This is a genomic window from Citrobacter sp. Cpo015 (assembly GCF_030333035.1).
GTDB lineage: Bacteria > Pseudomonadota > Gammaproteobacteria > Enterobacterales > Enterobacteriaceae > Citrobacter > Citrobacter portucalensis.
Window position 1 is genome coordinate 1 of sequence record NZ_JAOWGS010000028.1, and the last position, 56,636, is coordinate 56,636.

Genomic DNA, 56,636 nt, shown 5'->3' on the forward strand with positions numbered 1-56,636 from the left:
GCGGGAATAGCTCAGTTGGTAGAGCACGACCTTGCCAAGGTCGGGGTCGCGAGTTCGAGTCTCGTTTCCCGCTCCAAATTCTTACCCCAATAAAAATATCCACAACGAATAATCGCGTTGGGGACGTTTTGTTTCGTCATTGACATACTCTTGTAAACAGACTTATCCACAGGTTCGGGTATTATTCCTGGAATGCAAAAAACTTCGCCGGGTGAATAGTATCATTTTAACTATCTGAAATTATTAATTTAATTATCATTTCAAATTGTTAATACGATCACTTGACGATTTTTTCCCTCTTGAATATCAATGTGTTTTTATTTTTATACACAAGCTGTGGATGACTTAAGCGTCGCGCGGCAGACCCTTCTCAATGACCCTGACTAAACGTTGTTTCTGCGGTAGCTGCACCTCAACTACGCAGGCATTTCGCTTCTCAATTTGCTGAGCAACTGCCCATTCTATGTGTTCGTCGAGAAGTGGGTGCTCACCTCTGCGACTTTCCAGTGCGCGAAGAATGGCTTCATTCCAGGGGGCATTACCCAACGCAACGGCGATATTTCGCAGCCAGCGCAGGTGGCCAATACGACGAATGGCAGACCCCTCCGTGACTTTTAAAAACCACGCTTCGCTCCAGCTAAACAGCTCTATTAACTCCGGAGCATGAAGCTGCTTGCGCGGGTTGAAGTCATCCTCTGCCGTCAACTGTGAATAGCGGTTCCACGGGCAAATAAGCTGGCAATCATCGCAGCCATAAATTCGATTCCCCATCAAGGGACGAAATTCTTCCGGGATCGCGCCTTCCAGTTCGATAGTGAGATAAGAGATACAGCGGCGCGCATCCACCGTATAGGGTTCAACAATGGCCCCGGTGGGACAGATGGTCATGCAGGCGACGCATTTCCCGCATCCTTCTTCTACTGGTTGGTCGATCGGCAAGGGTAAATCGATCAGTAATTCCCCGAGGAAGAAAAATGAACCGGCTTCGCGATTGAGGATAAGTGAGTGCTTACCTGTCCAGCCAAGCCCGGCTTTTTCCGCTAACGGACGCTCAAGAATGGGCGCAGAATCGACAAAAGGTCTAAAATTCAGCGAAACGCAGTGCTGTTGAATCATCTCTCCCAGCTTTTTTAAGCGGTTACGTAGCAGCTTATGATAGTCGCGCCCCAGCGCGTAACGGCTGACGTAACCCAGAGAAGGATTCTTCAATGTGCTGGCGAAGGCCGCATTGGCAGGAAGATAGTTCATACGTACGCTGATGACACGTAGCGTACCGGGCAATAATTCGTGAGGTCGGGCGCGCATCATGCCGTGACGGGCCATCCAGTCCATCTCGCCGTGGTATTGTTTATCCAGCCAGGCCTGCAGTTTGGGCTCCGCTTCGCTGAGGTCGGTATCGGTAATCCCGACCTGCTGAAAGCCAAGCTCCAGCCCCCACTGCTTAATATTTTGCGCTAACTGATTGAGATCGAGGGGCTCTGACATGACGGACCATACAATGAAGAAAAACCCCGCAAGTATACCACACTCCATCTGGCACGCCGACGACATCAGGCGGATGGAGCGAGAGGCGGCAGACAGTTCAGGGCTGACGCTTTACGAACTGATGCAACGGGCGGGAGAGGCGGCGTTTCAGGTCACTCGTGAGGCTTATCCGAATGCCCGGCACTGGCTGGTGCTATGTGGTCATGGCAACAACGGCGGTGATGGTTACGTAGTGGCAAGACTTGCCAAAGCGCTGGGTCTTGAAGTTACGTTGCTGGCGCAGGAAAGTGACAAACCGCTCCCCGAGGAGGCGCAGCAGGCACGTGATGCCTGGCTTAACGCTGGTGGCGTCATTCACGCGGCGGATATCAATTGGCCAAATAACGTGGATGTCATTATTGATGCGCTGTCAGGCACTGGCTTAAAACATGCGCCGCGTGAGTCTCTCTCGGTATTGATTGAACGTGCCAATTCTCACCCAGCCCCCACCGTGGCGATAGACATTCCCTCCGGCCTGCTGGCGCAGACGGGAGCGACGCCGGGCGCGGTCATCAACGCAGCGCATACCATTACCTTTATTGCACTCAAGCCGGGCCTGCTCACCGGTAAAGCGCGCGATGTCACCGGGCGTCTGCATGTTAACGCACTTGGGCTGGACGACTGGCTGGCGGGGCAGAATGCGCCAATACAACGTTTTGATGCTCAACAGCTTGCACACTGGCTAACGCCGCGTCGACCCACCTCGCACAAGGGTTCCCACGGTCGACTGGTGATTATCGGCGGTGACCACGGTACGGCAGGCGCAATACGCATGGCCGGGGAAGCCGCGCTGCGAGCAGGTGCCGGGCTGGTCAAAGTGCTGACGCGCAGTGAAAACATTGCGCCTATTTTGACAGCCAGACCGGAACTGATGGTCGATGCGCTGACGCCGCAGACGCTGGAAGAGAGCCTGGCGTGGGCGGATGTAGTGGTGATAGGCCCCGGGCTTGGTCAGCAGGAGTGGGGCAAAAAAGCGCTGCAAAAAGTGGAGAATTTTCGCAAACCGATGCTCTGGGATGCGGATGCGCTGAACCTGCTGGCAATCAACCCCGATAAACGTCACAATCGCGTGATCACGCCGCATCCAGGTGAAGCCGCGCGACTGCTGAGTTGTTCCATTGCAGAAATTGAAGACGATCGCTTACTTTGTGCACAACGTCTGGTAAAACGGTACGGAGGCGTGGTGGTGCTGAAAGGCGCGGGTACGGTTATTGCTGCTGAACAGGCGGAGTTGGGTATTATTGATACCGGCAATGCCGGGATGGCCAGCGGCGGAATGGGGGATGTGCTTTCCGGTATTATTGGCGCATTGCTCGGACAGAAGCTTACCCCGTATGATGCAGCATGTGCGGGATGTGTTGCGCACGGAGCGGCGGCGGATGTGCTGGCGGCGCGTTTTGGTACGCGCGGCATGCTGGCGACAGATCTCTTTACCACGCTACAGCGTATTGTTAACCCTGATGTGATTGACGTTTATCATGATGAATCGAGTAATTCCACTACCTGATGAGCAGGCGACTTTAGACCTGGGACTGCGGGTAGCCAAAGCCTGTGACGGCGCGACGGTTATATATTTGTACGGCGACCTGGGGGCGGGTAAAACCACCTTCAGCCGGGGATTTCTGCAGGCGTTAGGTCATAAAGGTAATGTAAAAAGCCCCACCTACACGCTGGTTGAACCCTATTCACTCGATAACTTGATGGTATATCACTTCGATTTATACCGACTTGCGGACCCAGAGGAGCTGGAATTTATGGGGATCCGCGATTATTTTGCCAATGATGCCATCTGCCTGGTGGAATGGCCGCAACAAGGTAAAGGTGTACTGCCAGACCCGGACGTCGAAATACACATTGAATACCAGGCGCAAGGTCGAGAGGCGCGTGTAAGCGCAGTCTCCTCATCAGGTGATTTATTGCTGGCGCGTTTAGCCGATTAACCTTAAGGGTGGCGGGATGATTTATCGCATCAGAAACTGGCTGATGGCAACCCTGGTCCTGCTGTGCGCGCAGGCAGGGGCCGCCAGCCTCTCCGATCTTCAGGTGTCCAATGGCGATCAACAGGCGCGGATTACGCTGAGCTTTATTGGCGATCCTGAATATGCCGTTTCGCAGGACGGGAAACGAACCGTCGCGCTGGATATTAAACAAACCGGTGTGATTCAGGGATTACCGCTGCTGTTTAGCGGCAATAATCTGGTGAAATCTATCCGTTCCGGCACGCCAAAAGATGCGCAGTCTCTGCGCCTGGTGGTGGATTTAACCGAGAACGGTAAAGCCGAAGCAGTAAAACGCCAGAACGGCGGCAATTATACCGTCGTGTTTACCATCAACGCTGATGCGCCACCGCCGCCGCCTCCACCTCCCGTGGTTGCAAAGCGTGTTGAAGCGCCGATTGTTGCCCCACGTCCTGTCGAGCCTGCGCGCAATCCATTTAAAGCGGAAAACGATCGCACTACGGCTGTGACTAACAGCAATACCTCCACCCGCCCTGCGGCGCGCGCCAGTTCCAGCAATGGCGATAAAGTGGTGATTGCCATTGATGCCGGACACGGTGGACAGGATCCTGGCGCTATTGGTCCTGGCGGCACGCGTGAGAAAAACGTCACGATTGCCGTTGCGCGCAAACTGCGCAGTTTGCTCAATGATGATCCGATGTTTAAAGGCGTACTCACCCGTGATGGTGATTACTTTATCTCGGTGATGGGGCGTTCAGACGTCGCGCGTAAACAAAACGCCAATTTCCTGGTTTCTATTCACGCGGATGCCGCGCCAAATCGTGATGCCACAGGTGCTTCCGTTTGGGTGCTGTCAAACCGTCGGGCGAACAGTGAGATGGCCGGCTGGCTGGAACAGCACGAGAAGCAATCGGAGCTGTTGGGCGGCGCGGGCGATGTGCTGGCAAACAGCCAGTCCGATCCTTACCTCAGCCAGGCTGTACTGGATCTGCAGTTCGGTCATTCGCAGCGCGTCGGGTATGATGTGGCGACCAGCATGATCGGCCAGTTAGAACGTATTGGTTCGATGCATAAGCGTCGTCCAGAACACGCCAGTCTTGGCGTACTGCGTTCGCCTGATATCCCGTCAGTGCTGGTTGAAACCGGCTTTATCAGTAACAACAGCGAAGAACGTCTGTTGGCGAGCGATGATTACCAGCAGCAACTGGCTGAGGCGATTTACAAAGGATTGCGTAACTATTTCCAGGCGCACCCGATGCAAACCGGGCCGCAGGGCGCACCGGCGCAAACCGCCAGCGCCATATCGCCGGGTAACACGTTAACAAATTAAGGATTAGCCATGCCGATTCAGGTTCTACCGCCACAGCTGGCGAACCAGATTGCCGCAGGCGAGGTGGTAGAACGGCCTGCGTCAGTGGTGAAAGAGCTGGTGGAAAACAGCATTGATGCCGGTGCGACGCGCATTGATATCGATATTGAACGCGGCGGCGCGAAGCTTATCCGTATTCGTGACAACGGCTGCGGGATTAAAAAAGACGAGCTGGCGTTGGCGCTGGCGCGTCATGCCACCAGTAAAATAGCCTCGCTTGACGATCTTGAAGCCATCGTGAGCCTCGGATTTCGCGGCGAAGCGCTGGCCAGTATCAGCTCCGTGTCTCGCTTAACCCTGACGTCGCGTACGCAAGAACAACCCGAAGCCTGGCAGGCGTATGCCGAAGGGCGTGACATGGATGTCACAGTTAAACCCGCTGCGCATCCGGTGGGAACCACGCTGGAGGTGCTAGATCTGTTCTACAACACCCCGGCGCGGCGCAAATTTATGCGCACCGAGAAAACCGAATTTAATCATATCGACGAGATTATTCGCCGCATTGCGCTGGCACGTTTTGATGTGACGATAAATTTGTCGCACAACGGCAAAGTGGTGCGACAGTACCGGGCAGTGGCAGCGGATGGGCAGAAAGAGCGCCGACTGGGCGCGATTTGCGGCACGCCGTTTCTGGAACATGCGCTGGTGATCGAATGGCAGCATGGCGATTTAACATTGCGCGGCTGGGTGGCCGATCCTAACCACACAACGGCAGCACTGGCAGAAATCCAGTACTGCTATGTGAATGGTCGGATGATGCGCGACCGGCTGATCAACCATGCTATCCGCCAGGCCTGTGAAGATAAGCTGGGAGCCGATCAACAGCCCGCTTTTGTGTTGTATCTGGAAATCGATCCGCATCAAGTGGATGTCAACGTACACCCAGCTAAACATGAGGTCCGTTTCCATCAATCCCGGCTGGTGCACGATTTTATTTACCAGGGCGTGTTGAGTGTCCTGCAACAGCAGCTTGAAACGCCGCTGCCGTTGGCTGATGACGACGAACCCGCCCCAAGGCACATTCCGGAAAACCGCGTTGCTGCTGGACGCAACCATTTTGCCGAGCCGGCTCCCGCGCGTGAACCTGCGACACCGCGGTACTCAGCATCCGCTGGCACTGGAAGTGGCAGTAGCGGTGGCAGTAGTGGTGGCGGTGGCCGTCAGGCGGGAGCCAGTTGGCCTCATGCTCAACCCGGATACCAAAAGCAGCAGGGCGAAATTTATCAGCAACTAATGCAGACGCCGGCTCCAACGCGTAAAACGCCGGTCTCTGAAACGCCATCGACGCCTCTGACTGGCAACAGTCAGGGCTTTGGCCGGGTGCTAACGATTGTTGGTGCAGACTGCGCGTTACTCGAGTGTGATGGCCATATTCGGTTGTTGGCATTACCGGTGGCTGAGCGTTGGTTGCGTCAGGCGCAGTTAACGCCGGGTCAGGGAGCGGTTTGTGCTCAACCGTTACTGATCCCTTTACGTCTAAAAGTGACCGCCGATGAAAAAGCAGCACTGCAAAAAGGACAGAGCCAACTGGCTGAGTTGGGCATTGAATTTCAGCTGGATGCGCAGCATGTGACCATCCGGGCGGTGCCTTTACCCTTACGCCAACAAAATTTACAAATCTTGATTCCTGAACTGATAGGCTACCTGGCGCAGCAATCCGTATTCGAGCCGGGCAATATTGCACAGTGGATCGCACGTAACCTGATGAGCGAGCATCCACAGTGGAGCATGGCACAGGCGATTACGCTGTTAGCGGATGTTGAGCGGCTCTGCCCACAACTCGTGAAGGCACCGCCGGGTGGTCTGTTACAACCTGTTGATTTACATTCGGTAATGAATGCCCTGAAACATGAGTGATACCCGTAAGGCGAGCCTGCCAAAGGCGATTTTTTTGATGGGGCCAACGGCCTCCGGTAAAACGGCATTAGCAATTGAATTGCGTAAAGTTTTGCCCATAGAGTTGATAAGCGTTGATTCCGCCCTTATTTACAAGGGGATGGATATCGGTACAGCCAAGCCTGATGCAGATGAATTACAGGCCGCACCGCACCGATTGCTGGATATCCGCGATCCATCGCAGGCGTACTCCGCTGCGGATTTTCGTCGCGATGCGTTAGCCGAGATGGCCGACATCACCGCCGCGGGCCGTATCCCGTTGCTGGTGGGCGGCACAATGTTATATTTCAAAGCTTTGCTTGAAGGACTGTCGCCGTTACCGTCGGCGGACCCGGAAGTCAGGGCCAGAATTGAGCAGCAGGCGGCAGAGCAGGGTTGGGACGCGTTACACCGACAGCTTCAGGATATCGATCCCGTGGCAGCAGCGCGTATTCATCCAAATGATCCGCAAAGACTTTCCCGGGCACTGGAAGTTTTTTTCATTTCGGGTAAAACTTTAACGGAGCTGACGCAAACGTCAGGAGATGCTTTGCCGTATCAGGTGCATCAGTTTGCAATCGCCCCGGCGAGCCGTGAACTGCTCCATCAGCGAATTGAGCAGCGTTTTCATCAGATGTTAGCTTCAGGTTTTGAAGCAGAAGTCCGGGCGCTTTTTGCCCGTGGAGATTTGCATACGGATTTGCCTTCCATTCGTTGTGTAGGGTATCGCCAGATGTGGTCATACATTGAAGGTGAAATTTCATACGATGAAATGGTTTATAGAGGTGTTTGCGCCACGAGGCAGTTGGCGAAGCGACAGGTAACCTGGTTGCGTGGTTGGGAAGGGGTGCACTGGCTTGACAGTGAAAAGCCTGACCAGGCGCGAAACGAAGTATTACAGGTTGTTGGTGCTATCGCGAACTGAATGTGTACAATTGAAACGTATCGTGCGCAATTTTTCAGAATCGAAAGGTTCAAAGTACAAATAAGCATATAAGGAAAAGAGAGAATGGCTAAGGGGCAATCTTTACAAGATCCGTTCCTGAACGCACTGCGTCGGGAACGTGTTCCAGTTTCTATTTATTTGGTGAATGGTATTAAGCTGCAAGGTCAAATCGAGTCTTTTGATCAGTTCGTGATCCTGTTGAAAAACACGGTCAGCCAGATGGTTTATAAGCACGCGATTTCTACTGTTGTCCCGTCTCGTCCGGTTTCTCATCACAGCAATAATGCCACCGGCGGCACAGGCAGCAACTACCATCACGGTAGCAACGCGCAAGGTTCATCTGCGCAACAGGACAGCGAAGAAACCGAATAAGGTTATTAGCTGTTTTACATACGGGGAGCCAGCGATCCTGTGTTCCCCGTTGATTTATATTAAGGGGTTGACGCTTGTTTGACCGTTATGATGCCGGTGAGCAGGCGGTACTGGTACACATCTATTTTTCGCAAGACAAAGATATGGAAGACCTCCAGGAGTTTGAATCTCTGGTTTCTTCCGCCGGTGTCGAAGCAATGCAGGTGATTACCGGGAGCCGTAAAGCACCGCACCCGAAGTATTTTGTTGGTGAAGGTAAGGCAATCGAAATTGCCGAAGCCGTAAAAGCGACTGGCGCTGCGGTGGTGATTTTTGATCATGCTCTAAGCCCTGCCCAGGAACGTAACCTGGAACAGTTGTGCCAGTGTCTTGTTATCGACAGGACTGGTCTCATTTTAGATATTTTTGCCCAGCGTGCGCGAACCCATGAGGGTAAGTTGCAGGTTGAGCTGGCGCAGTTGCGCCATATGGCTACGCGTCTGGTCCGTGGCTGGACTCACCTTGAACGGCAAAAGGGCGGGATTGGTTTGCGCGGCCCGGGTGAAACCCAGCTCGAAACCGACCGTCGTTTGCTGCGTAATCGCATTTTGCAGATACAGTCGCGCCTGGAAAAAGTTGAAAAGCAACGTGAGCAGGGGCGACAGTCGCGCAAGAAAGCGGATGTCCCAACCGTATCACTGGTGGGATATACCAACGCCGGAAAATCCACCCTGTTCAACCAGATCACCGAAGCCCAGGTCTACGCAGCAGATCAGCTGTTTGCGACCCTGGACCCGACGCTACGCAGAATAGACGTTGCGGACGTGGGTGAGACTGTGCTGGCGGATACCGTTGGGTTTATCCGTCATTTGCCGCACGACCTGGTGGCGGCGTTTAAGGCCACCTTGCAGGAAACACGTCAGGCGACATTGCTGCTGCACGTTATTGATGCAGCAGATTTTCGTGTGCAGGAAAACATTGAGGCCGTCGATACGGTGCTCGAAGAGATCGATGCGCATGAGATCCCGACCCTGCTGGTGATGAATAAAATCGATATGTTGGATGACTTTGAGCCGCGTATCGACAGAGATGAAGAGAATAAACCCATTCGCGTTTGGGTATCAGCGCAAACGGGGATTGGTATACCACAACTTTTTCAGGCTTTGACTGAGCGACTTTCCGGTGAGGTGGCGCAGCATACGTTGCGTTTGCCGCCGCAGGAAGGGCGTTTGAGAAGCCGGTTTTATCAACTTCAGGCAATAGAAAAAGAGTGGATGGAGGAGGACGGCAGCGTAGGTCTGCAGGTTCGTATGCCGATCGTAGACTGGCGTCGCCTCTGTAAACAAGAACCGGCACTGGAAGACTATGTTGTCTGATCTGACGGATATGGCCTGAAGATTTTTTCGCCTCTATACCTTGTGGATTTTGTGCGGCAGGAAGGCGGCAAGTCCTGAAATCTCCAGGAGCATAGTCAACTATGTGACTGGCGTTGAGGGACGCAGCCAACGCAACGGCAGCGCAAAAGACGCAGGTATAGCATCGCATAACAAATATGGAGCACAAAAATGGCGTGGAATCAGCCCGGTAATAACGGACAAGACCGCGACCCCTGGGGAAGCAGCAAACCTGGCGGCAACCCTGAGGGAAATGGAAACAAAGGTGGTCGCGAGCAGGGACCTCCCGATCTGGACGATATCTTCCGCAAACTGAGTAAAAAGCTCGGTGGTCTGGGTGGCGGTAAAGGTACTGGCTCTGGCGGCGGTAGTTCATCGCAAGGCCCGCGTCCGCAACTGGGCGGTCGAGTCTTTACTATCGCAGCGGCCGCTATCGTCATTATCTGGGCGGCCAGCGGTTTCTATACCATTAAAGAAGCGGAACGCGGCGTGGTGACACGCTTCGGTAAATTCAGCCATTTGGTTGAACCGGGTCTGAACTGGAAACCGACCTTTGTCGACGAAGTGACACCGGTCAACGTTGAAGCCGTGCGTGAACTTGCCGCATCCGGCGTCATGCTGACCTCTGACGAAAACGTCGTGCGCGTCGAAATGAACGTACAGTACCGCGTGACCGATCCGCAGCGTTACCTGTTTAGCGTAACCAGCGCGGATGACAGTCTGCGTCAGGCTACCGACAGTGCCCTGCGTGGGGTTATCGGTAAATACACCATGGACCGTATCCTGACCGAAGGGCGTACCGTTATTCGTAGCGATACCCAACGTGAACTGGAAGAAACGATCCGTCCGTACAACATGGGTATCACCCTGCTGGACGTCAACTTCCAGGCTGCACGTCCGCCGGAAGAAGTAAAAGCCGCGTTTGACGATGCTATCGCAGCACGTGAAAACGAACAGCAGTACATCCGTGAAGCGGAAGCGTACACCAACGAAGTTCAGCCGCGTGCAAACGGTCAGGCGCAGCGTATTCTGGAAGAAGCGCGTGCGTATAAGACTCAAACCATCCTGGAAGCACAGGGTGAAGTGGCTCGCTTCGCAAAAATTCTGCCGGAATATAAAGCCGCACCGCAAATTACCCGCGAGCGTCTGTATATCGAAACCATGGAAAAAGTGTTGAGCAATACCCGCAAAGTCCTGGTTAACGATAAAGGCAGCAATTTGATGGTTCTGCCGCTGGATCAAATGCTGAAAGGTGGTAGTGCGCCAGCAGCAAAGACTGACAGCAGTTCAAACCTGCTGCGTCTGCCGCCAGCAACGACTTCCAGCACTGGAGCAAGCAACACATCGTCCACCAGTCAGGGCGATATTATGGATCAACGCCGCGCGAATGCGCAGCGTAACGACTACCAGCGTCAGGGGGAATAACGATGCGTAAGTCAGTTATTGCGATTATCATCATCGTTCTGGTAGTTCTGTTCATGTCTGTCTTTGTGGTCAAAGAAGGCGAGCGCGGTATTACTCTGCGCTTTGGTAAAGTTCTGCGTGACGATGAAAACAAGCCGCTGGTCGTAGCACCTGGCCTGCACTTCAAGATTCCGTTTATTGAATCTGTGAAGATGCTGGATGCGCGTATTCAGACTATGGACAACCAGGCCGATCGCTTTGTTACCAAAGAGAAGAAAGACCTGATCGTTGACTCCTACATCAAGTGGCGCATCAGTGACTTTAGCCGTTACTACCTGGCAACGGGCGGTGGCGATGTTTCTCAGGCGGAAGTCCTGCTGAAACGTAAGTTCTCTGACCGTCTGCGTTCTGAAATTGGTCGTCTGGATGTGAAGGACATCGTTACCGATTCCCGCGGTCGTTTGACCCTGGAAGTTCGTGACGCGCTGAACTCCGGTTCTGCTGGCACGGAAGACGAAGTGGCGACTCCGGCAGCAGATAGCGCGATTGCCGAAGCGGCTGAACGTGTTCAGGCTGAAACGAACGGTAAAGTACCGGTCATCAACCCGAACAGTATGGCGGCATTGGGCATCGAAGTTGTTGACGTGCGTATTAAGCAAATCAACCTGCCTGCTGAAGTGTCCGAGGCTATCTACAACCGTATGCGCGCTGAGCGTGAAGCGGTAGCGCGTCGCCATCGTTCACAAGGCCAGGAAGAGGCGGAAAAACTGCGTGCAACGGCTGACTATGAAGTCACTAAAACGCTGGCAGAATCTGAGCGTCAGGGTCGTATTATGCGCGGTGAAGGCGATGCAGAAGCCGCTAAGCTGTTTGCCGATGCGTTCAGTCAGGATCCGGACTTCTACGCCTTCATCCGTAGCCTGCGTGCTTACGAGAAGAGCTTTGAAGGGAATCAGGACGTAATGGTCATGAGCCCGGACAGCGATTTCTTCCGCTACATGAAGACACCAAATACCGCGACACGCTAATCGCGTTCCAGCGGTTTTAAAGCAGCAAAACCACCGGCATCTCCAGGGATGCGGTGGTTTTCTTTTTATATAAGGGCGATGGATGAATTCAACAATTTTGCTGGCGCTCGCGCTGGTTTTGGTGCTGGAAGGGCTGGGTCCGATGCTTTATCCCAGCGCATGGAAGAAAATGATCTCTGCAATGGCGCAACTTCCCGAAAATATTTTGCGTCGTTTTGGTGGAGGTCTTGTGGTTGCGGGCGTTGTGGTCTACTACATGTTGAGGAAAACGATTGGCTGATCAATAAGTAGACTAATTTGCGGATTTTCGCATGCAAAAAGTGCTGTATATCTGAAAAAGCGGTGGTAGAATCCATTTTTAAGCAAACGGTGATTTTGAAAAATGGGTAACAACGTCGTCGTACTGGGCACCCAATGGGGTGACGAAGGTAAAGGGAAGATCGTCGATCTTCTGACTGAACGGGCTAAATATGTTGTGCGCTACCAGGGTGGTCACAACGCAGGCCATACTCTCGTAATCAACGGTGAAAAAACCGTCCTCCATCTTATTCCATCAGGCATTCTTCGCGAAAACGTAATCAGCATCATCGGTAACGGTGTTGTTCTGTCTCCGTCCGCGCTGATGAAAGAAATGAAAGGACTGGAAGATCGTGGTATCCCGGTTCGCGAGCGCCTGCTGCTGTCTGAAGCTTGTCCGCTGATCCTTGATTATCACGTTGCGTTGGATAACGCTCGTGAGAAAGCGCGTGGCGAGAAAGCGATCGGTACTACCGGTCGTGGTATCGGTCCGGCTTATGAAGACAAAGTAGCTCGTCGCGGTCTGCGTGTTGGCGATCTGTTTGATAAAGCAACTTTCGCTGAAAAACTGAAAGAAGTGATGGAATATCACAACTTCCAGCTGGTGAATTTCTATAAAGTTGAAGCAGTTGACTACCAGAAAGTGCTGGATGATGTGATGGCTATCGCCGACATCCTGACCTCAATGGTTGTTGATGTTTCCGATCTGCTGGACCAGGCGCGTAAGCGTGGCGATTTCGTCATGTTTGAAGGTGCGCAGGGTACGCTGCTGGATATCGACCACGGTACCTATCCGTACGTAACGTCCTCCAACACCACCGCAGGTGGCGTGGCAACCGGCTCCGGCCTGGGCCCACGTTATGTGGACTACGTTCTGGGTATCATCAAAGCTTACTCTACTCGTGTAGGTGCGGGTCCGTTCCCGACAGAGCTGTTTGATGACGTTGGCGAGTTCCTGTGCAAACAAGGTAACGAGTATGGCGCGACCACCGGTCGTCGTCGTCGTACCGGTTGGCTGGATTCCGTTGCTGTACGCCGTGCAGTACAGATTAACTCCCTGTCTGGCTTCTGCCTGACCAAACTGGACGTACTGGACGGTTTGAAAGAGGTGAAAATCTGTGTTGCTTACCGTATGCCGGATGGCCGCGAAGTAACGACTACTCCGCTGGCAGCTGACGACTGGAAAGGTATCGAGCCGATTTACGAAACCATGCCGGGTTGGTCTGAATCCACCTTCGGCGTGAAGGAACGTAGCGGTCTGCCGCAGGCAGCGCTGAACTACATCAAGCGTATTGAAGAACTGACCGGTGTGCCGATTGATATTATCTCAACTGGCCCAGACCGTACTGAAACCATGATCCTGCGCGACCCGTTCGACGCATAACTCTGGTTATAGCGTAGCGTCAAACGGCGCTGCGCTTGCACTAATTTAGGCCGGAGAAGGTGCTTTGCATCAGAATCCGGCTTAAAATCACGTAAGTTCCTCGCTTTTTTCCTTCCCGAACTGAAATAAATTAGCGACCTGGCTGGTGGCTGGTTTATCATCAATGTAATTAATACTACCAGGTTTATCCGTTTTATCCCTTTTCCTGAGGTTGATGTGCAGTTAACAAGTTTCACCGATTACGGATTACGTGCGCTAATCTACATGGCGTCACTTCCCGAAGGACGTATGACCAGTATTTCTGAGGTGACAGAAGTCTACGGCGTGTCCCGTAATCATATGGTCAAAATAATCAATCAACTTAGCCGGGCGGGCTTTGTTACTGCTATTCGAGGAAAAAATGGCGGTATCCGCCTGGGTAAACCCGCTAAGGATATTGGTATTGGTGATGTGGTTCGCGAGCTGGAACCCTTATCGTTGGTCAACTGTAGCAGCGAGTTTTGCCACATTACCCCGGCCTGTCGACTCAAACAGGCGCTTTCTAAAGCAGTGCAAAGTTTTCTCACGGAACTGGACAACTACACACTTGCTGATTTGGTTGAAAAGAATCAACCGCTTTATAAATTATTGCTGGTGGAGTAACGACTCCCGCCAGCAGCGATGATGACGGAGGAACCGACATGTCACAAGATCCTTTCCAGGAACGCGAAGCAGAAAAATACGCGAATCCTATCCCGAGCCGGGAATTTATCCTCGAACATTTAACTAAACGTGAAAAGCCGGCCAACCGCGATGAGCTGGCCGCTGAACTCAATATTGAAGGTGAAGAGCAGCAAGAAGCGCTGCGTCGTCGCCTGCGCGCGATGGAGCGTGACGGACAACTGGTCTTCACCCGTCGTCAGTGCTATGCGCTGCCGGAACGTCTCGACCTGCTGAAAGGTACCGTTATTGGCCACCGTGATGGCTACGGCTTTCTGCGCGTTGAAGGCCGCAAAGATGACCTGTATCTGTCCAGCGAGCAGATGAAAACCTGCATTCATGGCGATCAGGTGCTGGCGCAGCCGTTGGGCGCGGACCGTAAAGGTCGCCGCGAAGCGCGAATTGTGCGCGTACTGGTGCCGAAAACCAGCCAGATTGTCGGTCGCTACTTCACCGACGCTGGTGTTGGGTTTGTCGTCCCAGACGACAGCCGCCTGAGCTTCGATATTCTGATCCCGCCGGAAGAGGTAATGGGCGCTCGTATGGGCTTTGTGGTCGTCGTTGAACTGACCCAGCGTCCGACTCGCCGCACCAAAGCGGTGGGCAAAATTGTTGAAGTGCTGGGCGATAACATGGGAACCAGCATGGCCGTGGATATGGCCCTGCGTACTCATGAAATCCCATATATCTGGCCTCAGGCGGTTGAGAAACAGGTCGCCGGGCTGAAAGAAGAAGTGCCGGAAGAGGCGAAAGTAGGACGTGTCGATCTGCGCTCCCTGCCGCTGGTGACTATCGATGGCGAAGATGCGCGCGACTTCGACGATGCGGTTTATTGCGAGAAGAAACGCGGCGGTGGTTGGCGTTTATGGGTGGCGATTGCTGACGTAAGCTATTACGTTCGCCCGCCGACTCCGCTGGACCAGGAAGCGCGTAGCCGTGGCACATCCGTTTACTTCCCGTCGCAGGTAGTTCCGATGCTGCCGGAAGTGCTGTCTAACGGATTGTGTTCACTCAATCCGCAGGTGGACAGGTTGTGTATGGTCTGTGAAATGACCATTTCGTCGAAAGGCCGTTTAACCGGCTTTAAATTCTACGAAGCGGTCATGAGTTCCCACGCACGTCTGACCTACACCAAGGTCTGGCACATGCTGCAGGGCGACCAGGAGCTGCGTGAGCAGTACGCACCGCTGGTTAAACACATTGAAGAGTTGCATAACCTCTACAAAGTGCTGGATAAAGCCCGTGAAGAGCGTGGCGGTATCTCGTTTGAAAGTGAAGAGGCGAAGTTTATCTTCAATGCTGAACGCCGTATTGAGCGTATCGAGCAGACGCAGCGTAACGACGCACACAAGCTGATTGAAGAGTGCATGATCATGGCGAACATCTCAGCGGCGCGATTCGTTGAGAAAGCCAAAGAGCCAGCGCTGTTCCGTATTCACGATAAGCCGACGACCGAAGCGATTAACTCGTTCCGTTCCGTCCTGGCAGAGCTGGGGCTGGAGCTACCTGGTGGCAACAAACCTGAGCCGCGTGATTACGCTGAACTGCTGGAGTCGATTGCTGACCGTCCTGACGCAGAAATGCTGCAAACCATGCTGCTGCGTTCGATGAAGCAGGCGATTTACGATCCGGAAAACCGTGGTCACTTTGGCCTGGCGCTGCAATCTTATGCACACTTTACTTCACCGATCCGTCGTTACCCGGATCTCTCCTTGCACCGGGCGATTAAGTATCTGCTGGCGCAGGAGCAGGGCCATAAGGGCAACACCACGGAAACCGGTGGCTACCATTATTCGATGGAAGAGATGCTGCAACTGGGTCAGCACTGTTCGATGGCCGAGCGCCGTGCTGATGAAGCTACGCGCGATGTCTCTGACTGGCTGAAGTGCGACTTCATGCTGGACCAGGTGGGTAATGTCTTCAAAGGCGTGATTGCCAGCGTGACCGGATTTGGTTTCTTTGTCCGTCTTGATGAACTGTTTATCGACGGTCTGGTGCATGTCTCCTCTCTGGATAACGACTACTATCGTTTCGACCAGGTTGGGCAGCGCCTGACGGGGGAATCCAGCGGCCAGATGTATCGCCTGGGCGATCGCGTGGAAGTTCGCGTGGAAGCAGTCAACATGGACGAGCGTAAGATCGACTTCAGCTTGATCTCCAGCGAACGTGCGCCGCGTAATGAAGGTAAAACCGCCCGCGAAAAAGCCAAAAAAGGCGATGCGGGTAAAAATACCGGTAAACGTCGTCAGATGGGCAAAAAGGTGAATTTCGAGCCGGACAGCGCTTTCCGCGGCGAGAAGAAAGGCAGAGCCAAACCTCAGGCGGATAAGAATGCGGCTGAGAAGAAAGGCGATAAAAAAGCGAAAAAGCCCTCGGCAAAAACGCTTAAAATTGCTGCCGCCACTAAAGCTAAACGTGCGGCGAAAAAGAAAGTCGCACAATAACAGCCATAGACTGTAAGTCGGGCAACCTTCGCGTTGCCCGGCGTTACGCATAAACTATTAACGAGTACATTCATGAGTGAAATGATTTACGGCATCCATGCGGTGCAGGCCCTGCTGGAACGTGCGCCTGAGCGCTTCCAGGACGTCTTTATTCTCAAAGGTCGTGAAGATAAACGCCTGCTGCCGCTGATCCACGCACTGGAAGCACAGGGTGTTGTCATTCAACTGGCTAACCGTCAGTTTCTGGATGAGAAAAGCGAGGGTGCGGTACATCAGGGGATTATTGCTCGCGTGAAGCCGGGCCGTCAGTATCAGGAAAACGATCTGCCGGATCTGATTGCTACGCTCGATCAGCCGTTCTTTTTGATCCTCGATGGCGTCACCGATCCGCATAACCTGGGCGCATGCCTGCGTAGCGCCGATGCCGCTGGCGTACATGCTGTAATCGTACCGAAGGATCGTTCCGCACAGTTGAATGCGACGGCGAAAAAAGTGGCCTGTGGTGCGGCAGAAAGCGTACCGCTGATCCGCGTGACCAACCTGGCGCGCACCATGCGTATGCTGCAGGAAGAGAATATCTGGATCGTCGGAACCGCAGGTGAAGCCGACCATACTCTCTATCAGAGCAAAATGACCGGTCGTCTGGCGCTGGTGATGGGCGCAGAGGGTGAAGGTATGCGCCGTCTGACTCGCGAACACTGTGACGAACTGATCAGCATCCCGATGGCAGGGAGCGTTTCGTCATTGAACGTTTCAGTTGCGACGGGCATCTGCCTGTTTGAAGCCGTCCGCCAGCGCGGCTAAACTTATTTTTCAGACAAAGTCACCCGGATTCGGGTGGCTTTTTTTTATTTTAAACGAGTATGATAAAGGGTAGGAAATGATATTCATTTCATTTATTTCTAATTGAATTATATATGGATAATATATGGCATGGACTCCGCAGTTGCTTGCTGAAGCAGTACAAACTCTTCCTGAATTAAATATAGATATTGAATATAACGAGCAATCATTAATTATCAAAATGAATGATTATGGTGATTTATCACTCGGTATTTTATTCACATCGCGCCAGATAATTATTGAAACAGTTATTTGTCCTGTCTGCAGTATTAATCAGAAAAGTGAATTCAATATTTTCTTATTACGTAATCAGAAACTCCTTCCTCTGTCTTCCGTGGGGATTTCTCGCGTTCAGCAGGATGAATATTACGTCGCATTTGGAGCACTTTCGCTTAATTCATCACTTGATGATGTAGTGCTGGAGATGACTACGCTTGCGGAAAACGCGCTAGATCTGGCTGAAATCACTGAAGAATACACTCACGAATAACAAGGAACGCTATTTATGGGAATTTTAAAAAGCCTGTTTACCCTCGGTAAGTCCGTGCTTTCTCAGGCGGAAGAGTCAATTGAAGAAGCGCAGGGGGTCCGCATGCTGGAGCAGCATATCCGTGATGCGAAAGGTGAGCTGGATAAAGCCGGAAAATCACGAGTAGACCTGCTGGCGCGCGTGAGGCTGAGTAATGACAAGTTGAACGATCTGCGTGAGCGTAAATCCAGTCTGGAAACACGAGTGTTGGAAGCGCTGAGTAAAAACGCTAACCCGTCACTGATCAACGAAGTTGCTGAAGAAATTGCCCGCTTAGAGGATGTCATTGCTGCAGAAGAGCAAGTACTCGCTAACCTTGAATTGTCGCGGGATGGCGTTGAAAAAGCGGTGAGTGCAACCGCACAACGGATTGCACAGTTTGAACAGCAGCTTGAGGTGGTAAAGGCGACGGAAGCGATGCAGCGCGCCCAGCAGGCAGTGACCACCTCAACCGTAGGCGCGTCTTCGAGTGTGTCTACAGCCGCAGAGTCGCTCAAGCGTTTGCAAACGCGACAGGCAGAGCGTCAGGCCCGTCTGGATGCCGCTGCGCAGCTGGAAAAGGTTGCGGATGGGCGTGACCTGGATGAGAAGCTGGCCGAAGCCGGCATTGGGGCGAGCAATAAAAGTTCGGCTCAGGATGTACTGGCACGACTGCAGCGTCAGCAAGGCGAGTAATGCTGTTTACTTGGGTCATCAAAACGTGCCAACGGCATCTTTCAAGACTGACCTGGCCTGCATTATTCGGCCTGTTCGCTGGGCAGTACCTGTTTTGTTACCTGGTGCTGAGATTACTGGGTGAAGAAACGCTGGTGGGTCGTCTGAGCGATTTTATCTATTACTGCTCAGTCGTCGGCTCAACATTGGGTTTTGGCGACATCAGTCCGCAAACTGCGGCAGGCCGGATTTTTACGGCGATCTGGCAAATTCCTGTCAGCGTTGGTTTATTTGGCGCATTAATGGGAAAGGTTATCGGCCTGGTGCAAGGGATGTTAGCAAAAGGAATGATGGGGATGGGAGATTATCGGCATTTGCGAAACCATATGCTGGTGGTCGGCTGGCGAGGCCACCAGACGGAAAAAATGATATCGCTGCTGCTGTATGACACCCGGCGTGTTTTTGAGCGGGTGCTCCTGTGTGAATCCGATGACATACAGCATCCTTTGTCGGGAAATAACTGGGTCGATTTCATTCGTATACGTAATTTTAATGACCCGCAAGAGCATGCTCGTATGGGGTTATGCAATTGCCAGAGTGCGATCATATTTGCTCGTACAGATGAACTCACGTTCACCATCGCGCTTTCACTGGCGGATTCGATTCCTGAACAATGCCATGTGGTTGCTTATATGGAAGATGAGCGTTACGCAGGATTGCTGGAAGTTCATTGTCCACGTATTGAAATTGTGCGCAATCTCTCCGCTGAGCAGCTTTCTCGATCCATTCAGGATCCGGGGTCTTCGCAGTCGGTCGCATCCATCATGAATCCCATGCTGGGTGATACAGGGTTTGCCGTGCCAATACCTGAGGAGGTCGTTTCAATTCGTTATGGCGATCTCATGCGTTATATGAAGCTTCGCCACGATGCCACAGTTTTGGGTATTAGCAGCTGCAAAAATGGTCGGGGTATGGAATTAAATCCGGTCATTTCGACAGAGGTAAAGGGCGGTATGTGGCTGCATTTGATAGGTAACAGCCGCATTCTGGCGAAAGAGATTGCATGGATGGAGATAGAGGGAAAATGATCACGAGTTTTATCCGGCGTTTATTTGGTAAAGAGGCTGTTGTTGCGCCAGCCCGCGGGCCGTTAGGGTTACATCTGAATGCTGGTTTTACGCTTAACACGCTGGCATTTCGTCTGCTTGAAGAGTCACTATTGATCGAATTGCCTGGTGAGGAGTACACCGTTGCAGCCGCCAGCCACATTGATTTAGGCGGCGGAAGCCAGATTTTTCGCTACTACACCTCCGGAGAAGAGTTTCTGCAAATTAATACCACGGGCGGCTCAGACATTGATGATATCGACGATATCAAATTCTTTGTTTATGCGGAAAGTTACGGGATTTCGAAGAAAAAACACTGGCAGTCTGCCATTAGCCCTTCTGCAATAGGGACTCCGGCGCTTAGCTGGCAGGAAGAGCGCTGGCAACGCTTTTTTAACGAGGAAGAACCGGGGAACATTGAGCCGGTTTATATGCTGGAAAAAGTAGAAAATCATCAGCATGCCATATGGAATGTACATAATTTTACCATGGGCTATCAGCGACAGGTTACAGAGGATACATGGGAATACCTGCTGTTGAACGGTGAAGAGTCGTTTAATGAGCAGGGAGAGCCAGAGTGGGTATTCTCACGGGCGCTGGGTGTAGATATTCCATTAACATCACTTAATGTAATTGGTTAATTTCAGGGAAGGTTACACAATGCACATACTGGATTCATTACTGGCTTTTTGTGCCTATTTTTTTATTGGCGCGGCCATGGTGATCGTTTTTCTGTTTATATACTCAAAAATCACGCCGCACAACGAGTGGCAACTGATTAAAAATAATAATACGGCAGCGTCACTGGCCTTTAGCGGCACGTTGCTGGGCTACGTTATTCCATTATCCAGCGCGGCAATTAACGCCGTCAGCATTCCGGATTATTTCGCCTGGGGCGGCATCGCGCTGGTGATACAACTCGTCATTTACGGCGGTGTGCGTTTATACATGCCGGCACTGAGTGAAAAAATTATTAACCATAATACTGCAGCGGGATTATTTATGGGGACTGCTGCCCTGGCGGGGGGCATTTTTAACGCCGCCTGCATGACATGGTAATGGACGATCATGGCAAGAAAACGTAAATCTGGAAACAAAAACAGGGTGCCAGGGCATTCTGCCATCACGCGAATTGGGCGTCCGGCGAACCCCTATGCAAAAAAACGCAGCCGATACAGTGGAAAATACCTGACGCTGGCCATTATGGGCGGAGCGGCATTTTTTGTCCTCAAAGGATGTGCTGATGACGGCAATACCGATAATGATGGTGACGGTACTTTTTACTCTGCAGTGAGTGAATGCATTGACGATGGCAATAGCGCCACCGTTTGTGCCGATGGCTGGAACAATGCGAAAACAGAGTTCTACTCCAGCCTGCCAAAGCAAATGAACAAGCAGAGCTGTCAGACGCAGTTTGGCGACTGCTATCTCGATAGTACCGATCAAAGCTGGGTGCCGATATTCTCCGGTTTTTTACTCAGCCGCGTCATTCGCAAAAATCGCGACGAACAATATGTTTATAGCAGCGGCGGTTCTTCCTATGCTTCGCGCCCGGTCTGGCGTACGACTTCCGGGGATTACAGTTGGCGTTCCGGTAGTGGAAAACATGATACTGCAACCAGCCATAGTTATACGACGAAGAAAGTCTCGACGGTTTCACGCGGCGGCTACGGGCGTTCGTCCAGCGCGCGTGGGCACTGGGGAGGTTAACGATGCTGCGACATGATGTCCCTGTTCGCCAGGATTTGGACCGGATCGCCTACGATCACGGCTTTGATTTTCATATTATCGATAACGAGATTTACTGGGATGAGAGCCGGGCATACCGCTTTACGCTCCGGCAAGTGGAAGAGCAGATCGAAAAACCCACTGCGGAACTGCACCAGATGTGTCTGGATGTCGTCGAACGAGCAGTTAACGACGAACAGATTATGCAGCAACTGGCGATCCCGCCGCTGTACTGGGACGTTATTGCCGAAAGCTGGCGCAATCGCGATCCCTCCCTGTACGGCCGCATGGATTTTGTCTGGTGCGGAAATAACGCCCCGGTCAAGCTGCTGGAGTACAACGCGGATACGCCAACGTCGCTTTATGAGTCAGCGTATTTCCAGTGGCTATGGCTGGAAGATGCGCGTCGCAGCGGGGTGATCACACGCGACGCCGACCAGTACAACGCCATTCAGGAGCGGCTAATCTCCCGTTTTGCTGAGCTTTATAGCTCAGAGCCCTTCTATTTTTGCTGCTGCGAAGATACTGACGAAGATCGTACCACGGTGTTGTATTTACAGGATTGCGCGCAGCAGGCCGGGCAAGAATCACGGTTTATTTACGTGGAGGATCTGGGTCTTGGCGTTGGCGGCGTTCTCACTGACCTTGACGATAACGTCATTCGTCGCGCCTTTAAGCTCTATCCCCTGGAGTGGATGATGCGAGATGAGAATGGCCCCTTGCTGCGCCATCGCCGCGAACAGTGGGTTGAGCCGTTGTGGAAGAGTGTGCTCAGCAATAAAGGGCTAATGCCTTTGCTGTGGCATTTTTTTCCCAACCATCCCAACCTGCTGCCTGCCTGGTTTGACGGTGAAACGCCACAAATTGCGGCTGGTGAAAGCTATGTACGCAAACCGATATTTTCTCGAGAGGGGGGTAACGTCACCATTTTTAATGGTCAGCAGCAGATAGTGGAGCATGCTGAGGGGGATTATGCGGAAGAACCGATGATCTATCAGGCATTTCAGCCATTACCGCGCTTTGGCGACAGCTACACGTTGATTGGCAGTTGGATCGTGGATGATGAAGCCTGTGGTATGGGGATCCGCGAGGATAATACTTTGATCACTAAAGATACTTCTCGTTTTATTCCTCATTATATTGCGGGCTAACCGTACTTTTGTGATCTCCCTCCGTCGCGAATAATGTGGTTCTGACCATACTTAAAGCGACGGCCATTGACGGAGGGAGACACAATGCACTGGCAAACGCATACCGTTTTTAACCAACCTGTACCGCTCAATAACAGTAACTTATATTTGTCCGATGGCGCGCTGTGCGAAGCGGTTATCCGCGAAGGCGCTGGTTGGGACAGCGATCTTCTCGCCAGTATTGGTCAGCAGCTAGGGACTGCCGAGTCGCTCGAACTGGGCCGTCTGGCCAATGCTTTTCCACCTGAACTGTTGCGCTACGACCCGCAGGGGCAGCGGCTGGATGATGTGCGTTTTCATCCTGCCTGGCATTTACTGATGCAGGGATTGTGCGCCAACCGCGTACATAATCTGGCCTGGGAAGAAGATGCGAGGCAGGGAACATTTGTTGCCCGGGCGGCGCGTTTCATGCTGCATGCGCAGGTTGAAGCTGGTACGTTGTGTCCGGTGACCATGACTTTTGCCGCCACGCCGCTGTTACTTCAAATGTTACCCGCCCCCTTTCACGACTGGCTTACGCCGCTGCTAAGCGACCGTTATGACTCGCATTTACTGCCCGGTGGGCAAAAGCGTGGGCTGCTTATCGGCATGGGTATGACCGAGAAGCAGGGTGGTTCAGATGTGCTGAGCAATACTACACAGGCAGAACGTCTTGCTGACGGCTCGTATCGGCTGGTGGGACATAAGTGGTTTTTCTCCGTGCCGCAAAGCGATGCCCATTTAGTGCTGGCCCAGGCTAAGGGAGGATTATCCTGCTTTTTTGTGCCGCGATTTTTACCTGACGGGCAGCGTAATGCTATCCGTCTTGAGAGATTGAAAGATAAGTTAGGCAACCGCTCCAACGCCAGCTGCGAGGTTGAATTCCACGATGCGATTGGCTGGCTATTGGGTGACGAAGGGGAAGGTATACGTCATATCCTGAAAATGGGGGGGATGACGCGTTTTGACTGTGCGCTCGGTAGTCACGGTATGATGCGGCGTGCTTTTTCCGTCGCGATTTACCATGCGCACCAGCGGCAGGTCTTTGGCAAGTCATTGATTGAACAGCCGATGATGCGTCAAGTGTTAGGTCGGATGGCGCTCCAACTGGAAGGTCAAACGGCGTTACTGTTTCGACTGGCGCGGGCCTGGGACCGCCGTGCTGATGCTAAAGAAGCGCTGTGGGCCAGATTGTTCACACCAGCGGCGAAATTCTCCGTTTGCAAAAGCGGTATGCCATTTGTGGCAGAGGCGATGGAAGTGCTGGGTGGGATTGGCTATTGCGAGGAGAGCGAGCTGCCGCGTTTGTATCGTGAAATGCCGGTAAACAGTATCTGGGAAGGCTCTGGCAACATTATGTGCCTTGATGTGTTGCGAGTACTGACCAAACAACCCGGCATATACGAGATGCTCAGTGAAGCCTTTGCGGAAGTCAAAGGGCAAGACCGACATTACGATCGAATGGTACGTCAGCTCCAGCAGCGTTTACGTAAACCCAGCGAGGCATTGGGGCGGGAGATTACGCAGCAGCTTTTCCTGCTCGGTTGCGGGGCGCAGATGTTGCGCTATGCCTCTCCACCTGTGGCGCAGGCCTGGTGCCAAATGATGCTTGATACGCGGGGGGGACTACGATTGTCTGAGCAGGTGCTGAACGATTTGCTTCTGCGGGCAACGGGGGGATTACGGTAATAATATGCCTGATGGCGACGCTTTCGCGTCTTATCATGTCTACAGTTCACTGTAGCTCAGATAAGTTTACGCCATCCGGCAATGTGTTAAGCATAGAGTATGGCCTGTACGCGCCAGTTGTCGGGCTGCTGATCTTCGTACATTTGAATGATCCGATACCATGAGGCACCTTGTTCATCCGCTTTTAACGCGACAACACGTTCTACATCCTGCGGATTTCCTGCAATGTTACTGACAGATATCTGGCCAATTTCATTCAGGCCCGTAACACAGTCAGCACTGGCGAACTCGGCAGACTGCGCCGTAGTATCTACCAGTCCGGCAGAAAGCAGCAGTGAGGATAAGGCAAGTGATTGTTTCATCGTCAGCTCCATTATTCGTACCCCTACACACGGCAGGGCATTCCATCGCGATAATAAACCTCAAGCTTCCTGCTGTTGGTTTATTGTGCACAGGTAAACGCATAGGGGCGCAAAGCAATGTAAAGCTGACTAAATTTCAACCCAATGTTATTTACGATACAAAATAGCCTGTGAATACCATTGGCCTGTCACGATGGTTTCATCCACTAATAAAACCACGTAGTAATCAGCTTTAGCCGCGGCGGCTTTGGCACGGATCTCTGCCAGCGCATCATCCGGAGAGCCTCTTACCAGTGCGCTAACCGTCCCTAATCGCTGTAACCCATTACTCTGGTCACGGCGGATCTCCTGCGGGTGGTCGGCAACGGGCGGTGCGGGTTGCGGCGTTCCCTGTAGCACGCTACAGGCGCTTAAAAACATAACCAACAACACAGAGGCAAACCGACGCATAACTCTATCTCGTTTCCTGATAGCCATAGTGTAGTGCCTTATTAATTTCCCTTTAGGGGAATGTTCCCGAATTGTTATCTCTCACGCGATTTTCGAATGAAAATGTTGCGAAAGCGTAACCCAGTTCTCAACATTATGAATCATTGCCGAACACATTCGCTTGCGTTAAGTATTGCTGCATGGCATACCAGAAAGAAAGAGGCGACAAATGATCGAAATTGAAACACGACAGTTGGCGGGTATCCCTGTCCTGCACGCCGTTCCGGCTGGCAAACGCGAATGTTCACTCCCTTGTATTATCTTCTATCACGGGTTTACCTCTTCAAGCCTGGTTTACAGCTATTTTGCCGTTGCGCTGGCTCAGGCCGGGTTCCGCGTCGTCATGCCAGATGCGCCCGACCATGGCGCTCGCTTCAAAAGCGATGCCCAGGTGCGAATGCACCGCTTCTGGCATATTTTGCAGCAAAATATGCAGGAGTTTACGACGTTACGTGCGGCGCTGGTGGCGGAAAATTGGCTTTCAGATGAGCGGCTTGCCGTCGGTGGGGCGTCGATGGGGGGAATGACAGCATTGGGCATAATGGCGCGCCATCCTGAGGTTAAATGTGTAGCCAGCCTGATGGGTTCTGGCTATTTTACCCGGCTTGCGCAGACGCTGTTTCCCCCTTTACTGGTTCAGACCCCAGAGCAGCAGGCGGAATTTGATGCCGTTATCGCCCCGCTTGCCGAATGGGATGTTACGCATCAGTTACCACGCCTCGCTGACAGGCCGTTGCTGCTGTGGCATGGACAGGATGATGATGTTGTACCCGCTGTTGAAACCTTCCGCTTACAGCAAGCGCTGATTCAGGCAGGTTTGGACAACAATCTGACCTGCCTGTGGGAAGCGGGCGTACGACATCGCATCACGCCAGAAGCGTTGGCCGCAACAGTGACGTTTTTCCGCCAGCACCTTTAAACGCGCATAATGCTCACGCCCTGGGCTTCAAGCTGTTGCAGAATCTCAGGGTTTGCATTTTTGCCAGTAATCAGCATGTCGATTTGGTCGGCGCGACTGAACAGCATTCCCGCACGTTCACCGACTTTACTGCTATCGACCAACACCACCAGTTTGCCCACCACGTTAAGCATCTTCTGCTCGGCCATCGCGGTCAGCATATCGGTTTTATACAGTCCGTCCGCGGTCAACCCTTTGCCACTGGTGAACATCCAGTGCCCGGCATACAGGCTATTTTCACTGCCTTGCGGGCTAAGCGTAATGGATTGGCTTTTGTTATATTGCCCTCCCATGATGATCACACTGTCATGCTCCTGGTCGATCAGATAGTTCGCCAGCGGCAGATAATTAGTGATGATCTGCACCGGCTTGCCGCACATTTCGCGACCCAGCAGAAAGGCGGTCGATCCGCAGTTGATCACCACGCTTTCACCCGCATTCACAAGCTGGGATGCCGCCTTGGCAATGCGAACTTTTTCATCGTGGTTCTGTGCCTGGTGCAGATTCATTGGCGTCCAGCGCGGTCGCTGCTGGGTAATAGCTTCTGCGCCGTTGCGGACTTTCTTGAGTTTGCCGCTTTCGTCGAGTTTGTTGATGTCCCGGCGTGCAGTAGCGGGTGAAATCCCCAGACGCTCAATCACGTTCTCAACGGTAACAAAGCCCAACTGCGCCAGCATATCCAGCAATATTTGATGTCTTTGTGCTTCAGTCATGAGCTATTCCGATACAAATTGATTTGAAAAGATGATATTTGAAATAGCCTGGAAATACTAAAGTAAATGGGAAAAAATGCCGGGATGGCCCGGCATTTTGTGTGGATCACAAGAACGATTTAAACGGTAAATCCGGTTCAATCGTGAAGCAGTCGTCAAAGCCGCGCGGATAGTGATATTCAAAGTTATCTTTGTCCAGCGGCCAGGTGAACTTGCCACCCACCTGCCAGATAAAAGGCTTAAAGCCATACTTCAGCCGATCCTTTTTCATCTCCCACAGTACGCGGATCTCCTGAGGATCGGCCTGGAAGTTTGACCAGATATCGTGATGGAAAGGGATCACCACTTTTGTATTCAGGGCCTCCGCCATACGCAGCATGTCGGAACTGGTCATTTTGTCCGTAATACCCCGTGGGTTCTCGCCGTAGGATCCGAGCGCGACGTCGATCTGGTGCTCATTGCCATGCTTTGCATAGTAGTTGGAGTAGTGTGAATCACCGCTGTGATAAAGCGTACCGCCCGGCGTTTTGAACAGATAGTTTACGGCGCGGGCATCCATACCATCCGGCAGCACACCTGCCGCTTTTTGATCGGCAGGAAGCGTGATCAATGCCGTACGATCAAACGCATCAAGCGCGTGAATTTCAATATCTTTCACTTTCACCACATCGCCAGGTTTTACCACGATGCAGCGCTCTTTTGGTACACCCCAACCGATCCACAGATCCACACAAGTCTGCGGTCCAATAAACGGCACGTCGTCGGCACAGTTCTGCATGACGGCTGCCGCAACATTTACGTCGATGTGATCGTTATGATCGTGCGTGGCCAGCACCGCATCGATCTGACGAATGGCAAACGGATCAAGAACAAACGGCGTGGTACGCAGGTTTGGCTGCAGTTTCTTCACGCCCGCCATGCGTTGCATCTGGTGACCGGTTTTCATCAGCGGGTTACCGTGACTCTGTTTACCCGTACCGCACCAGAAATCGACGCAGACGTTAGTCCCGCCTTCAGACTTTAGCCAAATTCCGGTACAGCCAAGCCACCACATAGCGAAAGTGCCAGGTGCGACCTGTTCCTGCTCGATCTCTTCATTGAGCCAGCTTCCCCACTCCGGGAATGTGCTCAGAATCCATGATTCACGCGTGATGCTTTTTACTTTACTCATCGCAATTACCTTCATGTTTGTTCAAGTTGAATCAAGTTGTGATTTGTTTTGATTGATACTGACATCATTTTCTCAAGAAGGCAATGCGCTGATTTTTGGTGTTGAATGGGAAAATGTGAACAAATTACAACGTGACAAGATGGTTTATATGAAATGTATTTTTGTATTTTATTGTTTTAAATGAATTTATTTTGGCGTGTATGAATTTGAAGTAAATCCACTCTGCAAGTAAGAGAATTATTTGCGTACTTCATCACATTTAATCAAATTCAATCTTGTTGTGATTACTTTTGAAAATTAGAGTGAGGGCACAACATCCTGGGCATCTGTAATGAATGTTCAGCAACTTCGTCTACTGGAGATCGTTATGGAGATCCTCTACAACATCTTTACCGTCTTTTTTAATCAGGTCATGACCAATGCACCGTTGCTGTTGGGTATTGTGACCTGCCTCGGCTATATCCTGTTGCGTAAAAGTGTCAGCGTCATTATCAAAGGCACGATCAAAACGATTATCGGTTTTATGTTATTGCAGGCAGGGGCGGGCATTCTGACCAGCACGTTTAAACCGGTGGTGGCGAAGATGTCTGAGGTTTACGGTATCAATGGCGCGATCTCCGATACCTATGCCTCCATGATGGCAACCATCGAACGAATGGGTGATGCCTACAGTTGGGTAGGGTACGCCGTACTGTTAGCGCTGGCGCTGAACATTTGTTACGTACTGCTACGGCGTATTACCGGCATTCGAACCATCATGCTGACTGGGCACATCATGTTCCAGCAGGCGGGGCTGATTGCTGTCTCTTTCTACATCTTTGGTTACCCGATGTGGACCACCATCATCTGTACCGCGGTGCTGGTGTCGCTCTACTGGGGGATTACCTCCAATATGATGTACAAACCGACGCAGGAAGTGACCGACGGCTGCGGTTTTTCCATCGGTCACCAGCAGCAGTTCGCCTCCTGGATTGCTTACAAAGTCGCGCCGTATCTGGGTAAGAAAGAGGAGAGCGTAGAAGATCTCAAGCTGCCAGGCTGGCTGAATATCTTCCATGACAACATCGTTTCCACCGCGATTGTGATGACCATCTTTTTCGGGGCGATCCTGCTCTCTTTCGGCATAGATGTGGTTCAGGCGATGGCGGGTAAAACCCACTGGACGGTCTATATCCTGCAAACCGGTTTTTCGTTTGCTGTCGCTATCTTCATCATCACCCAGGGCGTACGTATGTTCGTTGCTGAACTTTCAGAAGCGTTCAACGGTATCTCTCAACGTCTGATCCCCGGCGCGGTGTTGGCTATCGACTGCGCAGCGATTTACAGCTTTGCCCCCAACGCGGTGGTCTGGGGCTTTATGTGGGGCACCATCGGCCAACTGATTGCGGTAGGTATTCTGGTTGCCTGCGGCTCTTCCATCCTGATTATCCCAGGCTTTATCCCGATGTTCTTCTCGAACGCCACTATCGGCGTATTTGCTAACCACTTTGGCGGCTGGCGCGCGGCGCTCAAGATTTGCCTGGTGATGGGGATGATCGAAATCTTCGGCTGCGTCTGGGCGGTTAAGCTCACCGGTATGAGCGCCTGGATGGGCATGGCGGACTGGTCAATTCTGGCACCGCCGATGATGCAAGGCTTTGCCTCCATCGGCATCGTGTTTATGGCCGTCATTATTTTGATTGCACTGGCTTATATGTTTTTCGCAGGACGCACGTTGCGCGCTGAGGAAGACGCAGAAAAACAACTGGCAGAACACTCTGCTTAATAAGGAGTTCCAATTATGACCGTACGTATTCTGGCTGTGTGTGGCAATGGGCAGGGCAGTTCCATGATCATGAAAATGAAAGTGGACCAGTTTTTAACCCAGTCAAATATTGACCATACGGTGAACAGCTGCGCAGTGGGTGAGTACAAAAGTGAACTGAACGGCGCGGATATCATCATCGCCTCTACCCATATTGCCGGTGAGATTACCGTTTCTGGCAATAAATATGTCGTCGGCGTACGCAACATGCTGTCTCCTGCCGATTTTGGGCCAAAACTGCTGGAAGTGATCAAAGCGCATTTCCCGCAGGACGTGAAGTAAGGGGCGGCATATGAAATTACGTGACTCGCTGGCAGACAATAATTCCATCCTTTTGCAAGCCGAGGCCAGTACCTGGCAGGAAGCGGTAAAGCTTGGCGTGGATCTGCTGGTTAAGGCTGATGTGGTTGAACCACGCTACTACCAGGCCATCCTTGATGGCGTTGAGCAGTTTGGCCCGTACTTTGTGATTGCGCCAGGCCTGGCAATGCCGCACGGCCGTCCGGAGGAAGGGGTTAAGAAAACCGGTTTTGCGCTGGTGACGCTGAAAATGCCGCTGGTGTTTAACCACGAAGATAACGACCCGGTCGATATTCTGATAACGATGGCGGCAGTTGATGCCAACACGCATCAGGAAGTGGGCATCATGCAGATCGTGAATCTCTTTGATGACGAAGCCAATTTCGACCGTTTACGCGCCTGTCGCACCGCGCAGGAAGTGTTGGATTTAATTGATAACGCCACTGCGGCGGCTGTTTAAAAGGATACACAAAATGTCATTACCTATGTTGCAGGTTGCGCTGGATAACCAATCAATGTCTTCCGCGTATGAAACGACGCGTCTGATTGCCGAAGAGGTCGATATCATTGAGGTGGGCACTATTCTTTGCGTGGCAGAGGGCGTGCGCGCCGTTCGCGATCTAAAGGCGCTTTACCCGCATAAAATTGTGCTGGCGGACGCCAAAATTGCCGATGCGGGAAAAATCCTCTCCCGCATGTGTTTCGAAGCCAACGCTGACTGGGTCACCGTCATCTGCTGTGCGGATATCAACACCACCAAGGGGGCACTGGAGGTGGCGAAAGAATTTAACGGTGATGTACAGATTGAACTGACGGGTTACTGGACCTGGGAGCAGGCGCAAGAGTGGCGTGACGCGGGCATTGGGCAAGTTGTGTATCACCGCAGCCGTGATGCGCAGGCAGCAGGTGTGGCGTGGGGAGAGGCGGATATCAGCGCGATCAAACGCCTGTCCGAGATGGGCTTTAAAGTCACCGTCACCGGCGGTCTGGCGTTGGAAGATCTGCCGCTGTTCCAGGGAATTCCGATTCACGTATTTATTGCCGGTCGCAGCATTCGCGATGCCGCCTCTCCGGTGGAAGCGGCCCGTCAGTTCAAACGTTCTATCGCCCAGCTGTGGGGATAAGGAGCGACTATGTTGTCGAAACAGGTCCCGCTCGGTATTTATGAAAAGGCACTCCCCGGCGGGGAGTGCTGGCTGGAGCGCTTGCAGTTGGCGAAGGAACTGGGCTTTGACTTTGTCGAAATGTCGGTTGATGAAACCGACGCTCGCCTGGCGCGTCTTGACTGGAACCGCGAGCAGCGACTGGCGCTGGTGGCCGCTATCGCCGAGACAGGGATACGGGTACCGTCCATGTGCCTGAGCGCTCATCGTCGTTTCCCGCTTGGCAGTGAAGATGATGCGGTGCGCGAACAGGGGCTGGAGATCATGCGTAAAGCCATTCAGTTTGCGCAGGATATCGGTATTCGCGTTATTCAACTGGCGGGTTACGACGTTTATTACCAGCAGGCCAATAACGAAACGCGTCGTCGGTTTCGCGATGGGCTGAAAGAAAGCGTAGAGATGGCGAGCCGTGCACAGGTGACGCTGGCGATGGAAATCATGGATTATCCACTGATGAATTCGATCAGTAAGGCGCTGGGATACGCTCACTATCTCAACAATCCGTGGTTCCAGTTGTATCCCGATATCGGCAATTTGTCGGCGTGGGACAACGATGTGCAGATGGAGCTGCAGGCGGGAATGGGCCATATCGTTGCCGTACACGTGAAAGATACCAAACCCGGCGTATTCAAAAATGTGCCGTTTGGTGAAGGGGTTGTCGATTTCGAACGTTGTTTTGCGACGCTCAAACAGAGTGGGTATTGCGGGCCATACTTGATTGAGATGTGGAGTGAAACGTCGGACGATCCGGCTCGTGAAGTGGCGAAGGCGCGCGACTGGGTGAAAGCGCGTATGGCCAGCGCCGGTCTGGTGGAGGCGGTGTAATGCAAAAACTCAAACAGCAGGTTTTTGAGGCTAATATGGATCTGCCGCGCTACGGGCTGGTGACGTTTACCTGGGGTAATGTCAGCGCCATCGACCGCGAACGCGGGATGGTGGTGATTAAGCCCAGCGGCGTCGACTACCAGACAATGACAGTGGACGACATGGTGGTTGTGGATCTGCACGGCAACGTGGTGGAAGGACGCTATCGTCCTTCTTCCGATACCGCCACCCATCTGGCGCTGTATCGTCGCTATTCCTCTCTTGGCGGCGTGGTGCATACCCACTCAACCCACGCGACGGCATGGGCGCAGGCAGGTCTGGCAATTCCTGCGCTAGGCACGACGCATGCGGACTACTTCTTTGGTGATATCCCCTGCACCCGGGCGTTAACTGAAGCGGAAGTTCAGGATGAGTATGAGCTGAACACGGGTAAAGTGATTGTTGAAACGCTGGGGGAGGTGGAACCTTTGCATACGCCAGGCGTAGTGGTGTACCAACATGGCCCGTTTGCCTGGGGCAAAGACGCTCATGACGCGGTACATAACGCGGTGGTGATGGAAGAGGTGGCAAAAATGGCATGGATTGCGCGTGGCATTAATCCGGCACTCAGCGCTATCGACAGTTATCTGATGAATAAGCACTTCATGCGTAAGCACGGCCCAAATGCCTATTACGGGCAGAAGTAGGAAAAAACGTTCCGGAGCCAACTCTTCATGGGGATGAGATCGGTCTGGCTTCGGGATTGTTTTGCAAAAAAAGCCCCCAGTGAAGGGGGCAAGTCAAACTGTGGCAATGTTCTCGTTGGTTATTTCTGGTGTTAACGATAAATATCTGCACTGGCGTGCATATTTCCGTTACTACCGGGTTCCCTGGTGAGGATCACGTGGTAGTAGGTTGCGCCTTGCGCATCGGTCTCTTCATTCAGGGCCTGAGTGGCTTCACTTTCAGTGGCGAAGTTATGATTTATGTAAATGACGCCTAAGCTCTGCACATCATCCATGTTCCTGGCCTGATGGTTATCAATTTTGATGGCTGCCGTTGCATTTGCACTGAGCAAAAGCACAGCCAGAAGGGTCAAAACACGGGCTCGCATATGTACCTCCTCGACTGCGGTCTCTGGTTGCCTCTCTCCTGTGAGTGATTAACTTCTGATGTAATTTTAACCGCTACCAGCGTAGTCGATAGCGACCATTTCTGATGCAGTTGTTCAAAAAATTACCGCATAGCCATCTTTTCTTTAATTAACAGTCTGCTGGTGTATACCGCTGCGGTGAAAAAATACCTGCCTTTCGCGCATAAGCTCTTACTAAATAGTCAATTTAATCGGGTGAGTACGCCGTTTATAGTGAGCCGGATAATTAATGTAACTTTATGATAATAAGGCAAAAACTTATGGATACTTCATTCATGGATTTCAGCTATTTCGTGGTTATGTTTATGGTCGCGCTGGTGGCTGGCTTTATTAACGTGGTGTCGGGTGGTGGTGGATTTCTCTCTATTGGCGCACTCTTAATTTCTGGTTTACCCCCGGCTAATGCGCTGGCAACCAATAAAATTCAGGCTCTGGGTAGCTCGCTGACCTCCGGAATTTACTTTTTACGCCGAGGACATATCAACGTGCAGGAGCACAAGTATGTGTTTTTATCTGCCTTTATCGGTTCTGCGCTGGGAACGACGCTTATCCAGTTCATTGAACCGGAACTGCTGAAGAAACTGCTCCCAATCCTGATTATCGCAGTCGCCATTTACTTTATTTTTGCGCCAAACCTTAGCGAACCGAAAAGAAAGCAGCAGGTATCCCTGTTTCTCTTCTCGTTGATCGGTGGGGGATGTATTGGTTTTTATGATGGCTTTCTCGGTGCTGGGGCAGGTTCCTTTTATACCCTCAGCTATATTCTGCTGTGGGGATACAGTATTGATAAAGCGCAAATCCACTCGAATTTTATTAACCTGGCGTCGAACATCGCCTCGATTTTGTTCTTCATTTTCGGCGGTAAAATGATCTGGTCGCTGGGTTTGGTGATGTTTGCAGGGCAATCCCTTGGCGCACGTCTTGGTGCGACAGTCGTACTGACGCGCGGTAAGAAAGTCATCCGACCCATGATTGTGATTGTCTCCATTTGTATCAGCATCAAAATGCTGCTGGATATGTATTAATGGCGACATGATAAATAATCGTACAAGCACCTTGAGTTTACCTGCTGACCCCAGTATTATGACGCGTCATTTTTCAGCCGACCTTTAACACGTTCCTTGCCTCCATGGGCCTCGGCTGACCCAGACAGGAGGCTGAATAATCCGTAAGGAGCAATTCGATGCGTCATTACGAAATCGTTTTTATGGTCCATCCTGACCAGAGCGAACAGGTTCCGGGTATGATCGAACGCTACACTGCTGCCATCACTGGTGCAGAAGGCACGATCCACCGTCTGGAAGACTGGGGCCGCCGTCAGCTGGCTTACCCGATCAACAAACTGCACAAAGCTCACTACGTTCTGATGAACGTTGAAGCGCCGCAGGAAGTGATCGATGAGCTGGAAACTACCTTCCGCTTCAACGATGCCGTTATCCGCAGCATGGTTATGCGTACTAAACACGCTGTTACCGAAGCATCTCCGATGGTTAAAGCGAAAGACGAGCGTCGTGAACGTCGCGATGATTTCGCTAACGAAACCGCAGATGATGCTGAAGCTGGGGATTCTGAAGAGTAATTTCTGATGACCAACCGTCTGGCGTTGTCCGGCACCGTGTGCAGGGCTCCCCTTCGAAAGGTCAGTCCATCAGGAATTCCTCATTGCCAGTTCGTGCTTGAGCATCGTTCTGTGCAGGAGGAAGCCGGGTTTCACCGGCAGGCGTGGTGCCAAATGCCCGTTATTATTAGCGGACACGAAAACCAAGCCATTACTCACAGTATAACGGTCGGTAGCGCAGTGACCGTTCAGGGGTTCATCTCTTGCCACAAGGCAAAGAACGGCCTGAGCAAAATGGTTCTGCATGCCGAGCAGATTGAATTGATAGATTCTGGAGACTAGCCATATGGCACGTTATTTCCGTCGTCGCAAGTTCTGCCGTTTCACCGCGGAAGGCGTTCAAGAGATCGACTATAAAGATATCGCTACGCTGAAAAACTACATCACCGAAAGCGGTAAGATTGTCCCAAGCCGTATCACCGGTACCCGTGCAAAATACCAGCGTCAGCTGGCTCGCGCTATCAAACGCGCTCGCTACCTGTCCCTGCTGCCGTACACTGATCGTCATCAGTAATCGGTCACGGTCCATTAATACGACTTTGAGAGGATAAGGTAATGCAAGTTATTCTGCTTGATAAAGTAGCAAACCTGGGTAGCCTGGGTGATCAGGTTAACGTTAAAGCGGGCTATGCTCGTAACTTCCTGGTACCACAGGGTAAAGCTGTTCCTGCTACCAAGAAAAACGTTGAATTTTTCGAAGCGCGTCGCGCTGAGCTGGAAGCTAAACTGGCTGACGTTCTGTCCGCTGCTGAAGCTCGTGCTGAGAAAATCAACGCACTGGAAACCGTAACCATCGCGTCTAAAGCTGGCGACGAAGGTAAACTGTTCGGTTCCATCGGTACTCGCGACATCGCTGACGCTGTAACTGCAGCTGGCGTTGAAGTAGCTAAGAGCGAAGTTCGTCTGCCGAACGGCGTTCTGCGTACCACTGGCGAGCACGAAGTGAGCTTCCAGGTTCACAGCGAAGTGTTTGCTAAGCTGACTGTAAACGTAGTTGCAGAATAAGTTTTTATTCTGATGACCGCGTAAAAGCGCCGGCCCTGTGCCGGCGTTTTGCTTTTCTGTTCCCCCGCTTTTCTCTCTGGCTATTCTTTATCCTTTTCGGGATAATCACAAAAATAAAACATTATTTCAAAGTGGTGATGGAATGGAACCAACGCACCAACCTCTGTTTGCGCGTAAAAATATTGTCTACCTGAGCGCGGCGTTCTGCTGCCTGCTGTGGGGGAGCGCCTATCCGGCGATCAAAAGCGGATATGAGATCTTCCAGATTGCCACGGATGACATTCCCTCAAAGATTGTCTTTGCCGGATATCGCTTTCTGTTTGCGGGATTATTGCTGCTACTGCTGGCGGTAGCGCAGCGTAAACCGATTGGCCGGTTAAGCCCGCGTCAGTACGGCCAACTCACGCTGTTGGGGCTAACGCAAACCTCGCTGCAATACATCTTCTTCTACATTGGCCTGGCGTTCACGACGGGAGTGAAAGGGTCCATCATGAATGCGACCGGGACCTTCTTCAGCGTGCTGCTGGCCCATTTTATCTACCATAACGACAAACTGAGCTACAACAAAGCGCTGGGCTGTATTCTGGGCTTTACCGGCGTAATGGTGGTGAACTTTAGCAGTGGAATGGATTTTAGCTTCAGCCTGTTAGGCGACGGCTCAGTAGTGATGGCAGCCTTTATTCTCTCTGCTGCCACGCTATATGGAAAACGTATTTCTCAGACGGTGGACCCGACGGTAATGACAGGGTACCAGTTGGGCGGTGGCGGCCTGGCGTTGGTTATCGGCGGCTACGCTTTTGGCGGCACGCTAACCGTACACGGTGCGTCTTCGGTGGCGATTCTCGGCTACCTGACGTTACTCTCTTCGGTCGCTTTCGCCTTGTGGAGTATTCTGCTCAAGCATAATCGCGTGGGGATGATTGCGCCGTTTAACTTCCTGATCCCGGTTTCGGGTGCAGTGCTGTCGGCAATATTCCTCGGTGAAAACATTCTCGAATGGAAATATGCGGTAGCGCTGGTGCTGGTGTGTTCGGGGATCTGGTGGGTGAACAAGGTGAAACGCTGACGTTTCACCTTGATGCCTGATGGCGCTATCTCTTATCAGGCCTGGAATCGCGGGGTCACAGTGCTTAACGGGCGCGGATAAAACTGCCGTTAGGCTGGCGGGTAAACAGTACCTGCTGACCATTCCCGGTATCAATGGTTAATCCCGTCACCACGCCATTGGCATTCTGCCTGATCTGTATCATCTGACCGTCTTTCAGATTGCTCAGTGGTTTTCCGGCGCCTTCAACCTGTGCCATCGCATACACATCGGTTGGCGGGAGGTTATGGTCACGGAATACCTGCGCCAGCGTTTTACCTGAGTCTACGCGGTAGGAGCGCCACTGCTGGTCAATTCCGCTATCCTGTTGGAAAGGTTGTGTCTGCGGCTGAGATTGCTGGACCTGAGGTTGTGCATCAGGTTCTCCTTCCTGGATTGGCTCTGGCGCAACCGGAGCGACCTGGCCGGGATCATTTTGCGGCGGGACAAGCTGTGCCTGCAGCTGAGCCTCGGTCGGTGGCTGCGACTGTGACTGTAAATCCAGTTGGGCAGTACGCGTCACCACAGGGGTATCGCTGGTGTCACTGGAAGGGAGCAGGAAACCTATCACCAACACAATAGCAGCAATAATAATGCCGCGGCGGTGCATAGGCGGTAGCGGGTCCATAATGCGAAAATTGTCCGGTGCATGCCAGATTTTCGCCAGGGTTGGTTTTAATTCAAAGCGCCCGGGCATGGCTTTCCTCCTGCTCCGCGTCTCGTTCCTCGATCATAGAGTATAGATGGCTAACGCTATGATGTTCGTCATATTACCCGCTTTCGTGACGTCAACGCGGGATATTCCTATTGTTTATGTTTCCTCGCGATTTGTCATCTGTTCCCGAGACAAAGTTTTACCGGATGCGGCATGGCTGATATGCTGCCCGCTACTTTACATCCGATGAAAGGAAATATGATGGCTAACCCGACTTTTGACACTATCGAAGCGCAAGCAAGCTACGGCATTGGTTTGCAGGTAGGACAACAGCTGAGCGAATCCGGACTGGAAGGACTGTTGCCTGAAGCGCTGGTAGCGGGTATCGCTGACGCGCTGGAAGGTAAGCACCCGGCAGTGCCGGTTGATGTTGTGCATCGCGCACTGCGTGAAATCCACGAACGTGCTGATGCAGTTCGTCGCGAGCGTTTCCAGGCTATGGCGGCTGATGGCGTCAAATATCTGGAAGAAAACCGTGAGAAAGACGGTGTGAACAGCACTGAATCTGGTTTGCAGTTCCGTGTTCTGACCCAGGGTGAAGGTGCTATTCCGGCACGTACTGACCGCGTTCGCGTGCACTACACCGGTAAGCTGATCGACGGTACCGTGTTTGACAGCTCTGTCGCACGTGGCGAACCGGCTGAATTCCCGGTTAACGGCGTAATCCCAGGCTGGATTGAAGCGCTGACCCTGATGCCGGTAGGTTCCAAATGGGAACTGACTATTCCTCAGGAACTGGCTTACGGCGAGCGTGGCGCTGGCGCGTCCATTCCTCCGTTCAGCACGCTGGTGTTCGAAGTTGAGCTGCTTGAGATCCTGTAAGCAGTGACTTCTGTTCCCCCCGAGGCCGGGGGGAGCAAAAAAATAGCGTGAAAAGCTATAGTTACGTCGTTGTCGATATTTTATCTTGCAAATGCCCCATCAGCGTGTATTTTTGTGAGCTGATTCGCGCTATCAGAGTGATATGACACTCACTTTAAACATTAAATTAACATTATATCTAAATCTTAGTATTCATCCCGCCAATTCTTACCTAATATCGATGAGTCCTGATAACAGGATCGTCGTATCATAGACACACTAAAGGCCGTAGAGCCTGAACAACACAGACAGGTACAGGAAGAAAAAACATGGTAGATCAGGTAAAAGTCGACACCGCTGAAGAGGCGTCGTCTGAACAGTCGCTACGGCGCAATCTCACAAACCGTCATATTCAACTTATTGCTATTGGTGGCGCTATCGGTACTGGCCTGTTTATGGGCTCCGGTAAAACCATCAGTCTCGCCGGACCGTCGATCATCTTTGTGTATATGATCATCGGTTTTATGCTGTTTTTCGTGATGCGTGCAATGGGTGAATTGCTGCTCTCGAATCTGGAGTACAAATCGTTTAGTGATTTTGCCTCTGACCTGCTCGGGCCATGGGCCGGGTATTTTACCGGTTGGACCTACTGGTTTTGCTGGGTCGTTACCGGGATGGCAGACGTTGTCGCCATTACCGCGTATGCGCAATTCTGGTTCCCCGAACTCTCAGACTGGGTCGCCTCGCTGGCGGTGATCGTGCTACTGCTGAGCCTTAACCTCGCCACCGTAAAAATGTTCGGTGAGATGGAGTTTTGGTTCGCGATGATCAAAATCGTTGCCATTATCGGCCTGATTGTCGTCGGTCTGGTGATGGTGCTGACGCACTTCCAGTCGCCAACCGGCGTTCAGGCATCGTTCACGCACTTGTGGAATGACGGTGGCTGGTTCCCGAAAGGTCTGAGCGGCTTCTTTGCCGGCTTCCAGATAGCGGTGTTCGCATTTGTGGGTATTGAGCTGGTGGGTACGACCGCAGCGGAAACCAAGGACCCGGAGAAATCTCTGCCGCGCGCCATTAACTCGATTCCAATCCGTATCATCATGTTCTACGTGTTCGCGCTGATCGTGATTATGTCCGTTACGCCGTGGAGCTCGGTAGTGCCAACCAAGAGCCCATTCGTTGAACTGTTTGTGTTGGTTGGTCTGCCTGCTGCGGCGAGCCTGATCAACTTTGTGGTGCTGACTTCAGCTGCCTCTTCTGCAAACAGCGGCGTGTTCTCTACCAGCCGTATGCTGTTCGGTCTGGCGCAGGAAGGCGTTGCGCCTAAAGCGTTTGCCAAGCTGTCTAAACGCGCAGTTCCGGCGAAGGGTTTAACCTTCTCCTGTATCTGTCTTCTGGGCGGCGTGGTGATGCTGTACGTGAACCCGAGCGTGATTGGCGCCTTCACCATGATCACCACCGTATCGGCGATTCTGTTCATGTTCGTCTGGACCATCATTCTTTGCTCGTACCTGGTGTACCGCAAGCAGCGTCCTCACCTGCATGAAAAATCAATCTACAAGATGCCGTTAGGCAAGCTGATGTGCTGGGTATGTATGGCGTTTTTCGTCTTTGTACTGGTACTGCTGACGCTGGAAGAAGATACCCGCCAGGCGCTGATTGTGACGCCGCTGTGGTTCATCGCGCTGGGTCTGGGCTGGTTGTTTATCGGTAAGAAACGTATGGCAGGCGTGCGATAATCGCTAAGCAGTGAGATGTTGGCCGGATAAGGCGTTTACGCCGCATCCGGCAATATGCTGGCGGGATTGCCTGATGCGGCTTCGCCTTATCAGGCCTACGTTCGAGGTCGTTGTAGGCCCGGTAAGCGCTAGCGCCACCGGGCTTTTTTATTCACCTGCGAGGGCACGCGGGAACAACACATTGTTTTCCAGGCTGATGTGTTCCATCAGGTCGTCGATCATCTCGTTAATGCCGTTATACATGGCTTTCCAGGTAGTGCAGGCCTCTGGTGGCGGCGTTACGTTATGGGTGATGTGTTTGATCACTTCCACCAGTTCACCCGCATCGTCATGTTCGCTTTCCATCACGCTGATTGGCCCCATCGCCTGGCTACCCATGCCCTGTTTGATCATCGGGAACAGGATCTGTTCTTCTTTCATCATGTGGCTGGACAGCTCTTCATGCAGCATGGTCAGGTTTTTCGCCAGACCGCGCGGTACGTTCGGTTTGTCTGCGTGAACGCGTTCAACTTTAGTGGCCTGCAGGATCAGCTCCGGCAGCTGTTCGCGGTGTCTGTCGTGATAACGCACGATGATATGGTCGATGATTTCAGCCAGAGCCACGGTACGCCAGTCTTTCTCCAGCGGCTGTTCAGCCAGCTGCGCGAGCTGCGCCTCAATAACGTCTAAATCCAGCTCTTTACGCGCGGCAGCGCGTGCCAGCGTTTGCTTACCGCCGCAGCAGTAATCCATATCGTATTTACGAAACAGGGCCGAAGCGCGAGGGATAGAGAGCGCCAGTTCACCTAAAGGTTGATCGCGATAAGACATTGCCGTTACCTCATTCTCAATAATATAAGATGTATTTTAAATGCAACTTATGGCGAAGGATATAACCCTTTCGGGGTGGGGCGTTTTGTGATGGGCGTCACGAAAATTTCTTATCTCGTTAAGATGCTGAATCTTATTGGAAAGGAGAAGTACGGCGAAAAAAGCCGCACGACAGGATTAAATAAGCGCACGCCGCTGCCGATAGTTAGACCTCAGACAATACCTGCATAATAAAAGGCTACAGATGTTCAAACGAATCAAAGTGATAACCTTACTTATCACCGTGTTACTCGCGCTGGGCGCAATGCAGCTCATCTCCGCGGGCGTCTTTATTGGCGCACTCAATAACGATAAGCAGAACTTTAACGTGTCTCAACTTTCCAGCCAGAACGTGGCCGAGTTTACCGATGCGTGGATTAGCCTGAACCAGGCTCGCGTCACGCTCAACCGGGGCATGCTGCGTTTACAGGGAACGATGGCCAGCGATATTAACGGCGGTCAGCTGCAGGAGCTGGTGAACACGGCAAATCGCCTGTTGGCCGAATCGAAAGAGCATTACGATAAATACTACGCTCTTCCGGAAACGCCGGGGCTGGATGAGCATCTGGCCGATCGACTGGAAGAGCAGTACGGCATCTATTCTGCGACGCTGGCAAAAATGAACGCGCTGCTGGCTGAAGGAAAGCTGGAAGAGATGTTCAAGCAGAATGCCGAGCAAAAGCAAACGGCCATGCAGGACGTTTATCGGCAATGGCGTAGCGCGCAAACGGCGCTGGCCGCTGCCGGAGTGCAGGACAATGAGAGTGATTACCAGAAGATAATCTGGCTGCTGTCCGCGGTGATGCTGATTGTCGTCACCGTGATTATCGCCAGTTGGCTGGCGATGCAGCGAGTGCTGCTCAAGCCGCTCCACGAGGTGATGGGACATATTCGCTACATTGCCGCCGGTGACCTGACACACAGCATCAACGCCGATGGCAGCAATGAAATGGCGCTGCTGGCAAGTAACGTCCGTGACATGCAGCAGGCGCTGGCGAATACGGTCAGCGTGGTGCGTGACGGGGCCGATACCATCTATACCGGCGCGGGTGAAATCGCCGCAGGCAGTAACGATCTCTCTTCACGTACCGAGCAGCAGGCCGCCTCTCTGGAAGAGACCGCAGCCAGCATGGAACAACTTACCGCAACCGTGAGACAGAACGCAGATAACGCGCGTCAGGCGACCAGTCTGGCAAAAAATGCTTCACAGACGGCGCAAAAAGGCGGAACCGTGGTTGATGGTGTGGTGCGTACGATGGATGAAATCGCCACCAGTTCCAGCAAAATCGCGCAAATTACCAATGTTATCGACGGTATTGCCTTCCAGACCAATATCCTTGCGCTAAACGCGGCGGTGGAAGCGGCGCGTGCGGGCGAGCAGGGGCGCGGATTTGCCGTGGTCGCAGGCGAGGTTCGGACGCTGGCGCAGCGTAGCGCTCAGGCGGCGAAGGAGATCAAAGCGCTGATAGATGACTCAGGGAATCGGGTCAATGCCGGTACGGCGCTGGTGCATGAAGCGGGCGAAACGATGGCGGAAATAGTTAGCGCTGTGACCCGCGTGACCGACATCATGGGGGAGATTGCCTCAGCTTCTGATGAACAAAGTCGGGGTATCGATCAGGTAGGCCAGGCGGTTGCCGAAATGGATCGCGTCACGCAGCAAAACGCCTCGCTGGTAGAAGAATCCGCTTCCGCCGCTGCTGCGCTTGAAGAGCAGGCCGCGCGGTTGAACCAGACGGTAGCGGTGTTTAAGGTGTCGCGCCGGATGGCGGCGTAAACGCCTTATCCGGCCTACATGAGATCGTACAGTCCTTGTAGGCCGGATAAGCAGTGCCATCCGGCACATTATGATTGTGAAACCACCACGACGCTCGGTTTCTGCGGCTTGGCTCTGACTGCTATCACCACCCCAACCATCAGTAGCGCAATACCGCTAACCGTCAGCAGAGGTGGAAATTCCTGACGCAGAATAAAGGTGTACAACAGGCCAGCCAGCGTTTCGAAGACAATCAACGGGCCGAGGATCACCGTCGGCAATTTTTGGCTGGCGACGTTCCAGCACAGTGCGCCAACCCACGAACACAATACCGCAATGGCTATCATCAGACCGATAAACACGCCCGGACGCGGACCGAAGGGTAGAGCGAAGTCCGGTGTTTGCCCGTTCAGCCACAGGCAGGCGGCAATGTAACCGAGCAGAGAAACGGGCAACGTTACCAGAGCCTGGGCCGTCGCCCACATCATCGGGTGCTTATCCGGATTCTCGCGCAGCCAGCGGGCATTACGCAGCGCGTACCATGCCCAACACACCACCGAGACAAGCGCCAGCGCGATGCCGGAACCATAACGCCAGCCACTAAAGTCTGGTAACCCCTGATTCAGCTCCGAGATATTCACGCACAGCAGTCCTATACCAATCAATACCAGCGCAGGCGACAGACGCCACCATGATAATTTGCCGTCACGCTGGCTGTAGAGTAGGTTAGCGAAGACCGGGATCACCACCGGCAATGTACCAATAATCATCGTGGAGACCGGTGCGCCGGTGCGCTGGATGGCGCTTGCCAGGCAAACGTAATAAATCAGATTCCCCATCATTGTTAGCGTCAGCGCAGTTACCCAGTCTTTCCGCACGAGTTGACGCAGGCGCGCACGTCCCAGCCAGGCAATCGGCAATGCGATCAGCCCCAGCGCCAGATAACGCCCCATCGACTGCAATACCGCCGGGTATTCCGGTACGATCAGCGGTCCAACAAAAATTAATCCCCACATCAGCCCGGCCAACAGGGCATACAACACACCGCTAATCATTTTTGACATCCACATCGTTTAACAATGAGTCGAGTGTAGGCAGGAAAAATGCTGCCGTATTGTATGAGATTGCTGATCAACGCCGGACGACTTGTTTCTGATAACGCACCGGCGTAATGCCGTAGCGATGGGTAAACGCGCGGGTGAGATGCGACTGGTCGGTGAGGCCGGTTGCGGCGGCGACCTCTGCGGCGGGCATACCGTAAGTGAGAAAACCTTTGGCTCGCCACAGCCGGATCGCCATCAGCATCTGGTGCGGCGTGACGTGGAAATGAGACTTAAACTGGCGCTGAAAATGCCAGGGACTCAGCGATGCAACCCGCGCCAGCTCGTCGAGCGTGACCGGATGCATATAATTATCGTGCAGATACTCACGTACCCGTTCAAAGCGATGCGCCCCCTCCGTTAATACTGGCGCATGGCGGGCCAGCGGCTGGAACGTGTCGATCAGATCGAGTAGGAGTCCTTTTTGCGCCAGCGGATCCTCCGTGTTCCACAGGCCGTGGATCAGCGAGCAGATCTGGCGCGAGCGCAGCGGATCGTGACGCGTTACGTCATGAAACCACCAGTGGCGGATCCCGGTGACCTCTTCCAGAAGGTCGGGTTCAAGGTAAATCATCCGATAGCGCCAGCCGTCGGCGGTTTCGGCTTCGCCGGTATGCAGCTCATCGGGATTCATGGTGACGACGGAATGGGCGGGGGCAACATACTGCGTGCCGCGATAACGAAAACGTTCGGCTCCGGCTTCTATCGCGCCAATGCCAAACGCTTCATGGGTGTGCGGCTCGAAAGCGTAACGCGAGATGTGTGCATGATACAGCTCAACGCCCGGCACCTGCGCCAGATGGCGAAAGCGGGCGCTGTCTTTCTCATCAATAAACTGCTCAGGTACACCTTGCACGTTTTCTCTCCCCACGCATCATCCTGTCATTATCAGAGAGGATGCGCGGGGATGCCACCACAATTAACTAATTTTTAACACTTACACGATGCCTTTGACGCTGTCAGCCAACGAGGTGGTCGGGCGACCAATCAGTTTGCTCAGCGTATGGCTGTCGTCGAACAGACCACCTTTGGAGGCGCCAGTGTCTGAGTCAGCCAGCATGTCCGCCAGCCCGGCAGGCAGGCCTACACCTTTTAGCGCGGCGGCAAAATCTGCTTCGCTCAGGTTCTGATACACCACTTTTTTACCACTCTGTTTTGCCAGCTCGGCAGCCAACTGGCTCAGGGTCCAGCCTGCGTCGCCCGCCAGTTCATAAGTTTTACCGGCGTGACCGTCTTCACTGATGACGCGCGCGGCGGCAGCGGCATAGTCGGCGCGGGTCGCTGAGGCAATTTTGCCTTCACCTGCAGCCCCGATAAACACGCCGTGTTCCAGTGCAGCCGGTGCGCTGGCGAGATAGTTTTCGGTGTACCAGCCGTTACGCAGCAGCGCGTAGGCGATACCGGATTCAGCCAGCATCTTCTCGGTTGCCACATGCTCATCAGCCAGCCCCAGCGGGGAGGTGTCGGCGTGCAGCAGGCTGGTGTAGGCGATGAATTTCACGTGCTCGGCTTTCGCTGCGTTAATCACGTTGCGATGCTGCGGGGCGCGTTGTCCCACTTCGCTGGAGGAGATTAGCAGTAGCTTGTCGATACCCTGTAAGGCAGTTGTAAAGGCGGCTTCATCGCTGTAATCCGCCTGACGAACGGTAATGCCCTGCTGGCTAAGCGCCGTCGCTTTAGCGGGATTACGCACAATTGCCACAATCTGGCTGGCAGGAACGGTTTTCAGCAGAGATTCAATAACGTGTTGGCCCAGTTGGCCGGTGGCGCCGGTAATTGCGATCATGGAGTGACTCCTTGGTATTGGTCTTGTGTTTAATCACGCTAACACCTAAACTTACTTTTAGTAAGTACGCACAAAAAGGTTAGTATGAAAATGACAGCATCGACGCTCTCCCAGCAGTTACGCGATGGCAACTTGTTTGCCGAACAGTGTCCCTCCCGTGAGGTGTTAAAACACGTCACCAGCCGCTGGGGCGTGTTGATTCTGGTGGCGCTGCGCGACGGTACGCACCGTTTCAGCGATTTGCGCCGTAAGATGGGCGGGGTCAGTGAAAAGATGCTGGCGCAATCCTTGCAAGCGTTAGAGCATGACGGGTTTATCAATCGGGTGTCGTATCCGGTGGTGCCGCCGCACGTGGAGTATAGCCTGACGCCGTTGGGTGAGCAGGTGAGCGATAAAGTCGCCGCGCTGGCGGACTGGATAGAACTGAATTTGCCGCAGGTTTTAGCGCAGCGGGACGAACGGGCTGCGTAGTTTTGTAGGCCGGATAAGACGCTATTGCGCCGCATCCGGCACGAAAATTACTTACTTAAATCCAGCTGATAAATAGCGAAACCGATGTCATCGGTCGCGACTTTCTTCAGCGGATACTGGCCTTTCTCTTTAATAAATGCCGCGGCTTTATCAGACGGTGATGTTTCAAAGCGAATATCCAGCGGCGTATCGCTATGAATTGGCGCCAGACGCCAGTTGTTATCTGCCGCCGGGTGAATTTCACCGGCACGCTTCGTCTCAGCACCAATCCAGGCCGCCAGCACCGAGCGGTTTTCATCCGGAGAAGCAAACGCGATGTGGCTGTCGCCGGTTCCGGCAAACTTACCGCCGTAGGCGCGGTAGTTGTTGGTCGCGACGAGGAAGGTGGCATTCGGATCGATTGGTTTGCCGTTAAAGGTCAGATTTTTAATACGTTCCGCTTTCGGGTTAATGGTCTGACATTCACCGTCGTAGCGGGCGGGTTGTGAAACATCAATCTGATAATTCACGCCGTCAATCACGTCGAAGTTATAGGTACGGAATCCATCCCAGTTAATCAACGACTGTGGTTTGCTGCTGTGGATATCAATCTGATTGAACTGCCCGGCAGAACATTCCAGCCACTCTTTCACCTCTTTACCACTGGCTTTCACTACCACCAGAGTGTTGGGATAGAGATACAAATCAGCGGCGTTACGGAAGGTTAACTGACCTTTTTCGACTTCTACGAAGCTTGCCGGATCGTTCTTGCGTCCACCGACCTTAAACGGCGCGGCGGCGGAAAGTACCGGTAGTTTTGCCAGATCCGGATCGCCCTGAATAAAGTGTTCTACATAGGCTTTCTGCGCGTTGTTCACCACCTGTACGGTCGGGTCATCCTGTACCAGCGCCAGATAGCTGTACATGTTGTCGGCGGATTTACCGATCGGTTTGCTGACAAACTCACGCGTGGCGTCGTGATCGGCTTTCAGGATCTCAACGATTTTTTTGTCTTCTGCTGCCAGTGATTTTTTGGCTGCGGCGTCATAGATCGGGCGCGCCTCGGCTTTCGCCTGAGTGACTTGCCATTTACCGCTGTCGTTATTCAGCACTAAATCCACCACGCCCAGGTGATCGCCCCACATACCCGGCATCACAGCAGGAACCCCATTCAGCGTACCTTTTGTGATATCTGCGCCTTTAATATTGGCAAAGTCTTTACCCGGGAAGACGGCGTGAGCGTGACCAAACATAATGGCATCCACGCCCGGTACTTCGCTGAGGTAATAAACGGAGTTTTCCGCCATGGTTTGATATGGGTCGGCAGAAAGCCCGGAGTGAGCAACCACCACCACGACATCGGCGCCTTTTTCTCTCATTTCCGGAACGTATTTGCGTGCAGTTTCCGTAATGTCGTTCACCGTGACTTTGCCGCTGAGGTTGGCTTTATCCCAGGTCATAATCTGCGGTGGCACAAAGCCGATATAGCCAATCTTCAGCATCTGCTTGTTCCCTTCCTTGTCGACCACCTCAGTGTCTTTGATCAAGTAAGGCGTAAATAGCGGCTTCTTGGTCTTAACGTCGATGATATTGGCGTTAACGTAAGGGAATTTCGCCCCGGCCAGCGCGTTGTGCAGATACTCCAGACCGTAGTTGAATTCATGGTTGCCGAGGTTACCCACCGCGTAATCCAGGGTATTCAGCGCCTTATATACCGGGTGAGTTTCGCCCGCTTTCAGCCCCTTGGCCGCCATGTAATCTCCGAGCGGGCTGCCCTGAATCAGATCGCCATTATCAACCAGCACGCTGTTTTTGACTTCACCACGCGCAGCGTTGATCAGACTTGCCGTACGTACCAGACCGAATTTTTCAGTCGGTGTATCTTTGTAATAATCGAAATCCATCATATTGCTATGCAAATCAGTGGTTTCCATTATACGCAGATCGACGGTCGCGGCATTGACGCTGGCTGCAATCAGCGTTGCCAGAAGCGTTGCACTAAACTTAATCATCAGGGGGCATCCTTTTAAGATCTAAGCCACAAAAGAAAATGTATATAAATCTTCTTGCTTACAGAACTGTGAATCATGACATGAATATAGCGTTTAAAACCGCAGACGCTATCACAGTTGGCGGATCCCCTGACGATCGGGTATAAGTAAAACAACGAGTTAACACCACTGACAGAAACGAGGTGGAGAATGCTAGAACATGTATGCCAGCTTGCACGGAACGCGGGCGATGCCATTATGCAGGTCTACGATGGAATCAAACCGATGGAGATTACCAGCAAGCAGGATGATTCTCCGGTCACGGCGGCAGATATCGCCGCACATACGGTGATCCTCGAAGGATTACTGGCGCTGACGCCGGATATTCCGGTTCTGTCTGAAGAGGCGCCTCCTGGCTGGGATGTTCGCCAGCATTGGCAGCGCTACTGGCTGGTGGACCCGCTGGACGGGACCAAAGAGTTCATTAAGCGTAACGGTGAATTTACCGTCAATATTGCGCTGATCGAGAAAGGAAAGCCGGTTCTGGGCGTGGTTTACGCGCCGGTAATGAAAGTGATGTACAGCGCAGCAGAAGGTAAAGCGTGGAAAGAAGAGTGCGGCGTACGCAAACAAATTCAGGTTCGTGACGCGCGTCCGCCGCTGGTGGTCATTAGCCGCTCGCATGCCGACAATGAGTTAAAAGAATATCTGCAACAGTTGGGTGAGCACCAGACCACGTCGATTGGCTCATCGCTGAAGTTCTGCCTGGTGGCGGAAGGGCACGCACAGCTGTATCCGCGTTTTGGGCCAACCAACGTGTGGGACACCGCCGCTGGCCATGCCGTTGCAGCCGCAGCCGGAGCGCACGTTCACGACTGGCAGGGGAAACCTCTGGATTACACCCCACGTGAATCGTTCCTCAACCCCGGCTTCCGCGTCTCTATTTACTGAGTAATTTGTGCAGCAGGGCAATTACCTGCTGCACCTCTTCCTGCGTTAATGCGCCATCTTTTGCCCACTGCACGCGTCCGTCCTTGTCGAGTACGGCGATAGCGGAGCTCTCTTCATCCAGTTGCCAGGCTTTACGCGCAATGCCATTGCTGTCGACAATGAATTGCGACCACGGGTAGAGCTTCTTATTGCTCTCCAGACTGCTGCGCACAAACATACCGGAGCCGGGAATGGCGTCATCCGTGTTGACGATAGTGGTGGTCTGGTATTTGTCGTGCGGCAGGTTGGCGGCTTTAATTGCCTCGATCAGCGTCGCATTTTTCTCTTTGGCGGAGGTGCGTCCGGCAATGTGTTGCACAATTCGCACTTTGCCTGGCAACTGCGCGCTATTCCAGCTTTTGTAGCTAAACTTATCGTTATCGAGAATCAGTTCGCCGCGATCGGCGATCCCCACCGGCGGTACGCGCTGGTCAGTCTCAAACTTATGTGCGGAGGCAATCATCGGCAGTAGCAGGCACGACAGCGCCAGCAGATTTCGTAAGGTCATAGGTTTTCCTTCTTTCTTTTATTTTGCAGGTGATCCGACCACTTGGGTCTGGAATTTAATCATATGTGCGAATGATGCTTTTTCCCGCAAGCGCGATGCCAGTTTGCGGACGGGCGCACAAATCCTGCGAAAAATGAAGGCTTATACTGAAGACAGCGAAGCGTTGAAAAGATAATTCTGAATAATTGTAACTTGAAGGTAAATAAACTTATACACGCTGGAAACATCAACGAGATAGTCTATAGTCATAGGGCATTAAAATTTGCGCCTGAGGATTGTCGGACCGATTGTGGTACCGCAAAGGCGTAATGCTCAGCAGGAGACAACAATGAAAATTTTCCAACGATACAACCCGCTGCAGGTGGCGAAGTACGTGAAGATCCTGTTTCGTGGACGGTTATATATCAAGGATGTAGGCGCTTTTGAATTTGATAAGGGTAAGATTCTTATCCCAAAAGTGAAGGACAAACTGCATTTTTCCGTGATGTCCGAAGTTAACCGTCAGGTCTTGCGTCTGCAAACTGAGATGGCTTGATCAAAGTGCTATGCAGTAGTTAAAAAAACGGCTCCTGATGGGAGCCGTTGATGTTTCTGTAAGGCGTTAAGACGCCTTTGCCTCTTCTTTTGCATCTGGCAGTTTTGGTACCAGAACGGTAGGTTTACTGTCCAGACGCGTCACCAGCAGCTGATCGATCTTGTAGTTATCGATATCCACCACTTCAAATTTGTAACCTGAATACTTCACCGAGTCGGTGCGTTTCGGGATTTTACGCAGCATGAACATCATAAAGCCGCCGATGGTTTCATAGTTGCCGGACTGCGGGAACTCGTCGATATCCAGCACGCGCATCACGTCATCAATCGGTGTACCGCCGTCGACTAACCATGAGTTTTCATCACGTGCCACAATCTGCTCTTCCAGACCCTGACCTACCAGATCGCCCATCAGCGTCGTCATAACGTCGTTGAGGGTGATAATCCCCACCACCAGCGCGTACTCGTTCATGATGACGGCAAAGTCTTCGCCTGCGGTTTTGAAGCTTTCCAGCGCTTCAGAGAGCGTCAGCGTGTCCGGGACGATCAGCGTATTGCGGATCTGTACGCCGCTGTTCAGCGCCATGCTTTGGTTCGCCAGTACGCGGTTGAGGAGATCCTTTGAATCAACATAACCAATGATGTGGTCGATATCTTCGTTACACACCAGGAATTTGGAGTGCGGATGTTCCGCCACCTTGTTCTTCAGGCTTTGCTCATCTTCATGGAGATCGAACCAGATAATATTCTCGCGCGAGGTCATTGAAGACGGGACGGTACGGGATTCCAGTTCGAATACATTTTCAATCAGCTCATGCTCCTGCTTGCGCAGAACACCCGCCAGCGCACCCGCTTCGACCACGGCGTAAATGTCGTCCGAGGTGATGTCGTCTTTACGCACCATTGGGATCTTAAACAGACGGAAAATGTTGTTTGCCAGACCGTTAAAGAACCACACCAGCGGGCGGAAGACCAGCAGGCAGAAGCGCATCGGGTTGATGATACGCAAAGCCACAGCTTCTGGCGCAATCATACCGATGCGTTTCGGGGTTAAATCCGCGAACAGGATGAACAGGCCAGTAACCAGCGAGAACGACAGAATAAAGCTTAACTGTTCGGACAGCTCTGGAGTGAAGTACTTCGAGAAAAGGCTGTAAAACGCCGGGGAGAATGCTGCATCACCGACGATACCGCCGAGAATGGCGACCGCGTTAAGGCCAATTTGCACGACGGTAAAAAACATGCCGGGGTTTTCCTGCATCTTCAAAACACGTTGTGCGTTTACGTTGCCTTCATCGGCAAGCAGTTTAAGTTTTATTTTGCGTGATGCAGCAAGCGAGATCTCAGATATCGAGAAAAACGCACTCACGGCGATCAGGCAGAGAATGACTAAAATACTGTTTAACATATCTTATCCGACCGTTCGGGTCAGATCCTCGGAAGGGAGAAGTTGATACTCGTCGTCTTTCAAGCTGCAGGTGCGTTAGCTGCACTCATTCACCCCAGTCACATAGTTCTCTATGCTCCTGGGGATTCACGAGTTTGCCGCCTGCCTGCAACTCGAAATCCTTAGAGTATAAATCCAATGGAATATTCATTGAAAACCGGCTCGTGGAAGTGAGCCGGTAAATTCAGAAGCTAGTATAGCGTAAGGTACTGTAAAGTCGCCAGAGGGGGAAATTATCCTTGTGGCGGCAGGCAAACACCAATACCACCAATGCCACAATATCCATAAGGATTTTTGTGCAGATACTGCTGGTGATCGTCCTCGGCATAATAGAACGGGGTTGCCGTAGTGATTTCCGTGGTAATGGTGCGCTCGTCGCCTGCGGCGGTCATTGCTGCCTGAAAACGTTCAAGGCTGGCCTGTGCGGCGGTGGTTTGTTCCGGCGTTAACGGGTAAATGGCGGAGCGATACTGCGTGCCCTGGTCGTTCCCCTGACGCATGCCTTGAGCCGGGTCGTGATTTTCCCAGAACACCTGCAGCAGTTGTTCGTAGCTGATAACATGCGGGTCATAGACGATGCGTACCGCTTCGGCATGCCCGGTATCGCCAGAACACACTTCACGATAGGTTGGGTTTGGGGTGTAGCCGCCGGTGTACCCGGCTGCGGTGCTGTAGACCCCTGGCAATGACCAAAATAAACGCTCAACGCCCCAGAAGCATCCCATGGCGAAATAAGCTATCTCCATACCGTCGGGCACGTTGGTCATCGAATGTTGGTTAACCGCATGCAGCGTTGCCACTGGCATCGGGGTGTTGCGTCCAGGTAGCGCATCTGCTTGAGTAACAAGATGCTTTCTATCAAATAAACTCATGGCCGTTCTCCCGAAATCAGTCATTTGGGTTAAGGTTGTAACGAGACGCGTCTTTGCCCACAATAAACGGCGTGAATACGTCTAGAGTTAAACATAAGAAATATTTGGGTTGTCGTCTGTTTTTCAACTCTTATTGTTGATTTTTTGTTAAGCCGAGGAACGGCATAGTATTTTTTTCCAGGGGTGGGAAAAAAGGATATTCAGGAGAAAATGTGCCACATATCCGTCAGTTATGTTGGGTGGGATTACTGTGCTTAAGTGGCTCCGCCGCCGCCGCGAATGTTCGCTTACAGGTCGAAGGATTATCAGGACCGCTGGAGAAAAACGTCCGTGCGCAGCTGTCCACGATTCAAAGTGATGAAGTCACTCCAGACCGACGCTTTCGTGCGCGCGTTGATGATGCCATCCGCGAAGGGCTAAAAGCGCTGGGCTACTTTGAGCCGACCATTGATTTTGAACTGCGTCCACCGCCGGCAAAAGGCCGCCAGGTGCTGATTGCCAAAGTGACCCCTGGCGAGCCGGTGCTGATTGGTGGCACTGAGGTGATTTTGCGCGGTGGCGCGCGTACGGATAAAGATTATCTGGATCTGCTGAAAACGCGCCCGGCAATCGGCACCGTGCTGAATCAGGGGGACTATGACAACTTCAAAAAGTCACTCACCAGCGTGGCGCTGCGTAAAGGTTATTTCGACAGTGAATTTAATAAAAGCCAGCTCGGGATAGCGCTTGAGCGCCGCCAGGCGTTCTGGGATATCGATTACAACAGCGGCGAACGCTATCGCTTTGGGCATGTCACCTTTGAAGGCTCGCAAATTCGCGATGAGTATCTGCAAAATCTGGTGCCCTTTAAAGAAGGTGAAGAGTACGAGTCGAAAGATCTGGGCGAACTGAACCGTCGTCTGTCGGCGACCGGATGGTTTAATTCTGTGGTTGTCGCACCGGAGTTTGATAAAGCCCGCAAAACCAAGGTGCTGCCGCTGAAAGGCGTGGTCTCACCGCGAACCGAAAACACCATCGAAACAGGGGGCGGTTATTCAACTGACGTCGGGCCACGGGTGAAGACCTCGTGGAAAAAGCCGTGGATGAACTCCTACGGGCACAGCCTGACGACCAGCGCCAGTATCTCGGCGCCGGAGCAGGTGCTTGATTTCAGCTATAAAATGCCGCTGTTAAAGAACCCGCTGGAGCAGTATTACCTGGTACAGGGCGGGTTTAAGCGTACCGATTTAAACGACACCGAGCAGGATTCCACAACGCTTGCGGTTTCCCGCTACTGGGACCTCTCCAGCGGCTGGCAGCGCGCGATTAACCTGCGCTGGAGCCTCGACCACTTTACCCAGGGGAACGTCACCAACACCACTATGCTGCTCTATCCGGGCGTGATGATCAGCCGGACGCGTTCACGCGGCGGCCTGATGCCTGTCTGGGGCGATTCCCAGCGCTACTCTATTGATTACTCGAACACGGCCTGGGGTTCAGATGTTGATTTCTCCGTTTTCCAGGCGCAAAACGTCTGGATCCGCACGCTGTACGACAGGCATCGCTTTGTGATGCGCGGTAATCTCGGCTGGATTGAAACCGGAGACTTCGACAAAGTGCCGCCGGACCTGCGTTTCTTCGCCGGGGGCGATCGCAGTATTCGTGGCTACAAATACAAATCTATTTCGCCGGAAGGCAGCGACGGCAAGCTGAAAGGGGCCTCCAAGCTGGCAACTGGCTCGCTGGAATACCAGTACAACGTGACCGGTAAATGGTGGGGCGCGATGTTTGTCGATAGCGGTGAAGCGGTCAGCGATATTCGCCGAAGCGATTTCAAAACCGGTGCCGGGGTCGGCGTACGCTGGCAATCGCCGGTTGGGCCTATCAAGCTCGACTTTGCCGTCCCGGTCGGCGACAAAGATGAACATGGTTTACAGTTTTACATCGGTCTGGGGCCTGAATTATGAGTTTATGGAAGAAGATAAGCCTCGGCGTGCTGATTTTTATCCTGCTGTTGTTAGGCTCGGTGGCGTTCCTCGTCGGTACCACCTCGGGCCTGCATCTGATCTTCAAAGCCGCTAATCGTTGGGTTCCGGGTCTGGAAATTGGTCAGGTCACCGGCGGCTGGCGGGATCTATCACTGAAAAATATTCGCTACGACCAGCCTGGCGTGGCGGTGAATGCTGGTGAAGTGCATTTGGCCGTGGGGCTTAACTGTCTGTGGGACAGCAGCCTGTGCGTCAACGATCTGGCGCTGAAAAACATCAACGTGGCGATCGACAGCAAAAAGATGCCGCCATCCGCGCCGGTTGAGGAAGAAGAGAGCGGTCCGCTTAATCTTTCCACGCCTTACCCCATCACGCTTTCGCGCGTGGCGCTGAACAACATCAATATCAAAATCGATGACACCACGGTTTCAGTGCTGGATTTTACCTCCGGCCTGAACTGGCAGGAAAAAACGCTGACGCTGAAGCCAACGTCATTACAGGGGCTGCTGATTGCTCTGCCTAAAGTGGCGGAAGTGGCACAGGAAGAGGTTGTCGAACCGAAGATTCAAAACCCGCAGCCGGATGAAAAGCCGCTCGGGGAAACGCTAAAAGATCTGTTCTCAAAGCCGGTACTGCCGGAAATGACCGATGTCCATCTGCCGCTCAATCTCAATATTGAAGAGTTTCGCGGCGAGCAGCTGCGTGTGACCGGGGATACGGATTTAACAGTACATAGTATGCTGCTGAAAGTGAGCAGCATTGACGGCAACATGAAGCTCGACGCGCTGGATATCGACTCGAATCAGGGAACGGTAAAAGCCAGCGGCACGGCGCAGCTGACCGACACGTGGCCGGTTGATATTACGTTAAACAGCACGCTAAACATCGACCCGTTAAAAGGCGAAAAGGTGAAGCTGAAGGTTGGCGGCGCGCTGCGCGAACAGCTGGAAGTCGGCGTCAATCTGTCTGGTCCGGTAGATATGGACCTGCGTGCACAGACGCGCCTGGCAGAAGCCGGATTGCCGCTCAACATTGAGGTGGTAAGTAAGCAGGTTTACTGGCCGTTTACCGGTGAGAAACAGTTCCAGGCCGATGACATCAAGCTCAAACTGACCGGCAAGATGACCGACTATACGCTGTCGATGCGTACCGCCGTGAAAGGTCAGGATATTCCTCCAGCTACCATCACGCTGGACGCCAAAGGCAACGAGCAGCAGATTAATCTCGACAAACTCAGCGTTGCGGCGCTGGAAGGGAAAACCGAGCTGAAAGCGCTGGTGGACTGGCAGCAGGCGATCAGCTGGCGCGGGGAGCTAACGCTGGATGGTATCAATACCGCGAAAGCGATCCCGGACTGGCCGTCAAAACTGAATGGCCTGGTGAAAACGCGCGGCAGTCTGTACGGCGGAAGCTGGCAGATGGAGGTTCCGGAGCTGAAGCTGACCGGCAACGTGAAGCAGAACAAGGTCAATGTGAACGGTTCGCTGAAGGGGAACAGCTACCTGCAGTGGACGATTCCGGGCCTGCATCTGGAACTGGGACGTAACAGTTCGGACGTAAAAGGCGAGCTGGGGGTTAAAGACCTCAACCTCGACGCGACGATTGATGCCCCAAGCCTGGATAACGCGCTGCCGGGGCTGGGCGGTACGGCGAAAGGGCTGGTAAAAGTTCGCGGTACGGTTGAAGCACCACAGCTGCTGGCGGATATTACCGCCCGTGGTCTGCGCTGGCAGGAACTTTCCGTTGCTCAGGTGCGCGTCGAAGGCGATGTGAAATCGGCCGAGCAAATCGCCGGTAATCTCAACGTTCGTGTAGAGCGAATTGTACAACCTGACGTGAATATTGGTCTGGTAACGCTCAACGCCAAAGGCAGTGAAAAGCAGCATGAGCTGCAGTTACGCATTCAGGGTGAGCCGGTTTCCGGGCAACTGGATCTTGCCGGGAGCTTTGATCGCAAAGAACAGCGCTGGAAAGGGGAGTTAAGCAATACCCGCTTCCAGACGCCGGTCGGTCCGTGGTCGCTCAACCGGGCTATCGCGCTGGATTATCGTAATCAGGAACAGAAAATTAGTATCGGACCGCACTGCTGGAACAACCCGAATGCGGAGCTGTGCGT

The 56,636-nt window shown here is 52.7% G+C and carries 58 protein-coding genes and 1 tRNA gene (1 of these 59 running past the window's edge); 44 read left to right on the forward strand and 15 right to left on the reverse strand.

Features of this window, described 5'->3' with window-relative positions; translation table 11 throughout:
* Positions 1-76: transfer RNA gene (locus tag OGY67_RS09230), tRNA-Gly, on the forward strand.
* Positions 77-345: 269 nt separating this feature from the next.
* Here OGY67_RS09230 and queG read toward each other — a convergent pair.
* Entirely contained in the window at positions 346-1,485 is a 1,140-nt protein-coding gene (gene queG, locus OGY67_RS09235; protein ID WP_286573882.1) for a tRNA epoxyqueuosine(34) reductase QueG, read from the reverse strand.
* Between queG and nnr the strand changes: the two genes are divergently transcribed.
* The 22 genes from nnr (at position 1,484) to OGY67_RS09345 (ending at position 24,391) form a co-directional block, all read left to right on the forward strand.
* Complete coding sequence (nnr, locus tag OGY67_RS09240; protein WP_286573883.1) at positions 1,484-3,031, forward strand: bifunctional ADP-dependent NAD(P)H-hydrate dehydratase/NAD(P)H-hydrate epimerase; 1,548 nt, start codon at positions 1,484-1,486, stop codon at positions 3,029-3,031. The genes queG and nnr overlap by 2 nt on opposite strands.
* The gene (gene tsaE, locus OGY67_RS09245; protein ID WP_008786002.1) at positions 3,003-3,464 is read left to right on the forward strand and encodes a tRNA (adenosine(37)-N6)-threonylcarbamoyltransferase complex ATPase subunit type 1 TsaE; all 462 of its coding nucleotides are present in this window, start codon (positions 3,003-3,005) and stop codon (positions 3,462-3,464) included. Before nnr ends, tsaE begins: the two co-directional genes overlap by 29 nt.
* 16 nt (positions 3,465-3,480) lie before the next feature.
* A complete protein-coding gene (gene amiB / locus OGY67_RS09250) occupies positions 3,481-4,812 on the forward strand; it encodes an N-acetylmuramoyl-L-alanine amidase AmiB (protein ID WP_003830500.1) in 1,332 nt (443 codons plus the stop codon).
* 9 nt (positions 4,813-4,821) lie between these two features.
* Entirely contained in the window at positions 4,822-6,708 is a 1,887-nt protein-coding gene (gene mutL, locus OGY67_RS09255; protein WP_286573884.1) for a DNA mismatch repair endonuclease MutL, read from the forward strand.
* On the forward strand, positions 6,701-7,651 hold the full coding sequence (gene miaA / locus OGY67_RS09260; RefSeq protein WP_003839486.1) for a tRNA (adenosine(37)-N6)-dimethylallyltransferase MiaA: 951 nt from the start codon (positions 6,701-6,703) through the stop codon (positions 7,649-7,651). Before mutL ends, miaA begins: the two co-directional genes overlap by 8 nt.
* An 84-nt stretch (positions 7,652-7,735) precedes the next feature.
* On the forward strand, positions 7,736-8,044 hold the full coding sequence (gene hfq, locus OGY67_RS09265) for an RNA chaperone Hfq (protein ID WP_003025584.1): 309 nt from the start codon (positions 7,736-7,738) through the stop codon (positions 8,042-8,044).
* Between the two features lie 74 nt (positions 8,045-8,118).
* The gene (gene hflX, locus OGY67_RS09270) at positions 8,119-9,399 is read left to right on the forward strand and encodes a ribosome rescue GTPase HflX (protein ID WP_003830495.1); all 1,281 of its coding nucleotides are present in this window, start codon (positions 8,119-8,121) and stop codon (positions 9,397-9,399) included.
* A gap of 189 nt (positions 9,400-9,588) precedes the next feature.
* Complete coding sequence (gene hflK, locus OGY67_RS09275) at positions 9,589-10,842, forward strand: FtsH protease activity modulator HflK (RefSeq protein WP_008786005.1); 1,254 nt, start codon at positions 9,589-9,591, stop codon at positions 10,840-10,842.
* 2 nt (positions 10,843-10,844) lie between these two features.
* Positions 10,845-11,849: a protease modulator HflC gene (gene hflC / locus OGY67_RS09280; protein WP_003830491.1), complete on the forward strand. Its 1,005-nt coding sequence runs from the start codon at positions 10,845-10,847 to the stop codon at positions 11,847-11,849.
* A gap of 82 nt (positions 11,850-11,931) precedes the next feature.
* Entirely contained in the window at positions 11,932-12,129 is a 198-nt protein-coding gene (locus OGY67_RS09285; RefSeq protein WP_003025602.1) for a DUF2065 domain-containing protein, read from the forward strand.
* Between the two features lie 102 nt (positions 12,130-12,231).
* Complete coding sequence (purA, locus tag OGY67_RS09290) at positions 12,232-13,530, forward strand: adenylosuccinate synthase (protein ID WP_003025606.1); 1,299 nt, start codon at positions 12,232-12,234, stop codon at positions 13,528-13,530.
* Between the two features lie 216 nt (positions 13,531-13,746).
* Positions 13,747-14,172 (forward strand): nitric oxide-sensing transcriptional repressor NsrR, encoded by a 426-nt coding sequence (nsrR, locus tag OGY67_RS09295; RefSeq protein WP_003830485.1) that lies wholly within the window; start codon positions 13,747-13,749, stop codon positions 14,170-14,172.
* Between the two features lie 38 nt (positions 14,173-14,210).
* Positions 14,211-16,673 (forward strand): ribonuclease R, encoded by a 2,463-nt coding sequence (rnr, locus tag OGY67_RS09300; protein WP_048215088.1) that lies wholly within the window; start codon positions 14,211-14,213, stop codon positions 16,671-16,673.
* Positions 16,674-16,745: 72 nt separating this feature from the next.
* On the forward strand, positions 16,746-17,477 hold the full coding sequence (gene rlmB / locus OGY67_RS09305; protein WP_003830482.1) for a 23S rRNA (guanosine(2251)-2'-O)-methyltransferase RlmB: 732 nt from the start codon (positions 16,746-16,748) through the stop codon (positions 17,475-17,477).
* A gap of 124 nt (positions 17,478-17,601) precedes the next feature.
* Entirely contained in the window at positions 17,602-18,006 is a 405-nt protein-coding gene (locus OGY67_RS09310; RefSeq protein ID WP_286573885.1) for a YjfI family protein, read from the forward strand.
* 15 nt (positions 18,007-18,021) lie between these two features.
* Positions 18,022-18,720, forward strand: a complete 699-nt coding sequence (locus OGY67_RS09315) for a PspA/IM30 family protein (RefSeq protein WP_103014488.1) — start codon at positions 18,022-18,024, stop codon at positions 18,718-18,720.
* Positions 18,720-19,787 carry a potassium channel family protein gene (locus OGY67_RS09320; protein WP_103014487.1) on the forward strand — a complete coding sequence of 356 codons (1,068 nt, stop codon included), beginning with the start codon at positions 18,720-18,722 and terminating at the stop codon, positions 19,785-19,787. The genes OGY67_RS09315 and OGY67_RS09320 overlap by 1 nt, the downstream gene beginning before the upstream one ends.
* Complete coding sequence (locus tag OGY67_RS09325; RefSeq protein ID WP_156174778.1) at positions 19,763-20,446, forward strand: YjfK family protein; 684 nt, start codon at positions 19,763-19,765, stop codon at positions 20,444-20,446. Before OGY67_RS09320 ends, OGY67_RS09325 begins: the two co-directional genes overlap by 25 nt.
* Positions 20,447-20,465: 19 nt before the next feature.
* Positions 20,466-20,864 (forward strand): DUF350 domain-containing protein, encoded by a 399-nt coding sequence (locus tag OGY67_RS09330; protein ID WP_003830474.1) that lies wholly within the window; start codon positions 20,466-20,468, stop codon positions 20,862-20,864.
* A gap of 9 nt (positions 20,865-20,873) precedes the next feature.
* Positions 20,874-21,515: a DUF1190 domain-containing protein gene (locus OGY67_RS09335; RefSeq protein ID WP_048215084.1), complete on the forward strand. Its 642-nt coding sequence runs from the start codon at positions 20,874-20,876 to the stop codon at positions 21,513-21,515.
* A gap of 2 nt (positions 21,516-21,517) precedes the next feature.
* Positions 21,518-22,684: a glutathionylspermidine synthase family protein gene (locus OGY67_RS09340; RefSeq protein ID WP_048215083.1), complete on the forward strand. Its 1,167-nt coding sequence runs from the start codon at positions 21,518-21,520 to the stop codon at positions 22,682-22,684.
* Positions 22,685-22,768: 84 nt separating this feature from the next.
* Positions 22,769-24,391, forward strand: a complete 1,623-nt coding sequence (locus tag OGY67_RS09345; RefSeq protein WP_286573886.1) for an isovaleryl-CoA dehydrogenase — start codon at positions 22,769-22,771, stop codon at positions 24,389-24,391.
* Positions 24,392-24,477: 86 nt separating this feature from the next.
* On the opposite strand, the gene yjfN is transcribed toward OGY67_RS09345, so the two are convergent.
* Positions 24,478-24,753, reverse strand: a complete 276-nt coding sequence (gene yjfN, locus OGY67_RS09350; protein ID WP_286573887.1) for a DUF1471 family protease activator YjfN — start codon at positions 24,751-24,753, stop codon at positions 24,478-24,480.
* Between the two features lie 147 nt (positions 24,754-24,900).
* Entirely contained in the window at positions 24,901-25,230 is a 330-nt protein-coding gene (gene bsmA / locus OGY67_RS09355; RefSeq protein WP_008786010.1) for a biofilm peroxide resistance protein BsmA, read from the reverse strand.
* Positions 25,231-25,411: 181 nt separating this feature from the next.
* Here bsmA and yjfP point away from each other — a divergent pair, with 181 nt between their 5' ends.
* On the forward strand, positions 25,412-26,161 hold the full coding sequence (gene yjfP, locus OGY67_RS09360; RefSeq protein WP_048227203.1) for an esterase: 750 nt from the start codon (positions 25,412-25,414) through the stop codon (positions 26,159-26,161).
* Here the strand turns inward: yjfP and ulaR are convergent.
* Complete coding sequence (gene ulaR / locus OGY67_RS09365) at positions 26,158-26,913, reverse strand: HTH-type transcriptional regulator UlaR (protein ID WP_003025646.1); 756 nt, start codon at positions 26,911-26,913, stop codon at positions 26,158-26,160. The genes yjfP and ulaR overlap by 4 nt on opposite strands.
* A gap of 106 nt (positions 26,914-27,019) precedes the next feature.
* Positions 27,020-28,084, reverse strand: a complete 1,065-nt coding sequence (gene ulaG, locus OGY67_RS09370; protein WP_003025649.1) for an L-ascorbate 6-phosphate lactonase — start codon at positions 28,082-28,084, stop codon at positions 27,020-27,022.
* A 367-nt stretch (positions 28,085-28,451) separates the two neighbouring features.
* Here ulaG and ulaA point away from each other — a divergent pair, with 367 nt between their 5' ends.
* The 6 genes from ulaA to OGY67_RS09400 are packed head-to-tail and all read left to right on the forward strand — an operon-like array spanning position 28,452 to position 32,862.
* Complete coding sequence (gene ulaA, locus OGY67_RS09375; RefSeq protein ID WP_286573939.1) at positions 28,452-29,849, forward strand: PTS ascorbate transporter subunit IIC; 1,398 nt, start codon at positions 28,452-28,454, stop codon at positions 29,847-29,849.
* A 15-nt stretch (positions 29,850-29,864) separates the two neighbouring features.
* Positions 29,865-30,170 (forward strand): PTS ascorbate transporter subunit IIB, encoded by a 306-nt coding sequence (ulaB, locus tag OGY67_RS09380; protein ID WP_006686329.1) that lies wholly within the window; start codon positions 29,865-29,867, stop codon positions 30,168-30,170.
* Positions 30,171-30,180: 10 nt separating this feature from the next.
* Positions 30,181-30,648, forward strand: coding sequence for a PTS ascorbate transporter subunit IIA (ulaC, locus tag OGY67_RS09385; protein ID WP_168978605.1), 468 nt, complete (start codon positions 30,181-30,183; stop codon positions 30,646-30,648).
* A 13-nt stretch (positions 30,649-30,661) separates the two neighbouring features.
* On the forward strand, positions 30,662-31,312 hold the full coding sequence (gene ulaD / locus OGY67_RS09390) for a 3-keto-L-gulonate-6-phosphate decarboxylase UlaD (protein WP_003025660.1): 651 nt from the start codon (positions 30,662-30,664) through the stop codon (positions 31,310-31,312).
* A gap of 9 nt (positions 31,313-31,321) precedes the next feature.
* Positions 31,322-32,176, forward strand: coding sequence for an L-ribulose-5-phosphate 3-epimerase (locus tag OGY67_RS09395; protein WP_008786014.1), 855 nt, complete (start codon positions 31,322-31,324; stop codon positions 32,174-32,176).
* Positions 32,176-32,862 (forward strand): L-ribulose-5-phosphate 4-epimerase, encoded by a 687-nt coding sequence (locus OGY67_RS09400; protein ID WP_153753861.1) that lies wholly within the window; start codon positions 32,176-32,178, stop codon positions 32,860-32,862. The genes OGY67_RS09395 and OGY67_RS09400 overlap by 1 nt, the downstream gene beginning before the upstream one ends.
* A 131-nt stretch (positions 32,863-32,993) precedes the next feature.
* Here the strand turns inward: OGY67_RS09400 and yjfY are convergent, their stop codons facing one another.
* Complete coding sequence (yjfY, locus tag OGY67_RS09405) at positions 32,994-33,269, reverse strand: DUF1471 family protein YjfY (protein ID WP_003025668.1); 276 nt, start codon at positions 33,267-33,269, stop codon at positions 32,994-32,996.
* A gap of 299 nt (positions 33,270-33,568) precedes the next feature.
* Between yjfY and OGY67_RS09410 the strand changes: the two genes are divergently transcribed.
* From OGY67_RS09410 to OGY67_RS09440, 6 genes are all read left to right on the forward strand, one after another.
* Positions 33,569-34,333, forward strand: coding sequence for a TSUP family transporter (locus OGY67_RS09410; RefSeq protein WP_003830447.1), 765 nt, complete (start codon positions 33,569-33,571; stop codon positions 34,331-34,333).
* Between the two features lie 158 nt (positions 34,334-34,491).
* Entirely contained in the window at positions 34,492-34,887 is a 396-nt protein-coding gene (gene rpsF / locus OGY67_RS09420; RefSeq protein WP_003025672.1) for a 30S ribosomal protein S6, read from the forward strand.
* A 6-nt stretch (positions 34,888-34,893) separates the two neighbouring features.
* Complete coding sequence (gene priB, locus OGY67_RS09425; protein ID WP_003025674.1) at positions 34,894-35,208, forward strand: primosomal replication protein N; 315 nt, start codon at positions 34,894-34,896, stop codon at positions 35,206-35,208.
* 4 nt (positions 35,209-35,212) lie between these two features.
* A complete protein-coding gene (gene rpsR, locus OGY67_RS09430; protein WP_000135199.1) occupies positions 35,213-35,440 on the forward strand; it encodes a 30S ribosomal protein S18 in 228 nt (75 codons plus the stop codon).
* Between the two features lie 41 nt (positions 35,441-35,481).
* The gene (gene rplI / locus OGY67_RS09435; protein ID WP_003025676.1) at positions 35,482-35,931 is read left to right on the forward strand and encodes a 50S ribosomal protein L9; all 450 of its coding nucleotides are present in this window, start codon (positions 35,482-35,484) and stop codon (positions 35,929-35,931) included.
* Between the two features lie 142 nt (positions 35,932-36,073).
* Positions 36,074-36,997, forward strand: coding sequence for a DMT family transporter (locus OGY67_RS09440; protein WP_048215078.1), 924 nt, complete (start codon positions 36,074-36,076; stop codon positions 36,995-36,997).
* Positions 36,998-37,061: 64 nt separating this feature from the next.
* On the opposite strand, the gene OGY67_RS09445 is transcribed toward OGY67_RS09440, so the two are convergent.
* Positions 37,062-37,712, reverse strand: a complete 651-nt coding sequence (locus tag OGY67_RS09445; RefSeq protein ID WP_032942177.1) for a LysM-like peptidoglycan-binding domain-containing protein — start codon at positions 37,710-37,712, stop codon at positions 37,062-37,064.
* 219 nt (positions 37,713-37,931) lie between these two features.
* Between OGY67_RS09445 and bamJ the strand changes: the two genes are divergently transcribed.
* Positions 37,932-38,552, forward strand: coding sequence for a BamJ family beta-barrel-assembly machinery protein (gene bamJ / locus OGY67_RS09450; protein WP_032934269.1), 621 nt, complete (start codon positions 37,932-37,934; stop codon positions 38,550-38,552).
* 308 nt (positions 38,553-38,860) lie between these two features.
* Positions 38,861-40,270, forward strand: coding sequence for a D-serine/D-alanine/glycine transporter (gene cycA, locus OGY67_RS09455; RefSeq protein ID WP_048227199.1), 1,410 nt, complete (start codon positions 38,861-38,863; stop codon positions 40,268-40,270).
* Between the two features lie 147 nt (positions 40,271-40,417).
* Here cycA and ytfE read toward each other — a convergent pair whose 3' ends face one another.
* Entirely contained in the window at positions 40,418-41,080 is a 663-nt protein-coding gene (gene ytfE, locus OGY67_RS09460; RefSeq protein WP_003025690.1) for an iron-sulfur cluster repair protein YtfE, read from the reverse strand.
* A 244-nt stretch (positions 41,081-41,324) separates the two neighbouring features.
* Here ytfE and OGY67_RS09465 point away from each other — a divergent pair, with 244 nt between their 5' ends.
* Positions 41,325-42,896, forward strand: coding sequence for a methyl-accepting chemotaxis protein (locus OGY67_RS09465; protein ID WP_100271601.1), 1,572 nt, complete (start codon positions 41,325-41,327; stop codon positions 42,894-42,896).
* Positions 42,897-42,964: 68 nt separating this feature from the next.
* Here OGY67_RS09465 and OGY67_RS09470 read toward each other — a convergent pair whose 3' ends face one another.
* The 3 genes from OGY67_RS09470 to OGY67_RS09480 all read right to left on the reverse strand — a co-directional run bounded on the left by OGY67_RS09470 (position 42,965) and on the right by OGY67_RS09480 (position 45,761).
* Positions 42,965-43,930 carry a DMT family transporter gene (locus tag OGY67_RS09470; RefSeq protein WP_048236274.1) on the reverse strand — a complete coding sequence of 322 codons (966 nt, stop codon included), beginning with the start codon at positions 43,928-43,930 and terminating at the stop codon, positions 42,965-42,967.
* Positions 43,931-44,006: 76 nt separating this feature from the next.
* Positions 44,007-44,831: an AraC family transcriptional regulator gene (locus tag OGY67_RS09475; RefSeq protein WP_020996259.1), complete on the reverse strand. Its 825-nt coding sequence runs from the start codon at positions 44,829-44,831 to the stop codon at positions 44,007-44,009.
* An 81-nt stretch (positions 44,832-44,912) separates the two neighbouring features.
* A complete protein-coding gene (locus tag OGY67_RS09480; protein WP_286573888.1) occupies positions 44,913-45,761 on the reverse strand; it encodes an SDR family oxidoreductase in 849 nt (282 codons plus the stop codon).
* A gap of 90 nt (positions 45,762-45,851) precedes the next feature.
* Here OGY67_RS09480 and OGY67_RS09485 point away from each other — a divergent pair, with 90 nt between their 5' ends.
* Positions 45,852-46,232: a winged helix-turn-helix transcriptional regulator gene (locus tag OGY67_RS09485; protein WP_032934267.1), complete on the forward strand. Its 381-nt coding sequence runs from the start codon at positions 45,852-45,854 to the stop codon at positions 46,230-46,232.
* Between the two features lie 47 nt (positions 46,233-46,279).
* On the opposite strand, the gene cpdB is transcribed toward OGY67_RS09485, so the two are convergent.
* A complete protein-coding gene (cpdB, locus tag OGY67_RS09490; RefSeq protein ID WP_267456480.1) occupies positions 46,280-48,223 on the reverse strand; it encodes a 2',3'-cyclic-nucleotide 2'-phosphodiesterase in 1,944 nt (647 codons plus the stop codon).
* A 189-nt stretch (positions 48,224-48,412) separates the two neighbouring features.
* Here cpdB and cysQ point away from each other — a divergent pair, with 189 nt between their 5' ends.
* A complete protein-coding gene (cysQ, locus tag OGY67_RS09495; protein ID WP_008786026.1) occupies positions 48,413-49,153 on the forward strand; it encodes a 3'(2'),5'-bisphosphate nucleotidase CysQ in 741 nt (246 codons plus the stop codon).
* Here cysQ and OGY67_RS09500 read toward each other — a convergent pair.
* On the reverse strand, positions 49,143-49,700 hold the full coding sequence (locus tag OGY67_RS09500; protein WP_235125690.1) for a YtfJ family protein: 558 nt from the start codon (positions 49,698-49,700) through the stop codon (positions 49,143-49,145). The two genes, cysQ and OGY67_RS09500, sit on opposite strands and share 11 nt — an antisense overlap.
* Before the next feature lie 328 nt (positions 49,701-50,028).
* On the opposite strand from OGY67_RS09500, the gene OGY67_RS09505 reads away from it, so the two are divergent.
* Complete coding sequence (locus tag OGY67_RS09505; RefSeq protein WP_003025710.1) at positions 50,029-50,235, forward strand: DUF1107 domain-containing protein; 207 nt, start codon at positions 50,029-50,031, stop codon at positions 50,233-50,235.
* Positions 50,236-50,301: 66 nt separating this feature from the next.
* Here OGY67_RS09505 and paeA read toward each other — a convergent pair whose 3' ends face one another.
* Positions 50,302-51,642, reverse strand: coding sequence for a polyamine export protein PaeA (gene paeA, locus OGY67_RS09510; RefSeq protein WP_003830418.1), 1,341 nt, complete (start codon positions 51,640-51,642; stop codon positions 50,302-50,304).
* Positions 51,643-51,914: 272 nt separating this feature from the next.
* Positions 51,915-52,553 (reverse strand): peptide-methionine (S)-S-oxide reductase MsrA, encoded by a 639-nt coding sequence (msrA, locus tag OGY67_RS09515; protein ID WP_100271598.1) that lies wholly within the window; start codon positions 52,551-52,553, stop codon positions 51,915-51,917.
* A 212-nt stretch (positions 52,554-52,765) separates the two neighbouring features.
* Between msrA and tamA the strand changes: the two genes are divergently transcribed.
* Positions 52,766-54,499 carry an autotransporter assembly complex protein TamA gene (gene tamA, locus OGY67_RS09520; protein WP_204529018.1) on the forward strand — a complete coding sequence of 578 codons (1,734 nt, stop codon included), beginning with the start codon at positions 52,766-52,768 and terminating at the stop codon, positions 54,497-54,499.
* Positions 54,496-56,636, forward strand: partial view of an autotransporter assembly complex protein TamB gene (gene tamB / locus OGY67_RS09525; RefSeq protein ID WP_286573889.1) — the 5' portion only. It continues 1,636 nt past the right edge of the window; the window shows 2,141 of its 3,777 coding nt (coding positions 1-2,141); the start codon lies at positions 54,496-54,498; its stop codon lies off the right edge, out of view. The genes tamA and tamB overlap by 4 nt, the downstream gene beginning before the upstream one ends.

Bases quoted from the DNA above. Each gene is read 5' to 3' on its own strand.
- paeA (WP_003830418.1), bottom strand. From the start codon at position 51,642: ATGTTAAACAGTATTTTAGTCATTCTCTGCCTGATCGCCGTGAGTGCG.
- ulaG (WP_003025649.1), bottom strand. From the start codon at position 28,084: ATGAGTAAAGTAAAAAGCATCACGCGTGAATCATGGATTCTGAGCACA.
- OGY67_RS09310 (WP_286573885.1), top strand. From the start codon at position 17,602: ATGGCATGGACTCCGCAGTTGCTTGCTGAAGCAGTACAAACTCTTCCT.
- rpsF (WP_003025672.1), top strand. From the start codon at position 34,492: ATGCGTCATTACGAAATCGTTTTTATGGTCCATCCTGACCAGAGCGAA.
- ulaB (WP_006686329.1), top strand. From the start codon at position 29,865: ATGACCGTACGTATTCTGGCTGTGTGTGGCAATGGGCAGGGCAGTTCC.
- mutL (WP_286573884.1), top strand. From the start codon at position 4,822: ATGCCGATTCAGGTTCTACCGCCACAGCTGGCGAACCAGATTGCCGCA.
- OGY67_RS09330 (WP_003830474.1), top strand. From the start codon at position 20,466: ATGCACATACTGGATTCATTACTGGCTTTTTGTGCCTATTTTTTTATT.
- bsmA (WP_008786010.1), bottom strand. From the start codon at position 25,230: ATGGCTATCAGGAAACGAGATAGAGTTATGCGTCGGTTTGCCTCTGTG.
- OGY67_RS09505 (WP_003025710.1), top strand. From the start codon at position 50,029: ATGAAAATTTTCCAACGATACAACCCGCTGCAGGTGGCGAAGTACGTG.
- OGY67_RS09320 (WP_103014487.1), top strand. From the start codon at position 18,720: ATGCTGTTTACTTGGGTCATCAAAACGTGCCAACGGCATCTTTCAAGA.
- OGY67_RS09285 (WP_003025602.1), top strand. From the start codon at position 11,932: ATGAATTCAACAATTTTGCTGGCGCTCGCGCTGGTTTTGGTGCTGGAA.
- ulaR (WP_003025646.1), bottom strand. From the start codon at position 26,913: ATGACTGAAGCACAAAGACATCAAATATTGCTGGATATGCTGGCGCAG.
- msrA (WP_100271598.1), bottom strand. From the start codon at position 52,553: ATGAGTTTATTTGATAGAAAGCATCTTGTTACTCAAGCAGATGCGCTA.
- OGY67_RS09480 (WP_286573888.1), bottom strand. From the start codon at position 45,761: ATGATCGCAATTACCGGCGCCACCGGCCAACTGGGCCAACACGTTATT.
- ulaA (WP_286573939.1), top strand. From the start codon at position 28,452: ATGGAGATCCTCTACAACATCTTTACCGTCTTTTTTAATCAGGTCATG.
- rpsR (WP_000135199.1), top strand. From the start codon at position 35,213: ATGGCACGTTATTTCCGTCGTCGCAAGTTCTGCCGTTTCACCGCGGAA.
- queG (WP_286573882.1), bottom strand. From the start codon at position 1,485: ATGTCAGAGCCCCTCGATCTCAATCAGTTAGCGCAAAATATTAAGCAG.
- amiB (WP_003830500.1), top strand. From the start codon at position 3,481: ATGATTTATCGCATCAGAAACTGGCTGATGGCAACCCTGGTCCTGCTG.
- OGY67_RS09400 (WP_153753861.1), top strand. From the start codon at position 32,176: ATGCAAAAACTCAAACAGCAGGTTTTTGAGGCTAATATGGATCTGCCG.
- nnr (WP_286573883.1), top strand. From the start codon at position 1,484: ATGACGGACCATACAATGAAGAAAAACCCCGCAAGTATACCACACTCC.
- OGY67_RS09465 (WP_100271601.1), top strand. From the start codon at position 41,325: ATGTTCAAACGAATCAAAGTGATAACCTTACTTATCACCGTGTTACTC.
- yjfN (WP_286573887.1), bottom strand. From the start codon at position 24,753: ATGAAACAATCACTTGCCTTATCCTCACTGCTGCTTTCTGCCGGACTG.
- hflC (WP_003830491.1), top strand. From the start codon at position 10,845: ATGCGTAAGTCAGTTATTGCGATTATCATCATCGTTCTGGTAGTTCTG.
- OGY67_RS09345 (WP_286573886.1), top strand. From the start codon at position 22,769: ATGCACTGGCAAACGCATACCGTTTTTAACCAACCTGTACCGCTCAAT.
- OGY67_RS09395 (WP_008786014.1), top strand. From the start codon at position 31,322: ATGTTGTCGAAACAGGTCCCGCTCGGTATTTATGAAAAGGCACTCCCC.
- hfq (WP_003025584.1), top strand. From the start codon at position 7,736: ATGGCTAAGGGGCAATCTTTACAAGATCCGTTCCTGAACGCACTGCGT.
- OGY67_RS09485 (WP_032934267.1), top strand. From the start codon at position 45,852: ATGACAGCATCGACGCTCTCCCAGCAGTTACGCGATGGCAACTTGTTT.
- priB (WP_003025674.1), top strand. From the start codon at position 34,894: ATGACCAACCGTCTGGCGTTGTCCGGCACCGTGTGCAGGGCTCCCCTT.
- purA (WP_003025606.1), top strand. From the start codon at position 12,232: ATGGGTAACAACGTCGTCGTACTGGGCACCCAATGGGGTGACGAAGGT.
- OGY67_RS09340 (WP_048215083.1), top strand. From the start codon at position 21,518: ATGCTGCGACATGATGTCCCTGTTCGCCAGGATTTGGACCGGATCGCC.
- OGY67_RS09445 (WP_032942177.1), bottom strand. From the start codon at position 37,712: ATGCCCGGGCGCTTTGAATTAAAACCAACCCTGGCGAAAATCTGGCAT.
- yjfY (WP_003025668.1), bottom strand. From the start codon at position 33,269: ATGCGAGCCCGTGTTTTGACCCTTCTGGCTGTGCTTTTGCTCAGTGCA.
- OGY67_RS09500 (WP_235125690.1), bottom strand. From the start codon at position 49,700: ATGACCTTACGAAATCTGCTGGCGCTGTCGTGCCTGCTACTGCCGATG.
- bamJ (WP_032934269.1), top strand. From the start codon at position 37,932: ATGGCTAACCCGACTTTTGACACTATCGAAGCGCAAGCAAGCTACGGC.
- cpdB (WP_267456480.1), bottom strand. From the start codon at position 48,223: ATGATTAAGTTTAGTGCAACGCTTCTGGCAACGCTGATTGCAGCCAGC.
- tsaE (WP_008786002.1), top strand. From the start codon at position 3,003: ATGATGAATCGAGTAATTCCACTACCTGATGAGCAGGCGACTTTAGAC.
- OGY67_RS09410 (WP_003830447.1), top strand. From the start codon at position 33,569: ATGGATACTTCATTCATGGATTTCAGCTATTTCGTGGTTATGTTTATG.
- cycA (WP_048227199.1), top strand. From the start codon at position 38,861: ATGGTAGATCAGGTAAAAGTCGACACCGCTGAAGAGGCGTCGTCTGAA.
- ulaD (WP_003025660.1), top strand. From the start codon at position 30,662: ATGTCATTACCTATGTTGCAGGTTGCGCTGGATAACCAATCAATGTCT.
- OGY67_RS09315 (WP_103014488.1), top strand. From the start codon at position 18,022: ATGGGAATTTTAAAAAGCCTGTTTACCCTCGGTAAGTCCGTGCTTTCT.
- OGY67_RS09335 (WP_048215084.1), top strand. From the start codon at position 20,874: ATGGCAAGAAAACGTAAATCTGGAAACAAAAACAGGGTGCCAGGGCAT.
- cysQ (WP_008786026.1), top strand. From the start codon at position 48,413: ATGCTAGAACATGTATGCCAGCTTGCACGGAACGCGGGCGATGCCATT.
- ytfE (WP_003025690.1), bottom strand. From the start codon at position 41,080: ATGTCTTATCGCGATCAACCTTTAGGTGAACTGGCGCTCTCTATCCCT.
- rplI (WP_003025676.1), top strand. From the start codon at position 35,482: ATGCAAGTTATTCTGCTTGATAAAGTAGCAAACCTGGGTAGCCTGGGT.
- OGY67_RS09470 (WP_048236274.1), bottom strand. From the start codon at position 43,930: ATGATTAGCGGTGTGTTGTATGCCCTGTTGGCCGGGCTGATGTGGGGA.
- hflK (WP_008786005.1), top strand. From the start codon at position 9,589: ATGGCGTGGAATCAGCCCGGTAATAACGGACAAGACCGCGACCCCTGG.
- OGY67_RS09440 (WP_048215078.1), top strand. From the start codon at position 36,074: ATGGAACCAACGCACCAACCTCTGTTTGCGCGTAAAAATATTGTCTAC.
- rlmB (WP_003830482.1), top strand. From the start codon at position 16,746: ATGAGTGAAATGATTTACGGCATCCATGCGGTGCAGGCCCTGCTGGAA.
- yjfP (WP_048227203.1), top strand. From the start codon at position 25,412: ATGATCGAAATTGAAACACGACAGTTGGCGGGTATCCCTGTCCTGCAC.
- OGY67_RS09325 (WP_156174778.1), top strand. From the start codon at position 19,763: ATGGATGGAGATAGAGGGAAAATGATCACGAGTTTTATCCGGCGTTTA.
- rnr (WP_048215088.1), top strand. From the start codon at position 14,211: ATGTCACAAGATCCTTTCCAGGAACGCGAAGCAGAAAAATACGCGAAT.
- miaA (WP_003839486.1), top strand. From the start codon at position 6,701: ATGAGTGATACCCGTAAGGCGAGCCTGCCAAAGGCGATTTTTTTGATG.
- ulaC (WP_168978605.1), top strand. From the start codon at position 30,181: ATGAAATTACGTGACTCGCTGGCAGACAATAATTCCATCCTTTTGCAA.